General features: G+C 64.9%; 49 protein-coding genes, 1 tRNA gene and 1 pseudogene (1 of these 51 cut by a window edge). 20 read left to right on the top strand and 31 right to left on the bottom strand.

The window, feature by feature from the left end:
* A protein-coding gene (locus JHD59_RS07945; RefSeq protein WP_199153858.1) for a DUF2399 domain-containing protein crosses the window boundary here: on the top strand, positions 1-812 show its 3' portion. 412 nt of this gene lie to the left of the window's left edge; the window shows 812 of its 1,224 coding nt (coding positions 413-1,224); its start codon lies beyond the left edge, outside the window; its stop codon occupies positions 810-812.
* Positions 813-875: 63 nt separating this feature from the next.
* On the opposite strand, the gene JHD59_RS07940 is transcribed toward JHD59_RS07945, so the two are convergent.
* Both JHD59_RS07940 and JHD59_RS07935 read right to left on the bottom strand, forming a co-directional pair.
* Positions 876-1,079: a hypothetical protein gene (locus tag JHD59_RS07940; protein WP_199153857.1), complete on the bottom strand. Its 204-nt coding sequence runs from the start codon at positions 1,077-1,079 to the stop codon at positions 876-878.
* A gap of 11 nt (positions 1,080-1,090) precedes the next feature.
* The gene (locus JHD59_RS07935; RefSeq protein ID WP_199153856.1) at positions 1,091-1,807 is read right to left on the bottom strand and encodes a superoxide dismutase; all 717 of its coding nucleotides are present in this window, start codon (positions 1,805-1,807) and stop codon (positions 1,091-1,093) included.
* 273 nt (positions 1,808-2,080) lie between these two features.
* On the opposite strand from JHD59_RS07935, the gene tpx reads away from it, so the two are divergent.
* The gene (gene tpx / locus JHD59_RS07930) at positions 2,081-2,578 is read left to right on the top strand and encodes a thiol peroxidase (RefSeq protein ID WP_103321147.1); all 498 of its coding nucleotides are present in this window, start codon (positions 2,081-2,083) and stop codon (positions 2,576-2,578) included.
* Positions 2,579-2,708: 130 nt separating this feature from the next.
* Here the strand turns inward: tpx and JHD59_RS07925 are convergent, their stop codons facing one another.
* A complete protein-coding gene (locus tag JHD59_RS07925; protein ID WP_199153855.1) occupies positions 2,709-4,343 on the bottom strand; it encodes an APC family permease in 1,635 nt (544 codons plus the stop codon).
* A gap of 353 nt (positions 4,344-4,696) precedes the next feature.
* On the opposite strand from JHD59_RS07925, the gene JHD59_RS07920 reads away from it, so the two are divergent.
* Positions 4,697-6,340, top strand: coding sequence for a methyl-accepting chemotaxis protein (locus JHD59_RS07920; protein WP_199153854.1), 1,644 nt, complete (start codon positions 4,697-4,699; stop codon positions 6,338-6,340).
* A gap of 3 nt (positions 6,341-6,343) precedes the next feature.
* On the opposite strand, the gene JHD59_RS07915 is transcribed toward JHD59_RS07920, so the two are convergent.
* Together JHD59_RS07915 and JHD59_RS07910 are read right to left on the bottom strand one after the other, a co-directional pair.
* A complete protein-coding gene (locus JHD59_RS07915; protein ID WP_199153853.1) occupies positions 6,344-6,838 on the bottom strand; it encodes an RDD family protein in 495 nt (164 codons plus the stop codon).
* 3 nt (positions 6,839-6,841) lie between these two features.
* Positions 6,842-7,387: a gamma carbonic anhydrase family protein gene (locus JHD59_RS07910; protein WP_199153852.1), complete on the bottom strand. Its 546-nt coding sequence runs from the start codon at positions 7,385-7,387 to the stop codon at positions 6,842-6,844.
* Positions 7,388-7,488: 101 nt separating this feature from the next.
* Here JHD59_RS07910 and JHD59_RS07905 point away from each other — a divergent pair, with 101 nt between their 5' ends.
* From JHD59_RS07905 to JHD59_RS07890, 4 genes are all read left to right on the top strand, one after another.
* Positions 7,489-9,525, top strand: a complete 2,037-nt coding sequence (locus tag JHD59_RS07905; RefSeq protein ID WP_199153851.1) for a M3 family metallopeptidase — start codon at positions 7,489-7,491, stop codon at positions 9,523-9,525.
* A gap of 230 nt (positions 9,526-9,755) precedes the next feature.
* On the top strand, positions 9,756-10,529 hold the full coding sequence (gene xth, locus JHD59_RS07900; protein ID WP_199153850.1) for an exodeoxyribonuclease III: 774 nt from the start codon (positions 9,756-9,758) through the stop codon (positions 10,527-10,529).
* 260 nt (positions 10,530-10,789) lie between these two features.
* The gene (gene rquA / locus JHD59_RS07895; RefSeq protein ID WP_199153849.1) at positions 10,790-11,497 is read left to right on the top strand and encodes a rhodoquinone biosynthesis methyltransferase RquA; all 708 of its coding nucleotides are present in this window, start codon (positions 10,790-10,792) and stop codon (positions 11,495-11,497) included.
* A gap of 145 nt (positions 11,498-11,642) precedes the next feature.
* On the top strand, positions 11,643-12,515 hold the full coding sequence (locus JHD59_RS07890) for a hypothetical protein (protein WP_199153848.1): 873 nt from the start codon (positions 11,643-11,645) through the stop codon (positions 12,513-12,515).
* A gap of 166 nt (positions 12,516-12,681) precedes the next feature.
* Here the strand turns inward: JHD59_RS07890 and JHD59_RS07885 are convergent, their stop codons facing one another.
* From JHD59_RS07885 to JHD59_RS07875, 3 genes are all read right to left on the bottom strand, one after another.
* Entirely contained in the window at positions 12,682-13,464 is a 783-nt protein-coding gene (locus JHD59_RS07885) for a ferredoxin--NADP reductase (protein WP_103321141.1), read from the bottom strand.
* An 853-nt stretch (positions 13,465-14,317) separates the two neighbouring features.
* Positions 14,318-15,352: a glycosyltransferase family 1 protein gene (locus JHD59_RS07880; RefSeq protein ID WP_199153847.1), complete on the bottom strand. Its 1,035-nt coding sequence runs from the start codon at positions 15,350-15,352 to the stop codon at positions 14,318-14,320.
* On the bottom strand, positions 15,340-16,176 hold the full coding sequence (locus JHD59_RS07875) for a UDP-2,3-diacylglucosamine diphosphatase (RefSeq protein WP_199153846.1): 837 nt from the start codon (positions 16,174-16,176) through the stop codon (positions 15,340-15,342). Before JHD59_RS07875 ends, JHD59_RS07880 begins: the two co-directional genes overlap by 13 nt.
* A 211-nt stretch (positions 16,177-16,387) precedes the next feature.
* Between JHD59_RS07875 and JHD59_RS07870 the strand changes: the two genes are divergently transcribed.
* Together JHD59_RS07870 and JHD59_RS07865 are read left to right on the top strand one after the other, a co-directional pair.
* The gene (locus JHD59_RS07870) at positions 16,388-17,050 is read left to right on the top strand and encodes a response regulator (protein ID WP_199153845.1); all 663 of its coding nucleotides are present in this window, start codon (positions 16,388-16,390) and stop codon (positions 17,048-17,050) included.
* Positions 17,047-18,396, top strand: a complete 1,350-nt coding sequence (locus tag JHD59_RS07865) for an ATP-binding protein (protein ID WP_199153844.1) — start codon at positions 17,047-17,049, stop codon at positions 18,394-18,396. Before JHD59_RS07870 ends, JHD59_RS07865 begins: the two co-directional genes overlap by 4 nt.
* A 130-nt stretch (positions 18,397-18,526) precedes the next feature.
* Here JHD59_RS07865 and JHD59_RS07860 read toward each other — a convergent pair whose 3' ends face one another.
* The 6 genes from JHD59_RS07860 to JHD59_RS07835 form a co-directional block, all read right to left on the bottom strand.
* Positions 18,527-18,799, bottom strand: a complete 273-nt coding sequence (locus JHD59_RS07860; RefSeq protein WP_199153843.1) for a 5-carboxymethyl-2-hydroxymuconate Delta-isomerase — start codon at positions 18,797-18,799, stop codon at positions 18,527-18,529.
* Between the two features lie 181 nt (positions 18,800-18,980).
* Positions 18,981-19,136: a hypothetical protein gene (locus tag JHD59_RS07855; RefSeq protein WP_199153842.1), complete on the bottom strand. Its 156-nt coding sequence runs from the start codon at positions 19,134-19,136 to the stop codon at positions 18,981-18,983.
* 22 nt (positions 19,137-19,158) lie between these two features.
* The gene (locus JHD59_RS07850; protein ID WP_103321135.1) at positions 19,159-19,554 is read right to left on the bottom strand and encodes a hypothetical protein; all 396 of its coding nucleotides are present in this window, start codon (positions 19,552-19,554) and stop codon (positions 19,159-19,161) included.
* Between the two features lie 67 nt (positions 19,555-19,621).
* A complete protein-coding gene (locus JHD59_RS07845) occupies positions 19,622-20,746 on the bottom strand; it encodes a methanobactin export MATE transporter MbnM (RefSeq protein ID WP_199153841.1) in 1,125 nt (374 codons plus the stop codon).
* Positions 20,743-21,741 (bottom strand): MbnP family copper-binding protein, encoded by a 999-nt coding sequence (locus JHD59_RS07840; RefSeq protein WP_199153840.1) that lies wholly within the window; start codon positions 21,739-21,741, stop codon positions 20,743-20,745. The genes JHD59_RS07845 and JHD59_RS07840 overlap by 4 nt, the downstream gene beginning before the upstream one ends.
* 61 nt (positions 21,742-21,802) lie before the next feature.
* Positions 21,803-23,746: a TonB-dependent copper receptor gene (locus JHD59_RS07835; protein ID WP_199153839.1), complete on the bottom strand. Its 1,944-nt coding sequence runs from the start codon at positions 23,744-23,746 to the stop codon at positions 21,803-21,805.
* Between the two features lie 116 nt (positions 23,747-23,862).
* Here JHD59_RS07835 and JHD59_RS07830 point away from each other — a divergent pair, with 116 nt between their 5' ends.
* The 5 genes from JHD59_RS07830 to JHD59_RS07810 all read left to right on the top strand — a co-directional run bounded on the left by JHD59_RS07830 (position 23,863) and on the right by JHD59_RS07810 (position 31,618).
* Positions 23,863-25,125 (top strand): HAMP domain-containing histidine kinase, encoded by a 1,263-nt coding sequence (locus JHD59_RS07830; RefSeq protein WP_199153838.1) that lies wholly within the window; start codon positions 23,863-23,865, stop codon positions 25,123-25,125.
* Positions 25,122-25,646: a response regulator gene (locus tag JHD59_RS07825; protein WP_199153837.1), complete on the top strand. Its 525-nt coding sequence runs from the start codon at positions 25,122-25,124 to the stop codon at positions 25,644-25,646. The genes JHD59_RS07830 and JHD59_RS07825 overlap by 4 nt, the downstream gene beginning before the upstream one ends.
* 121 nt (positions 25,647-25,767) lie before the next feature.
* Positions 25,768-27,399, top strand: a complete 1,632-nt coding sequence (locus JHD59_RS07820) for a 3-(methylthio)propionyl-CoA ligase (RefSeq protein WP_233163950.1) — start codon at positions 25,768-25,770, stop codon at positions 27,397-27,399.
* Positions 27,400-27,826: 427 nt separating this feature from the next.
* A complete protein-coding gene (locus tag JHD59_RS07815) occupies positions 27,827-29,704 on the top strand; it encodes a methyl-accepting chemotaxis protein (protein WP_199153836.1) in 1,878 nt (625 codons plus the stop codon).
* Between the two features lie 87 nt (positions 29,705-29,791).
* Positions 29,792-31,618 (top strand): tetratricopeptide repeat protein, encoded by a 1,827-nt coding sequence (locus JHD59_RS07810; RefSeq protein ID WP_199153835.1) that lies wholly within the window; start codon positions 29,792-29,794, stop codon positions 31,616-31,618.
* Between the two features lie 225 nt (positions 31,619-31,843).
* Here the strand turns inward: JHD59_RS07810 and JHD59_RS07805 are convergent, their stop codons facing one another.
* From JHD59_RS07805 to JHD59_RS07770, 8 genes are read right to left on the bottom strand one after another with little or no spacing between them, the layout of a single operon-like run.
* A complete protein-coding gene (locus JHD59_RS07805; protein ID WP_199153834.1) occupies positions 31,844-33,226 on the bottom strand; it encodes an FAD-binding oxidoreductase in 1,383 nt (460 codons plus the stop codon).
* Positions 33,223-33,891, bottom strand: a complete 669-nt coding sequence (locus tag JHD59_RS07800) for a M15 family metallopeptidase (protein WP_233163949.1) — start codon at positions 33,889-33,891, stop codon at positions 33,223-33,225. Before JHD59_RS07800 ends, JHD59_RS07805 begins: the two co-directional genes overlap by 4 nt.
* A gap of 8 nt (positions 33,892-33,899) precedes the next feature.
* The gene (locus JHD59_RS07795; RefSeq protein ID WP_199153833.1) at positions 33,900-34,412 is read right to left on the bottom strand and encodes a cupin domain-containing protein; all 513 of its coding nucleotides are present in this window, start codon (positions 34,410-34,412) and stop codon (positions 33,900-33,902) included.
* Complete coding sequence (locus tag JHD59_RS07790; RefSeq protein ID WP_233163948.1) at positions 34,409-34,729, bottom strand: hypothetical protein; 321 nt, start codon at positions 34,727-34,729, stop codon at positions 34,409-34,411. Before JHD59_RS07790 ends, JHD59_RS07795 begins: the two co-directional genes overlap by 4 nt.
* Before the next feature lie 11 nt (positions 34,730-34,740).
* Complete coding sequence (locus JHD59_RS07785; protein ID WP_199153832.1) at positions 34,741-35,364, bottom strand: glutathione S-transferase family protein; 624 nt, start codon at positions 35,362-35,364, stop codon at positions 34,741-34,743.
* 33 nt (positions 35,365-35,397) lie between these two features.
* The gene (locus JHD59_RS07780) at positions 35,398-36,861 is read right to left on the bottom strand and encodes a cation/acetate symporter ActP (RefSeq protein WP_199153831.1); all 1,464 of its coding nucleotides are present in this window, start codon (positions 36,859-36,861) and stop codon (positions 35,398-35,400) included.
* Positions 36,858-37,052, bottom strand: coding sequence for a hypothetical protein (locus JHD59_RS07775; protein WP_199153830.1), 195 nt, complete (start codon positions 37,050-37,052; stop codon positions 36,858-36,860). The genes JHD59_RS07780 and JHD59_RS07775 overlap by 4 nt, the downstream gene beginning before the upstream one ends.
* Before the next feature lie 29 nt (positions 37,053-37,081).
* A complete protein-coding gene (locus tag JHD59_RS07770; protein WP_103321122.1) occupies positions 37,082-37,522 on the bottom strand; it encodes a GNAT family N-acetyltransferase in 441 nt (146 codons plus the stop codon).
* A gap of 171 nt (positions 37,523-37,693) precedes the next feature.
* Here JHD59_RS07770 and JHD59_RS07765 point away from each other — a divergent pair, with 171 nt between their 5' ends.
* Positions 37,694-39,667: a phosphocholine-specific phospholipase C gene (locus JHD59_RS07765; protein WP_199153829.1), complete on the top strand. Its 1,974-nt coding sequence runs from the start codon at positions 37,694-37,696 to the stop codon at positions 39,665-39,667.
* Between the two features lie 113 nt (positions 39,668-39,780).
* Here the strand turns inward: JHD59_RS07765 and dnaE are convergent, their stop codons facing one another.
* On the bottom strand, positions 39,781-43,215 hold the full coding sequence (dnaE, locus tag JHD59_RS07760; RefSeq protein WP_199153828.1) for a DNA polymerase III subunit alpha: 3,435 nt from the start codon (positions 43,213-43,215) through the stop codon (positions 39,781-39,783).
* A 117-nt stretch (positions 43,216-43,332) separates the two neighbouring features.
* Here dnaE and JHD59_RS07755 point away from each other — a divergent pair, with 117 nt between their 5' ends.
* Positions 43,333-43,938: a flavin reductase family protein gene (locus JHD59_RS07755; protein WP_103321119.1), complete on the top strand. Its 606-nt coding sequence runs from the start codon at positions 43,333-43,335 to the stop codon at positions 43,936-43,938.
* Positions 43,939-44,060: 122 nt separating this feature from the next.
* On the opposite strand, the gene JHD59_RS07750 is transcribed toward JHD59_RS07755, so the two are convergent.
* The 7 genes from JHD59_RS07750 to JHD59_RS07720 all read right to left on the bottom strand — a co-directional run bounded on the left by JHD59_RS07750 (position 44,061) and on the right by JHD59_RS07720 (position 52,479).
* The gene (locus tag JHD59_RS07750; protein WP_199153827.1) at positions 44,061-44,963 is read right to left on the bottom strand and encodes a VirK/YbjX family protein; all 903 of its coding nucleotides are present in this window, start codon (positions 44,961-44,963) and stop codon (positions 44,061-44,063) included.
* Between the two features lie 124 nt (positions 44,964-45,087).
* Positions 45,088-46,731, bottom strand: a complete 1,644-nt coding sequence (locus tag JHD59_RS07745) for a glycosyltransferase family 39 protein (protein ID WP_199153826.1) — start codon at positions 46,729-46,731, stop codon at positions 45,088-45,090.
* Positions 46,728-46,985, bottom strand: a complete 258-nt coding sequence (locus tag JHD59_RS07740; protein WP_043627808.1) for a PhaM family polyhydroxyalkanoate granule multifunctional regulatory protein — start codon at positions 46,983-46,985, stop codon at positions 46,728-46,730. Before JHD59_RS07740 ends, JHD59_RS07745 begins: the two co-directional genes overlap by 4 nt.
* A 79-nt stretch (positions 46,986-47,064) precedes the next feature.
* Positions 47,065-49,350, bottom strand: a complete 2,286-nt coding sequence (locus tag JHD59_RS07735; protein ID WP_103321116.1) for an NADP-dependent malic enzyme — start codon at positions 49,348-49,350, stop codon at positions 47,065-47,067.
* Between the two features lie 151 nt (positions 49,351-49,501).
* Positions 49,502-50,830 (bottom strand): TRAP transporter large permease, encoded by a 1,329-nt coding sequence (locus JHD59_RS07730; protein ID WP_103321115.1) that lies wholly within the window; start codon positions 50,828-50,830, stop codon positions 49,502-49,504.
* Positions 50,827-51,417, bottom strand: coding sequence for a TRAP transporter small permease (locus JHD59_RS07725; protein WP_199153825.1), 591 nt, complete (start codon positions 51,415-51,417; stop codon positions 50,827-50,829). The genes JHD59_RS07730 and JHD59_RS07725 overlap by 4 nt, the downstream gene beginning before the upstream one ends.
* Before the next feature lie 57 nt (positions 51,418-51,474).
* Entirely contained in the window at positions 51,475-52,479 is a 1,005-nt protein-coding gene (locus JHD59_RS07720; RefSeq protein WP_199153824.1) for a TRAP transporter substrate-binding protein, read from the bottom strand.
* 186 nt (positions 52,480-52,665) lie between these two features.
* On the opposite strand from JHD59_RS07720, the gene JHD59_RS07715 reads away from it, so the two are divergent.
* Positions 52,666-54,996 (top strand): PAS domain S-box protein, encoded by a 2,331-nt coding sequence (locus tag JHD59_RS07715; protein WP_199153823.1) that lies wholly within the window; start codon positions 52,666-52,668, stop codon positions 54,994-54,996.
* A 25-nt stretch (positions 54,997-55,021) separates the two neighbouring features.
* Positions 55,022-55,097, top strand: a tRNA-Ala gene (locus JHD59_RS07710).
* A gap of 83 nt (positions 55,098-55,180) precedes the next feature.
* Here the strand turns inward: JHD59_RS07710 and JHD59_RS07705 are convergent.
* Positions 55,181-55,714, bottom strand: coding sequence for a hypothetical protein (locus JHD59_RS07705; RefSeq protein WP_199153822.1), 534 nt, complete (start codon positions 55,712-55,714; stop codon positions 55,181-55,183).
* Positions 55,715-55,991: 277 nt separating this feature from the next.
* On the opposite strand from JHD59_RS07705, the gene JHD59_RS07700 reads away from it, so the two are divergent.
* Positions 55,992-56,183: a type II toxin-antitoxin system RelB/DinJ family antitoxin gene (locus JHD59_RS07700; protein ID WP_199153821.1), complete on the top strand. Its 192-nt coding sequence runs from the start codon at positions 55,992-55,994 to the stop codon at positions 56,181-56,183.
* Between the two features lie 47 nt (positions 56,184-56,230).
* Positions 56,231-56,764, top strand: a pseudogene (locus tag JHD59_RS07695) (hypothetical protein); the annotation flags it as partial.

Raw genomic sequence — 56,764 nt, 5'->3', positions numbered from 1 at the left:
GACATCCCTGGTTGCAGGAGATCGCAGCCTCTTGTCGACAGATGTCGATGCAAGTGGATACGTCTCGTCGAAGGCTGCGTTTGCTGCAGGGACTGGATGATTGGCTTGGCGAGGAGCGCTTCGGCACCGAGCGCCAGTTTTCTCAAGTCGTTTTCCAGCATACTAAGGCCTTGGCCAAAGCCGATAAAGAATGGTTGGCCGAGACCGGCCTGGATCTGGAGGCCTGCGGCATCTCTCCGCATACCCCCTACTTTTATCTGGCAGCCTGCTTGGATTGCTATGACGATGAGGGCTTGTTGCTTCGCTCCAGCTTGTTGCGGCAAGGTAATGCTTTGCCAGCCGAGACCGTGCTGGATATCAAGCGGGTATCGGGCCTCGTCCGAGAAATACGGGTGGTGGAAAACTTCAGCGTCTTCCAGACCTTGACCCGGCAGCTTGTGGCTGAGGTGCCTGACGTCCTTGTCGTCTGGGTGCCGGGGCAGCCGCACAGCCGCTGGCGCAAGGCGTTTAGCCATCTGGTCAGTTTGTGCGATGCGCCGGTCTACGTCGCGTGCGACTTGGATCCTGCCGGTGTTGCCATAGCGTTGCAAGTAGGGCAGTTGGTTCAGGAGCAGGGCCAGGCATGGCAGCCTTGGCGTATGCACGTTGATGACGAGAAATTGCAGGAATTTAACTGGCCGCTAGAAGGCTCTGATAGACGCCATATTCAGAGCCTGTTCAAACAATCATTGCCAGATGAGTTAAAGAGGCTGCTGGAAGCCATGGAGAGAACCGGGTACAAACTGGAGCAGGAGATTTTATTTCTTGAATAGTTGGGCCTTGGAGTCCGTGATTGTTTTGCGTGGGCAAGCGTGATCGCTTGCCCACCTTGCGTTTCAGGCTCCCATCATCCCCGCCTGCTCAATCATATCCCCTGCCACCCAATCCCAATCCCAATCCTGCTCCGCCATAAGTTCCGTCTGCTGATTGGGACCGAATTCGCGCGGCCGGGGAATGAAGGCGGTTTTGAAGCCGCAGCGGCGCGCGGCGGCCAGGTTGCCGTTGTGTGTAGCTGCCAGGCAGACGCGCTCCGTTGGCATAACGCCCCCGCTCACGCTTTCAGGTTCTGCTGCGCGAATTCCCAGTTGACCAGCTTGTCCAGCACCGCGTTGACGTAATCGGCGCGGCGGTTCTGGTAGTCCAGATAGTAGGCGTGCTCCCACACGTCCACATTCAAGAGCGGGGTCAGGCCGGCGGTGATGGGGGTGTCGGCATTGCCGGTTTTCACCACGCGCAGCTTGTCGCCATCCTGCACCAGCCAGGCCCAGCCGCTGCCAAACTGCGAGATGGCGGCGCCGGCCAGCTGCTGCTTACAGGCGTCCACGCTGCCGAACGACGCTTCGATCTTCTCGCGCAAGGCTTGCGGCGGCGTGCCGCCGCCCTGCGGCCGCATGCTGCGCCAGTAGAAAGTGTGGTTCCACAGCTGGGCGGCATTGTTGAAGATGGCGGCATCGCCGGCTTGTTTGGCCGCTCGGCTGATGATGTCTTCCAGCGACAGATCGGCGTAGTCGCGGCCGGCGATCAGCTTGTTCAGGTTATCCAGATAAGCCTTGTGATGTTTGCCGTAGTGGAAGCCCAAGGTGCGGGCGGAGATCACTGGCTCCAGCGCGTTGTCGGCATAGGGCAGCGGCGGCAGGACCTGTGCCGACGAGGCGCGGGCGCTGAGGGGGAGGGTGGGCAGCGCCAGCGCAGCCAGCGAGCCGGCGGCGGCCAGCAGGAAGCTGCGGCGGGACGAGGTGGTCGGGGTGCTGCGGTCTTGGCTGGACATGTTTCGCTCCTTTACCGTGGACATCGCTGAGAACCGCTAAGCAAACCGCTGATCTCCTGTGCTGTCTGCGGCGGCGCGACTTGGCTCACGGTCTGTTCGAGGGTTGGTTCGCGACTCTTAGAGTGGGACAATTTTACCGATTAATCCAGTACGTTGGCATGCAGGAGGGGCGTGAACAGAAAACCGCGCACAACCATTAACCCGTCATGGTTGAATTTCACCGGCTTTGCTCCACACTATCGCCATCATTCACCCCAGACGAGGAAGCAAGACATGGCAACCGTAACCCTGCGCGGCAATCCGGTGGAAGTGGCGGGCAAGCTGCCGGCCAAGGGCGAGCAAGCCCCGGCGCTGCAACTGACCGGCGGCGATCTGGCCGAAGTGACGCTGGCCACTTTTGCCGGCAAGCGCAAGATCCTCAACATCTTCCCGAGCGTGGATACCCCGACCTGCGCCACCTCCGTGCGCAAGTTCAATGAAAAAGCCGCCGCGCTGGCCGACACCGTGGTGTTGTGCGTGTCCGCCGACCTGCCGTTTGCGCAGAAGCGCTTCTGCGGCGCCGAGGGCATTGAAAACGTGGTGACGCTGTCCACCTTCCGCAACGGCGGCTTCGCCGAAGCGTATGGCGTCAAGCTGGCTTCCGGCCCGCTGGCCGGCCTGACCGCGCGCGCCGTGGTGGTGCTGGATGCCGACAACAAGGTGCTGCACAGCCAGCTGGTGGGCGAGATCGCCGACGAGCCGGACTACGCCGCCGCCCTGGCCGCGCTGTAATTCCTATTCCATTCCAGGGCCGATCATTCTGTCGGCTTCATCGCGCGTTTTAGGCGCTGACTGGAATGCAGGCAAGCAAAAAGCCGACCCATCCGGGTCGGCTTTGTTTTTGAGCGAAGGATAGGGTGGCTTAGCCGCGTTGGCCGGCCAGCTTGCCGGCGGACTCGCCGTCCTGCTGCATGGCTTCCACCATCGCCGGGTCGTGCTCATCGTGCAGGTAGCGGGTGTACCAGCCGCTGTTGACGCCCCAGTAGTAGAAGCCCAGCGAAGCCGCGGCCACCACGGCCATGTCGATGCCGTAAGGCAGGATGCCGATGCCGCCGAAGTCGGCGCTGCCTATCCAAGACAGCAAGGCCATCGCCGGCAGATACAGCACCATCCACAGCGCGCCTTTCAGCTCGCGGCCGAACTCCGGCCAACCGGCCTTGGCCTGGTACCAGAAGTACACCGGCAGGGCCGCCACGATCAGGAAGATGATGTGGCCGGTCAGCGGCCAGCGCGCCCAGTACAGCACCAGCGAGGCGCAGACGAAGGCGAACGGCGCGATCAGGCTCAGGCCAGCCAGGCGCAGCGGACGCGGCAGATCCGGCGCGCAGCGGCGCAACGCGGCCACGCTGATCGGGCCGGTCAGGTAGGAGATCACGGTGGCGACCGAGATCACTGCCGCCAGCGTGCCCCAGCCGCGGAAGAAGAACAGGAAGACGAAGGACACGGCCAGGTTGAACCACATCGCCGGACGCGGAATGCGGTACAGCGGGTGGATGCGGCCGAAGATCTCCGGCATGGTGCCGTTGCGCTGCATGCCGTAGATCATGCGCGAGGTGGTGGCCATATAGGTGGCGCCGGTGCCGCTGGGGCTGACGAAGGCGTCAAAGTACAGCGTCATCATCAGCCAGTTCAAACCCAGGGCCATGGCCAGCTGGGCGAACGGGGAGCTGAAATCCAGGCCTTTCCAGCCGTGGGCCAGATCGCTGGGCGACAGCGCGCCGAGGAAGGCGACCTGCAGCGCGACGTAGATCACCGCCGCCAGCAGGATGGAGCCGACCACGCCGAATGGCACGCTCTTGCCCGGATTGCGGGCCTCGCCGGCCAGATTGATCGGGCTTTGGAAGCCATTGAAGCTGAACACGATGCCGCTGGTGGCCACGGCGGTCATCACGCTGGCCCAGCCGAACGGCGCGAAGCCGCCCAGCGCCGGATTGTTCAGGTTTTCCGAATGGAAGCCGCTATAGATCAGCGCGGCCACCGTCAGCGCGGGCACGATCACCTTGAACACGGTGATGGCGCTGTTGGCCTTGGCGAACAGCTTGACGCCCCAGTAGTTGAGCATGAAATAGACCACCACCAGCACGGCGGAGAAGGACAGGCCGACGGTGCTCAGCTCGCCGTTGCTGTACAGATCGTGGGCCCAGGGATAGGGCCAGGTGCTCATGTATTGCACCGAGGCCTCGGCCTCGATCGGAATCACCGACACGATGGCGATCCAGTTGGCCCAGGCGGCGATGAAGCCGAGCAAGGAACCGTGGGAGTAGCGGGCATAGCGCACCATGCCGCCGGACTCCGGGAACATGGCGCCGAGTTCGGCATAGCTCAGGGCGATGGAAAGAATGATCACCATGCCGACGATCCAGGCGACGATGGCGGCTGGGCCGGCGATCTGCGCGGCGTGGGCGGCGCCGAACAGCCAGCCGGAGCCGATGATGGAGCCAAGACCGGTCAACATCAGCGCGATCGGGCCGATGTGGCGGGAGTGTTGGTGTTGCAAGGGCGAATCTCCTGTCAATTTCGTGGTGGAGGGCAACAGCCGTCCCTGGCTGGCGCGCGCGCGCCTTGCCGGAGGAGGGGTGTTGCCCACAGTGCCGGGTAGCCCGGTCTTCTGGAATGTCGCCTGCGCGGGGCAGGCAGTGCCTGGAAGGCAGGCGCGTCATCACGCTTGCCGAGTGAGGTGGGCGGGGATTGGCTGCGCCGCAGCCGAATACGGCTCGCCACCGGGGATGGCCGGCGGATTGTAACGCAGTGTGAATGCTCTATGCCAGCGTTTGCTTATATGTAATGCAATCTTTTTGTCACAATCGAGGGCTACACTCGCGGCTTCCTCTTGTGTATGCAGTGCCTGCCATGTCTTTGATTAAACGCCTGTGGCTGACCATTTCCTTCACGCTCGCCAGCCTGGCGCTGGTGATGGCGGTCACCGGGCAGCAGCTTTATTCCTTTACCCAGCATGTCGATCGCTATACCCGCCTGCAGCGGCTGAGCAGCAATCTGCAGCAGCTGAAGGCCGTTTCCCTGTCGTTTTCCCGCGCCGATCCCTTACTGCCGGAAACCGCTGTCCGCCTGAAGCAGGCGCAGCGCCAAGTGGGCATATTGCAGGATGAAATCCTGTCCAGCCTGCCGGATGCGGATCGCCAGGCTTTTGCCGGCGTATTGCGCGGCCATTGGCGGGAATATGTTCGCAACCTGGGCAGCGCCATCCGCATCGCCGAGACCGCGCCGCAGGACGCGCTGTCGATACCGGAGCAGGCGTATCTGAATGACCTGGTGCCGTTGGCCGCCGAGATCGATCGCCAGCTTGCCCGCCGCGACGGCGAACTGCTGCAGGAGAAGGCCGCGCTGGCGACCGCGCTGGCCTGGCTCGCGCCGTTGATCCTAGGGCCGCTGGCCTTGGCCAGCGCGCTGGTGGTGCTGATCCAGCTGACGCTGGCCCGCCGTTTGAAGCGCCACTTGTTGGCGATGGCGCGGGCGGCGGATGCGCTGAGCGAGGGCAATCTGGCGGTGCGTCTGCCGGACCAGGGCCAGGACGAGCTGGCGCACGCCGCTTCGCGCATCAACCGTTTTCTGGACCGGCTGGCCAGCCTGTTGGACGAGGTCAGGCTGCATGCCGGCAATAATCTGCGCGACAGCCAGCGCCTGCAGCTGTTGACGCGCAAGAGCGCCGACGCCAGCCAGCAGCAGACCGGCAAGAGCCGGCTGTGCAACGACGCGGCGGCCGAAATCGCCGATCACGCCGAACAGGTGGCGCAGCATATCGAGGCGGCGCTGGACAATTCGCGCAGCGCCGCCACGGCCACCGCCCAGGCCAGACGGCAGGGCGAGTGCAACGCCGACGCCATGCGGCAGCTGGCGGAACGCATAGACTACGCCACGCTGGAAATGCAGGAGCTGAGCCAGGCGGTGGGCGCCATTTCCCAAATCAGCTCGCTGATCCGCGACGTAGCGGATCAGACCAATCTGCTGGCGCTGAACGCGGCGATTGAAGCCGCCCGGGCCGGCGAGGCCGGCCGCGGCTTCGCCGTGGTGGCGGACGAGGTGCGCAAGCTGTCGGAAAGCACCGCCAACGCCACCGGCGCGATTTTCGGCAGCCTGCAGAAGATGGAGCGCGCCAAGGGCGCGCTGGGCGAGGCGATTGCCGCCGCCGGCAGCGCCAGCCGCGACAGCCAGGCATCGCAACAGGCGCTGGACGCCGCGTTGGGCCTGGTGGATGACGCGCTGGGCCGCCTGGGCGTGTTGATGGAAGACATCGGCACCGCGCGCGAGCTGCAGGCCCGCGCCGGCGGCACCATCCGTCAGCACGGTCACGAACTGGCCAGCCTGGCGCATGACATCGAAAGCCAAATGGAGGCGGCGGAACCGCTGATGCTGCAATTGGCGCAGTCGGCCGGCGGCCTGGGGCAGGCACTGGCCTGGTTCCGTCTGCCGAAGCAGGAACCGGCGGCGGCCCAGGCGGGCAAGCCGTTCCGCGCGCCGCTCCCGCGCGCGGCGTGAGTCTCAGCCGCGGCGCGGGAACGACACCGGCGCCGGTTTGCGCCGCACCACCACGGTGCGCGCCAGCTTGTCGTGCCAGCCTTGTTTGCGCGGATCGATCCCCACCCAGACGATTCCCAGGCAGAACGGGATGATAGCGACGAAATAGCCCAGATAGCGCAGCGCCGCCTGGCCCGGCGTCAGCGGGCCGCCGCTGTCGGCGTCCACCACCTTGGCGCCCAGCATCATCTTGCCGGGCGTGGCGCTCTTGTAGATCCAGAACAGGATGACGGCCGCGGCCGGCAGCAGGTAGTTGATCAGGAATTCGCCCAGGCTGCCCAGACCGGCCAGTTCGGTTAGGCTGGGCATCGCATCGGCCAGTTGCGGAGCCTCGCGCCGGGCCAGCAGCCACCATAGCGGCGCCGACACGATCAGCAGCAGCACGGTGTCCACCAGGCTGGCCAGCGTCCTGGCCCAGAAGCCGACGTACTCCAGTTCCTCATCGCGGTCGCTTGCCATCGCTCAGTCCTCCAGGTTGGCCTTGTGCTTGTCCGCCACGCGCAGGTAGTGCTCGGCGGAATACTTGAAGTAGGCCAATTCCTGTTCGGTCAGCGCGCGCGCCTGTTTGACCGGATTGCCCAGATAGAGATAGCCGGATTGCAGCCGCTTGCCCGGCGGCACCAGGCTGCCGGCGCCGATCAGCACCCGGTCTTCCACCACCGCCCGGTCCAGCACGATGCTGCCGATGCCGATCAGCACCTCGTCGCCTATGGTGCAGCCGTGCAGCGTCACGTGGTGGCCGATGGTGACGTGCTTGCCGATGATCAGCGGCGCGCCGTGCGGATCGGCGGCGGTCTTGTGGCTGACGTGCAGCATGGCGTGGTCCTGCACATTGCTGTTCTCGCCGATGTGGATATGGTTGACGTCGCCGCGGATCACCGCGCACGGCCAGACGGACGCGCCTTTTTCCAGCTTCACCTCGCCTATCACCACCGCGGCCGGGTCGATATAACAGCCGTCGGCGATGGCGGGACGGTGGCCGTCGTAGGGGCGGATATTGCTTTTCATCGTTTCGTCCTTATTTCTGCAATGATGCATTGTGCCGGGCACGCGCCGCGGCAGGCAAATTCCTTTATCATATCGGCCCCACAGAACAGGACGTTGAAGCCATGAGCCAGAATCCCCTCCTCGATTTTTCCGGTTTGCCGCGTTTTGAAGAAATCCGCCCCGAGCACATCGGCCCCGCCATCGATGTCCTGCTGGAAGAAGCGCGCGCCACCGTGGCCAGGCTGACGGCCGAAACCGGCGAGCCGAGCTGGGACAACTTCATTTCGCCGCTGACCGACGCCACCGAGCGTCTGTCGCGCGCCTGGGGCGTGGTGGGGCATTTGAACGCCGTGGTCAATACGCCGGAGCTGCGCGACGCTTACAACGCCAACATCCCGCGCATTTCGGAGTTCTGGACCGAGATGGGGCAGAACCTGAACCTGTTCGCCCGCTTCAAGGCGCTGGCCGCCAGCGCGGAGCATGCGTCCTATGGCGCGGCGCGCAAGAAGATCATCGAGAACGATCTGCGCGATTTCCGCCTGTCCGGCGCCGAACTGGAGGCCGCGGCCAAGGAGCGTTTCGCCGCGATCCAGATCCGCCTGGCCGAGCTGTCCGCCAAGTTCGAACAGAACGTGCTGGACGCGACCGACGATTTCAGCCTGATCATCCACGACAAGGCCGAGCTGGCCGGCGTGCCGGAGGATTCGCTGGAAATGTTCGCCGCCGCGGCAGAGGGCGACGGCAAGACCGGCTACAAGATCACTCTGCAGTTCCCGTTCTATTTCCCGGTGATGCAGTATGCCGACAACCGCGGCCTGCGCGAAAAGCTGTATCAGGCCTATGTGCAGCGCGCGTCGGAGTTCGGCCCGGCCGAGCGCGACAACGGCCCCATCATCCGCGAGAAACTGAAGCTGGCGCGCGAAGAGGCGCAGCTGTTGGGCTTCGCCAATTTCGCCGAGCTGTCGCTGTTCACCAAGATGGCGGAAAGCCCGGAGCAGGTGATCGCCTTCCTGCGCGACCTGGCGGCCAAGGCCAAGCCGTTTGCGGCGAAGGACCGCGAAGAGCTGGAAGCCTTCGCCAAGGCCGAGTTGGGCATCGCCGAGCTGCAGGCCTGGGACCTGGCCTACGCGGCGGAAAAGCTGCGCGTCGCCCGCTACGCGTTCTCCGAGCAGGAAGTGAAGCAGTACTTCCCCGAGGGCAAGGTGATCCAGGGTCTGTTCGGCGTGGTGGGCAAGCTGTTCGGCGTGGAAGTGCGCGAAAGCCGCGCCCCGGTATGGCATGCCGATGTGCGCTTCTACGACATCGTGAAGGATGGCGAGCTGCTGGGCAGTTTCTATTTCGACCTGTACGCCCGCGACGGCAAGCGTTCCGGGGCCTGGATGGACGACGCGCGCGGCCGCCGCAAGAACGGCGGCGCGCTGCAAACGCCGGTGGCCTACCTGACCTGCAACTTCACCCGACCGGTCGGCGACAAGCCGGCGCTGTTCACGCACGACGAAGTGATCACGCTGTTCCACGAGTTCGGCCACGGTCTGCACCACATGCTGACCCGCGTCGACGAGCTGGGCGTGTCCGGCATCAACGGCGTGGAATGGGACGCGGTGGAGCTGCCCAGCCAGTTCCTGGAAAACTTCGCCTGGGAATGGGACGTGCTGCAGGGTATGACCGCCCACGTCGATAGCGGCGAAGCGCTGCCGCGCGCCTTGTACGACAAGATGCTGGCCGCCAAGAACTTCCAGAGCGGCATGGCCACGGTGCGCCAGCTGGAGTTCGCCCTGTTCGACCTGACGCTGTACAGCAGCTTCGACGCCGACAACGGCGACTGGCTGGCCCTGCTGGACGAGGTGCGGCGCGAGGTGGCGGTGAACTTCCCGCCGGCTTACAACCGCTTCCCCAACAGCTTCGGCCATATCTTCGCCGGCGGCTACGCGGCGGGCTACTACAGCTACAAGTGGGCCGAGGTGCTGTCGGCCGACGCCTACGCCGCCTTCGAGGAAGTGGGCGGCGCCAATCCGGAAACCGGCAAGCGCTTCTGGAATGAGATCCTGGCCGTCGGCGGCAGCCGTCCGGCGCTGGAATCGTTCCGCGCCTTCCGCGGCCGCGACCCGCAAATCGATGCCTTGCTGCGCCATTCCGGCATGGTGGCGGAGTCCGCGTAAAAAAAGTTGGAATTGTTGGAACTCCCCCGGAACTGGCTTGCTCTAATCTCTTGCTCAGGGTTGTCTTCCGGAGCAGCAAGCGAGCCAGACGCGTATCAGGGGTAGTGATATAGTGTCTATTCCACGCCTCCGCACCAGCGGAGGCGTTTTTTTTGCCCAAGGCCCCTGCACAGCCGCGCGCGCGGCTGCTAAGGTGTCGGCCTTTAGCCTGTCATTTGGAGAGCCCGCCGATGCGTTTTGCCACCTGGAACGTCAACTCCCTGAAAGTTCGCCTGCCGCAGGTGCTGCAATGGCTGGCCGATACCGGCGTCGAAGTGCTGTGCCTGCAGGAATTGAAGATGGACCAGGACGCCTTCCCGCTGGCGGAGATCGAAGCCGCCGGCTATCGCGCGGTCTGGTTCGGCCAGAAGACCTACAACGGCGTGGCCATCCTCGCCAAAGCGCCGCTGGAGATGACGGACGTGGTGGCCGGCATCCCCGGTTACGACGACGAGCAGCGGCGCGTGATTACCGCCACCGTGGCCGGTGTGCGGGTGATCTGCGCCTATTTCGTCAACGGCGAGGCGGTGGACTCGCCCAAATACCCGTATAAGCTGGAGTGGCTGTCCAAGCTGGAGGGCCATGTCGCCGCCGAACTGGCCCGGCATCCCAACTTGCTGCTGCTGGGCGATTACAACATCGCGCCGGAAGACCGCGACGTCTACGATCCCGAGGGTTGGCATGAGCAAGTGCTGTGCAGCACGCCGGAGCGCGAGGCCTTCCGCCGCCTGATCGCCCTGGGCCTGTCGGACAGCTTCCGGCTGTTCAATCAGGAGGACAAACAGTACAGCTGGTGGGACTACCGCCAGATGATGTTCCGCCGCAACAAGGGCGTGCGCATCGACCACATCCTGGTCAGCGACGCCCTGAAAGTCCGCGCGCAGTCCTGCGAGATCGACAAGGCGCCGCGCAAGTGGGAGCGCCCGTCCGACCATACCCCGGTGGTGCTGACGCTGGCCGACTGATCCTGGCTGTCGAGCGTTGCCTGTACGGCCCGGCTTGCGCCGGGCCGTTTGTTTTGGCGCAAGCCCGCGGCGTTTAGCCTGGCTACGCCGGCGCGCATCGCCTATAGATAGCGATGACGTCCGCGGCAGGGCGTCGGCGAGGTCTGTAAATACAATGGAATATGCCTTCCGCGTGGTTGGGCCAAGGTTTGGCCTGGCTCAAGCCGCAAGGCCTGCGCGCTTGCTAAGCTGTTTCCATCACTCATAGCCGGTAACCCACCATGACCACACTACACACGCGTACCAGCACAGGCGATCCCTACTACCAGGACGTACCCGGCTATATGACCGAGGTGTACGACTGGGCTTATGTCAATCCGCGCAAGGCAAGGCTGCTTGACCACAAGCTGGTGGTGCGCACGCTGCTGTTCGGCAACGACCAACGGCTGATGCGGGCCTATCTCGATGAAATCCGTCCCGGCGAAAAAGTGTGGCAGGTGGCGCATGTCTACGGCGACCTGGTGCAGCGCGCCGCCGAGCGTGTCGGCGAGGAGGGCCGCTTCACATTGACCGACATCACGCCCATCCAGGTGGAACTGGCCGAAGGCAAGCTGGCCGCCAATGGCCAGGCCGCGGTGGTGCGGGCCGATGCCGCCCGCTATCAGCCGGAGCAGCAACAGGACCTGGTATGCAGCTTTTTCCTGCTGCACGAGGTGCCGGAAAACATGAAGTCCGCCATTGTCGACAATATGCTGGCCCAAGTGGCGCCTGGCGGCAGGGCGATGTTCGTCGATTACCACCGTCCCGCGCCGTGGCAGCCCATAGGCTGGCTGTTGAAGTGGGTCAATCGCGTGCTGGAGCCGTTTGCCGAGGCGCTATGGCGCAACGGCATCGACAGTTACGCGCGCGACGCGGATCGTTTTGCGTGGAGCAAGCGCACCGTGTTCGGCGGGGTGTACCAGATCGTGCTGGCGCGCCGCAAAGACTGACGCCGCGGCATGTACGTAGCGTTACACGGCCTTACATCCAACTAACAGACGGCAGGAGGGGGCAGGGCTAGGATACGTCTCAAGGAAACACCAAACACGGTGCCTGGCGGAGAGATTCCCTCCGCAACCGATCTGGAGATGAATCATGAAAAAGCTGACCCTTCTTGCCCTGTCCGCCGTTTTTGGCCTGAGTTCCGCCGCCGGCTTCGCCGCTGATGCCGCCCCGGCTTCCGCCCCGGCCGCCAAGGTGGCTCCGGCTGCCAAGAAAGCCGAAAAGAAAGCCCCGGCCAAGATCCACCACGCGAAGAAGGCTGAAAAAGTCACCGCTTCTGCTCAAAAAGCGCAAGCCGCCAAGGCTGACGCCTCGGCTCCGGCCAAGGCCGCGAAGAAAAAAGTCGGTGTGAAGAAGCACGCTTCCGCTCCGGCCGCCCAGAAGGCCCAGGCCGCCAAGGCTGACGCTTCCGCGCCGAAGGCCAAGAAGGCGCACAAGCACGCAGCCAAGAAGCACGAAGCTTCCGCTCAGAAGGCTCAAGCCGCCAAGGCTGACGCTTCGGCCCCGATGGCCAAGAAGAGCCACAAGCATCATGGCAAGAAGCACGTAGCCAAGAAGGATGCTTCCGCTGCTCAAAAGGCCCAGGCCGCCAAGGCTGACGCTTCCGCGCCGAAGGCCAAGAAGGCTCACAAGCACGCTGCCAAGAAGCACGAAGCTTCCGCTCAGAAGGCTCAAGCCGCCAAGGCCGACGCTTCTGCTCCGATGGCCAAGAAGACTCACAAGCACCATGGCAAGAAGCACGTAGCCAAGAAGGACGCCTCCGCCGCTCAAAAGGCTCAGGCCGCCAAGGCTGACGCTTCCGCGCCGAAGGCCAAGAAGGCTCACAAGCACGCTGCCAAGAAGCACGAAGCTTCCGCCCAGAAGGCTCAAGCCGCCAAGGCCGACGCTTCGGCTCCGATGGCCAAGAAGAGCCACAAGCACCACGGCAAGAAGCAACACAAGGCCGCCGCTTCGGCAGCCAAGTAATAAAACCAGATCGCATCTGGCTCGCACAAAAACTGGGGAGGCTTCGGCCTCCCTTTTGTTTTGCGCGGCGTCTGGATGCGGCAAGCGGCCCGTTCAGGCCGGCATAAAGAAACAGCCCCGCGGCGCAAGCCTGCGGGGCTGTTTGCATTCCGCGCGGGGCGGATGATTACTTCTCGACGAAGGCGCGCTCGATCGCGTAATCGGCGGGATCGCCCATGCGCGGCGATTCCTTGAAACCCATGCCGTTCAGGATTTCGCACAGGTCATGCAGCATGCTCGGGCTGCCGCAGATCAGCACGCGGTCGTGTTCCGGATTCAGCTGAGGCAGGCCGATGTCGGCGCACAGCTTGCCGTTGGTGATCAGGTCGGTCAGGCGGCCCTGATTGCGGAACGGCTCGCGGGTGACGGTCGGGTAGTAGATCAGCTTTTCCTTGACCATATCGCCGAAGAACTCGTTTTCCGGCAGTTCCTTGGTGATGTAGTCGTGGTAGCCCAGTTCGCTGACCCAGCGCACGCCGTGGGTCAGGATCACTTTGTCGTAACGCTCGTACACGTCCGGGTCCTTGATGATGGACATGAACGGGGCGAGGCCGGTGCCGGTGGACAGCAGATACAGGTTCTTGCCCGGCAGCAGGTTGTCCTGCACCAGGGTGCCGGTGGGCTTCTTGCTGATCAGCACGGTATCGCCAACTTGCAGGTGCTGTAGTTTGGAAGTCAGAGGACCATCCTGCACCTTGATGCTGTAGAACTCCAGGTGCTCCTCGTAGTTGGAGCTGACGATGGAGTAGGCGCGCATCAGCGGCTTGCCGTTGACTTCCAGGCCTATCATCACGAACTGGCCATTGATGAAGCGCAAACCCGCGTCGCGGGTGCAGGTGAAGCTGAACAGCGTGTCGTTCCAGTGGTGGACGGACAGGACTTTTTCAGCGGTCAGATTGGGAGAAGACATATGTCGCGCAGCTCACTCAATAAAGATCGGAATCATGTTGCGTTGCAAGGATTTTAACCCGTTTGCCGTTCCCCTGCTCAGTTCCTGCGGCTTCGGGCGTTGTATGGCGGCGCGAGACGTGCTCACGCGGGCCGGTTGTGCTTGGGATGACGCCAAGGCGGCTGCCGAGACGCGATCGTGATGGCATCGCTCTGCCAGACGGCAGGACGCGACTGTCGCATGGTACCGGACGGACTGGCCATGGTGGAAGATCGTTTGCTGATTTTTTTAGCACTAACCGTTATTTTGATCAGTGTCATTGTAATGAATTTTTCATAAAGACAGAGGGCGTCCCGGTGTTGGGACGCCCTCCGGATGACGACGGGGACGAAACATCGATTTCGCGCTCGGCTTAAAACTTGAGGTTCCGGGCGCGAACCCTACTAGAGTCACTACGGCATGCGCTTTACGCGCGCGCCGCCTGGAAGGAAACTTGCAGATTGCCGGTGCTGTTGCGCTTTTCGATACTCTACTGCCGGCACATCCTGCGCCCTGTCACGGGTGCGAATACGGGAAAAGGCTTCCCGCGGGGATCATCTCTGTTGTCCGTCTTCAGCTGTGGTATCTCTACGTCATGTATGGCCGGCCGGCGGCCTCTGGATCATACCGTGCATCCGTCTTGGACGCTGTTTGGGGCACTGCAGGCACCTTACGGTGCTGACTGGCGCTATGGGTTCGGGCGCAGTCGCAATGCCGAATCGAGAGTAAGGTTGCCGGTGGTCAACGTCTGACTCATCCTATCTCCTCCCTATTGCTGCGACTTTATCAATATAGTGCTTACAGATTGTGAAGCAAGTATTTCTTATGGAAAGCGTCAATCCAGCGCCGGGCTGACCGTGGCGGCGGTGACCGGGTTGGGCCGCAGATGCGATTCGAACTGGCGGCTGGCCGCCTGCCAGGAATAGCCTTCGGCGACGCGGCGCACATGCTCGCGGTCAATCTCCAGCGCCTGCAGGCAGGCCGCGCGCAAATCCCAATCCAGCACGCCGGCGCCGGAGTCGCCGACCACATCCAGCGGGCCGGCCACCGGGAAGGCGGCCACCGGCGTCCCGCAGGCCATCGCCTCCAGCAGCACCAGGCCGAAGGTGTCGGTCAGGCTGGGAAACACGAATACGTCGGCGGCGCGGTAGAAGCGCGCCAGCTCGTTCTGCGGAAAGACGCCGGCAAAGTGCACGTCCGGGTACTGCTGCTTCAGCCTGGGCAGCAACGGGCCATCGCCGACCACCCATTTGCAGCCGGGCAGGTCCAGTTTGAGGAAGGCCTCGATATTCTTTTCCACCGCCACCCGGCCAATGTAGACGAAGCGCGGCGGGATGGATTCATCCAGCCGCTGGCGCTCGCCCGGGCTGAACATCTCGGTGTCGACGCCGCGGCTCCACAGCTTGACGTTGTCAAAGCCGCGCGCTTCCAGATCGTTGGCGATGGAGCGGGTGGGCACCATCACCGCTTGCGAGGCGCCGTGGAAGCGCCGCATCCAGGCATAGCTGATCGGCAGCGGCAGGCGGCAGCGCGCGTGGATGTACTCCGGGAACCGGGTGTGGTAGGCGGTGGTGAAGGCCAGGCCTTCGCGCAGGCAGAAGCGGCGGGCGGCCAGGCCCAGCGGCCCTTCGGTGGCGATGTGTATGGCGTCGGGGGCGAAGCCGGCGATGCGATGCGCCACCTGGCGGTAGGGCAGCAGCGACAAGCGGATGTCCGGGTAAGTGGGGCAGGGCAGGGTGCGGAACTCCAGCGGCGTGATCATATTGATCTGATGGCCGAAACCGTCCAGCTCGCGCACGGTTTCGGTCAGCGAGCGGACTACGCCGTTGACCTGCGGCTTCCAGGCGTCGGTGATGATCATGATGCGCATGAGGATTCCTCCGTGGCGATGGTGGGCGGGGCGATGTCTTCCTGCGCGGCCGTTTTAGACGAGGCCAACGCGGTCCAGTGCAACACTTGCAGAGTGCCGTCCGGATGTTCAACCAGCGCCGACAGGCTTTCCACCCAGTCGCCGCAGTTGCCGTACAGGATGCCGTCTATCATCCGCACCTCCGGCTTGTGAATGTGGCCGCACACCACGCCATCGAAGCCGCGCCGCCTGGCCTCGCCGGCGACAATGCTTTCGAACTGGCTGATGAAGTTGACCGCGTTTTTCACCTTGTGCTTCAGGTACTGCGACAGCGACCAATACGGCAGGCCCAGCCGGGTGCGCACCCAGTTGAAGCCGCGGTTCAGCTCCAGGATCAGCGTGTAGAGGTTGTCGCCCAGATAGGCCAGCCATTTGGCGTACTGGATCACGCCGTCGAATTCGTCGCCATGCAGCACCAGCAGCCGCCGGCCGTCGGCGGTGATGTGCTCGGCCTCATGGCGGATGGCGATGCCGCCGAAGTCCAGCCCGCAGTATTGGCGCGCGGCCTCGTCGTGGTTGCCGGGGACGTAGATCACCTGGCAGCCCTTGCGCGCCTTGCGCAGCAGCTTTTGCACCACGTCGTTGTGGCTTTGCTTCCAGTACCAGGATTTTTTCAGTTGCCAACCATCCACGATGTCGCCGACCAGATACAGATAGTCGGATTCGTGTTCGCGCAGGAAGTCGAGTAGGTGGTCCGCCCGGCAGCCCGCGGTGCCGAGATGGACATCGGAAATCCAGATGCTGCGCAGGCGGCGGGGGGCGTCGGAAGCGGGGTCTGGCTGCATGGCAAGTCCGTGGGCCTAGGTGATAATCCATGCTGCAATGATGAAGTGACAGGCAAATGAGACTTTGTTGACAAGCATGTGAAGCGCCGGGATGGCGGCGGCGTATCCTTGGTTTGCCCGGCGCGCCGCGCGCCGTCGGCAAGGTTGTTGGCCGCGTTTAAGCATCATTTAAGCTAGTGGTGCGATAAGTAAGGCGATACGGGGAGGAGCGATGCGGATACTGCTGGTGGAGGACGACGGCCAGATTGGGGACGGCTTGCGCATGGGCTTGCGGCAGCTCGGCTTTGTGGTGGATTGGCTGCAGGATGGCTTGCAGGCGCGCGATGCGCTGTCCGCCGCGCCATACGATGCCGCTGTGCTGGACCTGGGTTTGCCCGGCCTGGACGGCATGGCCATTCTGGCCGCGTGGCGGCACCAGGGCAGCGATCTGCCGGTGCTGGTGCTGACTGCGCGCGATGCGCTGGTGGACCGTGTCGGGGGGCTGGACGCCGGCGCCGACGACTATCTGGCCAAGCCCTTCGCTTTGGCCGAAGTGGCGGCCAGGCTGCGCGCCCTGCATAGACGGCGCCAAGGCATGAGCCAGCCGCTGTTGAGCCATGGCCGGCTCACGCTGGACCCGGTCGGCCGCGTGGCGACGCTGGACGGCGCGCCGCTGGAGCTGACGGCACGGGAATTGGCCTTGCTGGAGTTGCTGCTTTGCAACAGAGGGCGCGTGCTGCCGCGCGAGCGGATAGAGGAAAAGTTGTACGGCTGGGGGCAGGAGCTGGAAAGCAATGCGCTGGAAGTGCATGTCCATCACCTGCGCAAGAAGCTCGGCGCCGGCTTCATCCGCACGCTGCGCGGCATCGGTTATACGCTGGGAGAGCCGGCGTGAGGCGGCCGCTCAGCCTGCAGGCCAGGCTATTGCTGGTGCTGCTGCTGATCGTGCCGGCCACCTGGCTGGCGGCGTCGGCCGCCGCGGTCTGGCTGGCGCAGCGCGAGGTCGATGAATTGTTCGATACCCAGATGGCGCAGTTCGCCCGCCAATTGCTGGCCATCGATGTGCATGATGCGGTGCCGGACGACACGCCCAAGCTGAAGCACTTGCTGCATGGCGCCGACGCGGGGCGGATGGACAATGGCGATCTGGGTTTGGCGGTATGGGACCGCCAGGGCAACCGGCTGTTGTGCGACGGCCGCGGCCGCCGCTTCGATTATCAGCCCAGCCGGCGCGGCTTCTACGACGAGCCCGGCAAGGACCGGCATCATGACTGGCGGATGTTGTATCTGCTGTCCGCCGATGGAACCCGGCAGGTCGCGGTGGGCCAGAAGCTCGGCCTGCGGCAGGAAATGGTGTGGAGCGTGGTCACGGCGCAGTTGCTGCCATGGCTGATCGGCCTGCCCTTGATGCTGCTGGCCATCCTGTTCGCGCTGCGGCGCGAGCTGGCGCCCTTGCGCAAGCTGGCCGCCGTCATCGCCGCGCGCGCGCCGGACGACAACAGCCCGGTCAGCGCCGACGTGCCGCAGGAAGTGCAGCCCTTGCTGCGTTCGCTGAACGCGCTGTTTGGCCGCATGGGGCAGATGCTGGAGCACGAGCGGCGATTCACCGCCGATGCCGCGCATGAGCTGCGCACGCCGCTGGCGGCGCTGCGTGTCCAGGCGGAAGTGCTGGAATTGATGCCGGACGATGCCGGCCGCCGCCATGCCCTGGCGCAGCTGCAGCTGGGCATTGCGCGCGCCGGCCGTTTGGTGGAGCAGCTGCTGGCCCTGTCGCGGCTCGACCCGCTGCAACAGCCGCAGCAGCGGGCGCGGCTGGACTGGCAGCGCTTGATCGAGCATATGCTGGCGGAGCTGTCGCCGCTGGCCGAGCAGGTGGAGTGGCAGCTGGACTGGCGTTGCGCGCCGGAGGCGGCGCTGCCGCTGTTTGGCGACGAGGCCTTGCTGGGGCTGATGTTGCGCAATCTGCTGGAAAACGCCTGCCGTTATGGGCCGGCCGATGGCGTGGTGACGGTGAGGTTGGAGCAGGACGCGGTCAGCGTGCTGGATCAGGGGCCGGGCATCCCGCCGCAGTGGCTTGCGCGGGTGCGCGAGCGATTCTTCCGCCCGCCGGGCCAGCAGCAGGCCGGCAGCGGGCTGGGCCTGTCCATTGTCGAACGCATCGCCGAGCTGCACGGCCTGCGGCTGGTGTTGCGCAACCGGCCCGAGGGCGGCCTGGAGGCGAGGCTGGAGCGGACGGCGTGACTGCGACAATCTGCCGCAGGCCGCCGGCAGGATGCTGGTTTATGCTGTGAATATCCCGGCGCGACAGGCACCGGGCAGACAAAGGTTGCAAGCCCGCTTTGACCGGCGGGCTTCTTTTTTTGTCAGCGAGTCAGCCCGCTCGCTTGGCGTAGGCGGCCGGGTCCATGTCCCGCACCTCGCAGCTGATGGCGGCGACCTCCGGCAGCACGGCGCTGGCGGCGCGCACCAGCGCATCGGCCAGCCGACCCTTCTGTTCGTCGTTGCGGCCTTCAAGAATCAGGCAGGAGAGATGGACAAAGTCCGCCTTGGCGCCGCCGACCAGAGAGTGCGGCGATGCTAGGGGCTGTTGACGTTTGGTGAGTGGATCGCGTTTGAGCCGATTTGGGCCGGAAGCAAGGCGCACAGTCCGCCGCATAGTCATTCTATGCAAGGGCTGGGCAACGTGACTTCCGGCCCAAAGCGGCCAAACCCGCAGGGCCGGGCGCCTTTCGCGCCGACTCTTCGTTATTCCGCGCTGGCAGAGAATGACTATGCGGCGCGCGAAACGCCTCGATTCGGCGCAAAACGCATCCCGGCGCGACCGCTCACCAAACGTCAACAGCCCCTAGCAGCCGGGTCTTGATGTCGGCGGTCTGGAACAGCCCGCTACGGTTGGCCGCGTCATGGACAGCCTGGACCAGCTGTTCGACGGCGGGATGGCGGGCCAGGTCGGCTGAGCATTCGATGACGCAATGGGGCATCTTGAGTATTCCGTGAAGTTGATCAGTCGGCGTTCACGCCGAAGCGCATGCGCCAGAACAGCGCGTTGCACACGCCGCCGGCCATCGCGCCCAGATAGATGGTCATCCAGTCGTTATACAGCAGCGGCTCCGCCACCCTGGCGTACAGCAGCGTGATCACGCTGCCGCTGAAGGCGCCCGGCATGAAGGCGACCAGCAGCAGCAGCCAGGCTGGCCACTGCCGCTGCCAGCGCGCCACCGGTCCGGCCAGGATGATGCGCAACAGGCACAGCAGCAGGCCGAAGATCAGCGCCGGCACCGCGCCCATCAGGTAGGCCATCATCGGCACCACGCCGCTGGCCAAGAGCGCCACCAGCGGCCCGAGCAGGATGAACAGCGTCAGGCCGCAGGCCAGGATTTTCAGATAGGGAGTCTTCATCCGCTTTCGACACAGGGCTAAAGGCAGACAGCGTAGCAGACTGGCCGGCCGGCGACGAGTGTGGCCATCATCGGCGCGCGGCGAACGGGTCGGCCAGGCGGGGATCGCGGATCAGCGTGTCGTCGGTCAGGGTTTTCAGGAAGGCGACGATGTCGGCCTGCTCCGCCGCGCTCAGCCGGATGCGGTCGATGGCGGCGTCTTTCCACGGGTTGCGCCGGCCGTCGCCGCTTTTCGCGTCGCGGCGGCCATGCTCGGCGTGGATGCGCACCGCCTCTTCCAGCGTCGCCACGCTGCCGTCGTGCATATACGGCGCGGTGAGGGCGACATTGCGCAGGCTGGAGCTGCGGAAGCGGCCCATGTCGGCGGGCTGGCCGCTCAGCTCCAGCGCGCCGCGGTTGGGAAACGGGTAGCCGCCTTTGCCATCCGTGTTGTAGAGGCCGATGTTGTGGAAGGGCAGGCCGTCGCTATGGCCTGCCATCTGGTCGTCGAAATCCGGGCTGCCATGGCAGCGTAGGCACTGGGCTTGTTCCGAGCGGAACAGTTTCAGGCCGCGCAGCTCGGCGGCGGACAGCACGGCCCGGCCGGCCTGGTAACGGTCGTAGCGCGAGTCGAACGAGACGATGCCGCGTTCGAACGTGGCGATGGCCTTGACGATATTGGCCAGCGACAGCGGCTGCCCCTCTGTCGGGAAGACGCGGGCGAATTCCCGCTGGTACACGGGATCGGCGCGGAGCCTGGCCAGCACCGTCGGCATATTGCCGTCGTTGATGCCCATTTCCACCGGATCGGTGCGGAACAGCGGCCCATCCATCTGCCGCTCCAGCGTGGTCAGCGAATAATTGGCCCAGGTATAGCTTTTGCGCCAGGCGACGTTGGCCAGCGGCTGGGCATTGCGCAGCGTGCGCTCGCCGGTACTGCCCAGCGACCGCGCCACGCTGTCGCTGAAGGCCTTGTCCTGCGGATGGCAGCTGGCGCAGCTGATGCTGCCGTTGCCGGACAGCCGCTTGTCGTAGAACAGGCGGCGGCCGAGTTCGAACTTGGCCTGGCTCATCGGATTGTCGGCCGGCACCGGCGGCGGAGCCACGCCGTCCGGCAGCTGCCAATGCCAGTCTCCGACCGGGGCCGGCGGCGGACTTTCCCGCCCGCATGCAGTCAGCAGCCCGGCCAGCGCCAGCGCGGCGAGCGGCCTCATGAGGCGATCTTCTCCAGCCGGAACACGCGGGAATGGCGGCCATCGTCCAGCGGCTGGCCGCCGTCGTTGGTGCCCGGCTGGCTTTCGTTCAGCCGCAGGCCCAGGCGGTCGAAGATGGGTTGGCATTCGGCGTCGGTGACATTGGATTTGCAGCCGAAATCGGCGCTGTCGTCGCGGGTGATGTCGTTGCCGGCGAACAGCGCTTGCACATCCAGCACCACGCGGTCCGATTTCGGATCGAAGCGGTCGAACATCACCTTGACGCGATTGGGCTTGCCGCAGCGGTAGCCGCCGGCGATGTTGCGGTCCGGCTTGCAATCGGTGGAGCCGAGGTGGAAAGACCACTTCGGATCGCCGCTGCCGTCCTGGCGCTTGACGCCGCCGTCCGGCGCTAGGTCTACCCGCATGAAGCGATGGCCGGATTGCCATTCCCACATCAGCCAGTACACGCCGAGTATCGGGTGCGGCGGGCTGTGCGCCGGCTGATGGTTCAAGCCCACTTCCTTGCCCTGGGCGTTCTTGGCGGAGATCGGCACGCCCACTTTGAAGCTCAGGCCGGTGTAGTTGCCGGCCGGGGCCGTGCCAACCACGTCGCTGTTGCTGCCGTCCAGCGGCTGGTTGTCGTCCACATTCGGCTGCTTGCAGCTGCCGCCGGCAAAGTCCAGCAGGGCCAGGTTCAGGAACTGCCATTTATTGGCCTGGTCCAGCTGCAGCGGCACTTCCTGGCCTTGGTCCGTGATCAGCGCCACATCGTGCACATACATCATGCCTTCGGTCAGTTGGGCATTGGCATGGCTGCTTCCGATATTGCTCAGCTTGCTGCCGCACGTCGCCGGCTGATTGCCGGACTTCAGCGCGAAATGGACGGTGGTGGCGCCGCCGCCATATCCTTCATTTTGCGTCGGCGCGGGGCTTTCGCTGCTTGATACGCCGCCGCCCAGGCAGCCGGCCAGGCCCAGGCATAGCCCGGGGACGAGAATCCAGCTCTTGTTCATCACTGCTCTCCATTTATCGTTATGTGTTCCGGCCGCCAGCCCCCGGCCGGAGGGGAGGGGCTTACCAGTGCGCCTGCAGCTTCATCCACAGCGTGCGGCCAGGCTCATTGACGCGCAGGGTGCGGTCATAGCCGATGACGTCGGCGCCGCCTTTGCTGACGTGCTCGGCGTAGGCGCGGTTGAACAGGTTGTCGATGCCGGCGGTCAGCTTGATGGCCTTGCTGACGCGCCAGCCGCCGTTCAGCGACAGCGTGGCGAAGCCTGGCGTCGGGCCGATGTCCTGGCCGGCGATATTGCCCTGGCCGATGGCGTAGCGGTCCTGGCCCGCGGCCACGCGCCATACGGCGGCCCCGGCCCAGGTCTGGTTGTCCCAAGCCAGGCTGACGGTGGCGGTCAGCGGCGGCGTCTGCGCCAGCGGCTTGTCGTCGGTGGCGTTGGCGGCCCAGCTGTAGGCGGCGCTGCCGGACAGCTGCCACTGCGGCGCGAACTGCCAGGCGGCGTCGGCTTCGAAGCCGTAGCGGTAAGCCTGGATATTGCGGGTCTGCTGGCTGGCCTTGGTGTCGATCAGCAGGAAGTCGTCGATGCGGCTCAGGTAGGCCGACAGCGAACCCTTGACCCGCTCGCCCTGGTACAGCGTGCCCACGTCCAGCTGGGTATTGCGTTCCGGCTGCAGCACGGTGCGGTTGGTGCTGACCTTGGCGCGTTCCCAGTAATCGGGCGCGCGTTCGGCGATGCCGACGCCGGCATACGGGGTCCAGCTACCCAGTTTGTATTCGTAACGGGCGAAGCCGCTATAGAGGCGGTAATCCTGCAGCTGCTCGCCTTGGGTCGCCGTAGCGTCGTAATAAGCGCGAGCCCGGTCGTGGCGCCAGCCGGCGATGGCTTTGCCGCCGCCCAAGGGCTTGCTGCCTTCCACATAGATGCCGGCGCGCCTCAGATGCTGGTCGGGAGTCCGCGGCAGACTGGCGTAGTCCCGCCCGCCAAAGCGGCTGGTGTGGCGGTCGTTCTGCCAGTCGGCGCCGGCGGTCAGCTCGATATCTGCCCAGGCCAGGTCGGCCTCCAGCTTGGCGGCGTCGGTTGTGCGGTCCGGATTGCTGGCGCTGGCCGGCTTGCCGGGGGAGAGCGGCCGCAGCGAGTAATTGTCCATCACATGGTCGGCGTAGCTGTGATTGGCGGCCAGCCTCACCGCGTCCAGCCACGGCGCGATATTGCGTTGTTCCGCCTTGACGCCCCAGGCGCTGCGGTCGAACTGGCTGCCATCCATCATTCGGTCGGCATAGGCGGCGTGGCCGCGGCCGAAGTCGCCGGACAGCTCGATCGTGGTGTCGCGCGTGGGCGTGAGGCCGGCGATGAGGCTCTGGCTGTCGCGCTGGTAGGCCGAGTGCACTTTCTGGCCGTTGCCGTCGCGGTAATCGCTGGCCTCGTTGTGGGCGTCGATCAGGCGCAGATAGCCTAGCGCGCCGCCCAGCGTCAGGTCGGCGTAGGCGTCCTGGCGGTTAGCGCTGCCGGCGAGCAGGCTGCCGTCGAAGCGCAGGCCCGGCTCGTCGAAGGGCTTGGTTTTGCGCTCGAAGCTGACCGCGCCGCTGATCAAGCCGCCGCCGTATTTGACCGACTGTGGACCCTTGATCACCACCAGCTTGTCGTAGGCGTCGGGGAACAGGTAGGCGGTGGGCGGGTCCATCCTGCCCGGACAGCCGCCGTAGACGAAGCCGCCATTGGCCAGGATGTTCAGCCGCGAGCCGCCCAGGCCGCGCAGCAGCGGGTCGCCGGAGCTGCCGCCTTTGCGCACCACGTCGAAGCCGGGAATGGTTTTCAGGAGGTCGGCGCCGTCGCCGGCCGGCACCGGCTGGCGCGGCGCGCGCGGGTCGGTTTCCACCCGCAATGGCTGTTCGGTTTTGACGGCGGTGACGACGATGGTGTCGGCGTGGAAGACAGGCAGATCGGCGGCAAAGGCGTGGCCAACCGCCAGCGCCAAGGGCACGGGAAGCAGGATTTTATTGAGCATCACGGGAGCCAAACGGTTTTTGAATTTTGCGGCGATGCTATTTGAAACCGTTCCCGCCCGGAATGCGGCATATTGTCGCAGCGCGCCGCGCCAGCCGCATGGTGTAAAGTGGCGGCATGAAATGGAATGCGATATGGGAGCCGGAGCAGGCCATCGATCCGCGGCAAACCAGCCGCCGGGTCTGCCGCCTGCGCTGGATGATGCTGTCGCTCGCCTCCGGGCTGACGGCCTGCTGCGCGCTGCTGGACGTAGCCTTGCCGTGGCTGCTGATCATGCAGGCGCTGGCGACGCTGGCGCTGGTCAATCTGGCGCTGCCGCGGCTGCCGGATTGGGAGGTGTCGGCCGAGCAGGCGCTGCGGCTGGGCCTGTTGGCCGACGTGCTGGTGCTGACCGAGCTGTTGGCTTTCAGCGGCGGCGCAGCCAATCCCTTGGCCTCGCTGTATCTGCCGCCGGTGTTGTTCGCCGCGCTGCTGTCGCCGGGCTGGTTCGCCTGGTTGCTGGCCATCCTCAGCGTGGCCGCCTACGGCTTGCTGTTCCAGTGGCATCTGGACTGGCCGCTGAACGGCGGCAACGCCGCCTATGCTTTCAATCTGCACCTGGCCGGGATGTGGATTTCCTTCGCGCTGTCCGCGCTGTTGATCGCCGGTTTCGTGTCCTGGCTGGCCCGCCAGCTGCGGCATCAGGGCGATGCGCTGGCGCAGGCGCGGGAAACGCAGCTGCGCGATGAGCAATTGCTGGCGGTGGGCATGCAGGCGGCCGGCGCCGCCCATTCCTTGTCCACGCCGCTGAATACGCTGACGCTGCTGGTGGACGAACTGATCAGCGAACGCGCCGGCGACGCCGCGCTGTCGCAGGATCTGCAGCTGATGCGGGCGCAACTGGCCAGCTGCCGCGGTACGCTGTCCCGGCTCAAGCATGGTTCCGAACCCAGCCCGGGACGGCAGCCGCTGTTCGCCGCGCTGGCGGAGCGGCTGGATGGCTGGCGCAGCCTGCGGCCGGACGTCAAGCTGGATTGGCAGGCGCCGGATGGCGACGATCCGCGGGTGGCGCTGGATGCCGCGTTCTGGCCGGCGCTGTTCAATCTGGTCAATAACGCGGCGGAGGCCGGCGGCGGCGAGGTGACGGTGGCGGCGCAGCTGCGCCAGGGCTGCCTGCTGCTGGACATCATCAACCGCCAGGGCTGTCTGAGCGAGGCGCAATTGGCGCGCGCCGGCCTGGCGCCGCTGGAGTCGGCCAAGCCTGCCGGGCTGGGGCTGGGCATGATGCTCAGCCACGCCACCTTGGCGCGTCTGGGCGGCACGTTGAGCCTGGACAATCGCGCCGAGGGGGGCGTGCACGCGCGCATCACGCTGCCTTTGGCGCTGGAGGAAAAAACGTGAGCGATTTTCTGTTGATCGATGATGACGAAGCCTTCGCCATGGTGCTGATGCGCTCGCTGAGCCGGCGCGGTTACGCGGCGGTATGGGCGCGCGACGCGGCGCAGGCGCTGGCGCGGGCGGCCCAGCGGCCGGCCCGCATCCTGCTGGACCTGAATCTGGATGGCGACAGCGGCCTCAGGCTGCTGCCGGCGCTGCGCGAGGCCAGCCCGGACAGCGCCATCGTGGTGCTGACCGGCTACGCCAGCATCGCCACCGCCGTCGAAGCCACCAAGCTGGGCGCGGTGCAGTACCTGGGCAAGCCGGCCGGCGTGGACGAGATTCTGGCGGCCTTCGCGCAGCAGGCGGCCAATCCGGAGCTGCCGGTGTCGCCGCAGCCGATGTCGCTGCGGCGCGTTACCTGGGAGCATTTGCAGCGCGTGCTGGCCGAGCACGACGGCAATATCTCCGCCACCGCGCGCGCGCTGAACATGCATCGCCGCACCCTGCAGCGCATGCTGGCCAAGAAACCGGTCAAAAACTGAACCAAGGATCATGACGATTATATAAATCGGACGATGGCGGGCCATCAGAAAATATGATTGGAGTGAAAGCTCCAGCGCGGCGTAACGTGCGGATTCCATACTGATAAAGGGGAGATGCAAGATGCTGCGTGGACAGATGATGGACCTGCCGTTGCTGATTTCCGACCTGCTGACGCACGCCGAGCGTTTTCATGGCGACACTGAAATCGTGTCGCGCACGGTGGAAGGGCCAATCCACCGCTACACCTACCGCGACGCCGCCCGCCGCGCCCGCCAGCTGGCCAATGCGCTGCCCTCGCTGGGCGTTACGCCGGGCGACCGCATCGGCACGCTGGCCTGGAACGGCTACCGCCATTTCGAGATCTATTTCGCCGTTTCCGGCAGCGGCGCCGTTTGCCACACCGTCAATCCGCGGCTGTTCCCGGAGCAGATCGCCTGGATCATCAACCACGCGGAAGACAAGGTGCTGATGTTCGACCTCAGTTTCCTGCCGCTGGTGAAGCAACTGGCCGACCAGTTGAAGAGCGTCGAGCATTTCGTGCTGCTGGCCAGCCATGCCGACCTGCCGGCGGACAGCGGCATTCCCGATCTGATCAGCTATGAAGACCTGGTGAACAGCCATAGCGACGTCTACGCCTGGCCGCGCCTGGACGAGAACGCCGCCTCCAGCCTGTGCTACACCTCCGGCACCACCGGCAACCCCAAGGGCGTGCTGTATTCGCACCGCTCCACCGTGCTGCATGCCTACGGCAGCGCGCTGCCGGACAGTTTCGACATCTCGGCGCGTTCGGTGGTGATGCCGGTGGTGCCGATGTTCCACGCCAACGCCTGGGGCCTGCCCTACAGCTGCGCCATGAACGGCAGCAAGCTGGTGCTGCCGGGGTCAAAGCTGGACGGCGCCAGCCTGCAGCAACTGATCGCCGGGGAGGGCGTGACCACCACCGTCGGCGTGCCCACGGTCTGGCTGCAGCTGTTGCAATATTGCCAGCGCGAAAACCTGTCGCTGGCGCCGCTGAAGCGGGTGATCGCCGGTGGCTCCGCCGTGCCGGAGAGCATGATCGAGCAGCTGGCCGAGCGCGGCATAGAGATGCGCCAGCTATGGGGCATGACCGAGCTGTCGCCCTGCGGCACCACCGGCACGCCCAAGCTGAAACACGAGGGCCTGGCCGGGCCGGAATGGAACGCGCTGCTGACCAAGCAGGGGCGGCCGGTGTACGGCGTGAACATCCGCATCGTCGACGACGCCGGCCTGCCGCTGCCGCATGACGGGGTGTCGTTCGGCAACCTGCAGGTGCGCGGCCCCTGGGTGCTGTCGCAGTATTTCAAGCGCGAACTCGACGCCAACCATAGCGCAGATGGCTGGTTCCATACCGGCGACGTGGTGACGATAGACCCGGATGGCTTCATGCGCATCACCGACCGTACCAAGGATGTGATCAAGTCCGGCGGCGAATGGATCAGCTCCATCGATCTGGAAAACATCCTGGTCGGCCATCCTGCGGTGGCGGAGGCGGCGGCCATCGCCGTGGCGCATCCGAAATGGGACGAGCGCCCGTTGATGGTGGTGACGCTGAAGCCGGGCGCGCGCGTCACGCGAGACGAGCTGCTGGCCTACTTCGACGGCAAGATCGCCAAGTGGTGGACGCCCAATGACGTAGTCTTTGTGGACGAGTTGCCGCACACCGCCACCGGCAAGCTGCTGAAGATGAAGCTGCGCGAGCAGTTCCGCGACCATCAGTGGCCGGAAACATGAAGATTGGATGATTTGCTCTAATGTGCTGGCTTTTTATAGAGCATTTACGTTAGAATGCCCGCTGCACTGAGAGCCGCAAGGTTTTGAGGTGTTAGCCCCTCGAAATATCGCGCTGGCCAAGGCTGGTCCGATGTTTCTTCCTCGTGTTGACCCCTGCCGCATAGCCGCAGGGGTGTTTTTTTTTGGCGTCGCCGAAGTGTGGTATTCACATCGACGCCCGTCTTTCAAGCACCTATCATAATCAAGTTGGCATGCGTTCGATCAAGCGGTTTTGTCCGAGCCTGGTTTAACGTACTCGTCAAGTTTTCAATAAGCACTATCAAATACGCTTGATCCGATACCGCCATGGCAAGTCAAGGCAGGTCGGCGCGCGCGCTCGCCTTCTATTCGGGACTGCTGATTCAATACAGTGGGAAAAGGGAAACAGATGAAATCACTCCGTAGCCGCCTGATAGCGCTCAACGTCTTGTTGATGGCGCTGTTCGGCCTGGTCCTGGTGACCATAGTCTTCATGCAGATGCGATCGGAAATCCTGGGCGGGCTGGACAACGAGTTCTCCGCCAGCCTGAAGGGGCAGAGCGCCGTGGTCACTACCTGGCTCTCCGAGAAAAAACAGCAGATCGTCGCCCAGACCAGCGTGGCGAATGAACCGGATGCGCTGCGCTTCCTCAAGGTGGGCAGCAAGGCCGGCGGCTTCAATGTCAACTATGCCGGCTACGCCGACGGACGCACGCTGTTCTCCGACGACTGGGTGGCGCCGGCGGATTACAAAGTGGCCGACCGCGACTGGTACAAACAGGCCAAGGACGCCGGCCAGCCGATTGTGACCGAGCCTTATGTCGACGAGGCCACCAAGAAGCTGACCGTCACCATCGCCGCGCCGTTCAGCCACAACGGCGCCTTCGCCGGCGTGGTCGGAGGCGACGTGATGGTGGACACCCTGGTCAAGTCGGTGTTGTCGATGAAGGTGCGCGGCAACGGCTACGCTTTCATCGTCGACAAGAAGGGCACCGTGATCGCCCACCCGCAGGCGGACCTGACGCTGAAGCCCATCACCGGCTTGGTGCCGGAGTTGACGCCGGAGCGGCTGACGCAGCTGGTGCAGAGCGACAACGCCTCGGATATGAGCATCGGCGGCAAAGACATGCTGGTCTCCGCCCAGACCATCCCGGGCACCAACTGGGTCATGGCGCTGGCGACGGAGCGCGATGTGGTGCTGGCGCCGCTGGACAAGCTCTTGTACACCATAGGCGGACTCAGCCTGCTGGTGTTCGTGTTCATGATCCTGTTCTCCGGCATGGTCATCGGCAAGATGCTGGCCGGCCTGGTCAAGCTGAAGGCGGCGATGGAGGACATCGCGCGCGGCCAGGGCGACCTGACGCTGCGGCTGAAGGATGACGGCCAGGACGAGATCGCCGCCACCGCGCGCGCGTTCAACACCTTTGTCGGCCAGCTGGGCCACCTGTTCCGCGGCCTGAAGACGGATGCGCAGGACGTGGTGGGCGGCGTGCAGGACGCCAGCCAGCTGGTGGCCAGCGTGGCGCAGAGCGCGCGCCATATCTCGGACGTCTCGTCCTCCAACGCAGCCACGCTGGAGCAGATCACCGTTTCCATCTCCCATATCGCCGACAGCGCGCGCCAGGCCGACCAGTTGGCCAACGCCACCGGCCAAAATCTGGCGGCCAGCGCCGACAATATGGAGCGGCTGTCCAGCGGCATGGAAAACACCGTGCAGTCGGTGCGCGGGTTGGAGGAGATGCTGTCCTCGCTGGACAAGCGCTCGCAGGAAATCTCCGGCATCACCAATGTGATCCGCGACATCGCCGACCAGACCAATCTGCTGGCGCTGAATGCGGCGATCGAGGCGGCGCGCGCCGGCGAGCAGGGGCGCGGCTTCGCGGTGGTGGCGGACGAAGTGCGCAAGCTGGCCGAGCGCACTGCCCAAGCCACGCTGGAAATCTCCAATATGGTGGGCGCGATCCGCGAGGAAACCGGCCGCGCCGTGGGCGATGTCAATAACACGGTGCAGGCGGTGGACGAGGGCGTGGGCCTGACCCGCGAGGCGGTGGACAATATCGCCGCCATCCGCGAATCCATGCTGGAGGTGGTGGCCAAAATGAGCGAGATTTCCCATTCGACCCAGGAACAGCACAAGGCCACCACGCTGATCGCGCAAAGCTCCGAGGCGATCAACGGCCATGTGCTGGAGAACGACGACGTGCTGCAAAACGTCAGCAGCACGCTGTCTGGCCTGGCCGGCAACGCCGGCAAGATGGACGCGGAGTTCAACAAGTTCCGGCTGTGATCCCGCCGCTCAGGCAGACAACGCCGCCTTGCCAGGCGGCGTTTTTGCGTCGAAGATCCGGACAAGCCGTTTCGATGATCGGATGCCATGACGCCGTTTTCTCCCGATACCCTGCTTGCCGCCAGACGCCTGGCCGAAGGCGACCTGTCCGGCGCGCTGCATGCCGCGCAGACCGGCCTGCAGGCGGAGCCCGGCAATGCGCCGCTGTGGAACTTGCTGGGCGTTTGCGCCGCTCGGCTCGGCCAGTTGCCGCTGGCGGAGCAATGCTGGGGCCAGGCGCTGGCGCTCGATCCTGCCACCCCGGACGCGCATTTCAATCTGGCTTGCCTGCGCGCCGAGCAGCGCAAACTGAGCGAAGCGGAGTCGCATTACCGCGCCGAGCTGGCGCGCGACCCAGACCACCCGGCCAGCCTGGGCAATCTGGGCAATCTGCTGCAGGAAGCCGGCCGGCTGCCTGAGGCCGAGGCCTGCTTCCGCCGCCGGCTGGCGGCGCGCCCTTCGGCCGCCGCGCATTATCAGCTGGGCCGTTTGCTGCGCCAGCAGGGCCAAGCCGGCGAGGCGGAGGCCTGTTTGCGCGCCTGCCTGGCGGATGCGCCGGATGATGTCGAAGCCCTGCAGCTGCTGGGCCAGTTGCTGGCGGACAAGGGCGATGCCGCCGAGGCTGAAACGATGTTGCGGCGCGCCGTGGCTCTGGAACCGGGGCATGCCGTCGCCAGCAATAATCTGGGGCTGCTGCTGATGGCGCGGCGCAGCTGGGACGAGGCGGAGCGCTGGCTGCGCGCGGCCCATGCCCGGCAGCCGGCAGCGGTGCTGCCCAATCTGGCGGCTTTGCTTTGCGCCACTGGCCGCGCGGCCGAGGCGGAGAAGGCGCTGCGCGCGGCGCTGGCGGCCGAGCCAAACCGCGCCGACTGGCTGAATCTGCTCGGCGTGGCCCTGCGCGAGCAGGGCCGGGATGAAGAGGCCGAGCAAGCCTGGACGCGCGGCCTGGCGCAGGCGCCGGCCCATCGCCGCTTGCGGCAAAACCTGGGCTATTTGCGGCTGGCGCGCGGCGAATGGCAGGCCGGCTGGGAGAGCCACGAGGCGAGGCTGGCCGCCGCGAGCTATCCTGCGCCGCCGTCGCCGCGCTGGCAGGGCGAGGACTTGTCGGGCAGGCATCTGCTGCTGATGTTCGAACAGGGCTATGGCGACGCCATCCAGTTCAGCCGCTATCTGGATCCTCTGCTCGAAAAGGGCGCGGCGCGCGTGACGGCGCTGTGCCGCGCGCCGCTGTTGCCCTTGTTTGCGCGGCAATGGCCGCAAGTGGAATGGCTGGCTATGGCCGGCGGCTACCCTGCCGCTTTTCCGCCGCACGATTGCCATGTGTTTTCGATGAGCCTGCCATGGGTCTTGCGCGAGTTCGAGCCGCGCGCGGAAATCTATCTGCAGGCCGATCCGGCGCTGCGGCAGGCGTGGCGTGCGCGCCTGCCTGCCGGCCGCAACATCGGCCTGGTCTGGCGCGGCCGGCCCGAGCATCCGTTCGACCACTGCCGCTCCTTGCCGGGACCGGAGGCCTTGCAGCCCTTGCTGCGCGGCGAAAGCGCCAACTGGATTGCGCTGCAGCCGGCGCCGACGGAGGCCGAGCAGGCCTGGCTGCGCGAACACGGCGTGCTGGAGCTGGGCGGCGAACTCAAGGAGTTTGCCGATAGCGCGGCCGTGCTTGCCGAGCTTGACGGCGTGGTGAGCGTGGACACGGCGATGGCGCATCTGGCCGGCGCGCTGGGCGTGCCTTGCCGATTGCTATTGTCTGGCGAGCATGTGGACTGGCGCTGGGGGCAGGATGGCGAAACGACGCAGTGGTACGGCTCGGTCCGCCTGCAGCGCCAACGGCGCGGCGAGGGATGGGACGAGACGATGGCTCGGCTGTCTGGCGGGTAGGGCGGAAGCCCCAAGGGGGTGTTCCGCCATGCTTCGGTCGTGATCTGCGGAACGCCCGGCGCGGCCGGGCTTCCGCCCTACAGCCACTTGTCCGGATTCATCAGTCTGTTCGGGGCCGCGCCTGCTTGATGCTGCGCATCCGCAAGTAGGGCGGAAGCCCCAAGGGGCGTTCCGTCATGCTTCGGTTGTGATCGGCGGAACGCCCGGCGCGGCCGGGCTTCCGCCTTACAGCCACTTCCCGGGATTCATCAGCCCGTCCGGGTCCAGCGCGTGCTTGATGCTGCGCATCAATTCCAGCGCCAGCGGGTCTTTGTAGTGCACCAGCCAGTCTTTCTTCAGCTGGCCGACGCCGTGTTCCGCCGCCAGCGTGCCGCCCAGGCGGTAGACATGGTCGTAGACGATGGCGTTGACCGCCGCTTCGTCATCGAAAAGATCGACATTGCCGGGCCGGGTGAAGCTGACGTTGTAGTGCAGATTGCCGTCGCCGGCATGGCCGAAGGCGACGATGCGCACGCCGGGAAACGCCCGCTCCAGATCCGCCGCGCAGTCGCGCACCAGTTGCGGCAGCGCTGAGGTCGGCACCGCGATGTCGTGCTTGATGCTGGGGCCGTCCTTGCGCTGGCTTTCCGATATCTCCTCGCGCAGCGTCCACAGCTTGCGTCGTTCGGTTTCGTTTTGCGCCATCACGCCGTCCAGCATGTCCTGCGTGGCCAGCCACTCCACCAGCGCGTCGTTAAGCTGCGCTGCGTCGCCGCCATCGGAAAGCTCGATCAGGATCAGCCACGGCGCGGAAAACGGCATCAGCGCCGGATGGTGGCGCAGCAACACCTGCTGGCAGTTGGCGTCGATGACCTCGAATGCGGTCAGGCGGTCGCCAAAGCGATGGCGCAGCCGGTTCAGCCAGTCTATCGCCGTCTCGATATCGCCGACGCCGACCATCGCGGTGGCGTGGGCGCTGGGCAGCGGAAACAGCTTCAGCGTGGCGGCGGTGATCAGGCCCAGCTGGCCTTCCGCGCCGATGAACAGCTGCTTCAGGTCCAGGCCGGTGGTGTCCTTGCGCAGGCCGGACAGCTGGTCCAGCACGCGGCCATCCGGCAGCACCACTTCCAGCCCCAGCGTCAGCTCGCGCATGGTGCCGTAGCGCAGCACCGCCACGCCGCCGGCGTTGGTGGACAGGTTGCCGCCGATCTGGCAAGTCCCTTGCGAAGCCAGCGCCAGCGGAAACAGCCGTCCGGCCGCTTCTGCCGCCTGCTGCGCTTCCCATAACGTGACGCCGGCATCCACGGTCAGCGCGTTGTTGTCGGTGTCCACCCGGCGTATGGTTTTCAAGCGGCGCAAGGCGACGATCAGCTGCCGGCCGCTGGCGTCCGGCGTGGCTGCGCCGCAAGTGGAGGTATTGCCGCCCTGCGGCACGATGGCTATTTTGTGCGCGCGGCACAGCCGGACGATGGCGGCCACTTCCGCGGTATTGCCCGGCAGCGCCACCGCCAGCGGCGCGCCCTGATAGCGCCGCCGCCAGTCCAGCGTGAACGGTGCGGTATCGTTTTGCGCGGTGAGGATGTATTGCGGGCCGATGGCGGCGGCCAGCGGCTGCAGGAAGTCGTTCATGCGGGTTCCAGAAAACTTTCGTCCACGGCCGCGTACAGCGCCTGCGGCGCGCCGCAGACGGCGGCCCAGTAGCGGTCGCCGTAGGACCAATGCCACCACTCGGACGGGTAGTTGACGAAGCCGGCCGCCCGCATCGCCTCACTCAGCATGCGCCGGTTGGTGCGGGCCTGAGCCGATATGGCGGGGCTGTCGGTGTAGCAGGCGCCGGCGGATTCCTCGCTGTCGGCATTGAACGGGCACCCCATGTCCAGTTCCTGCCCCTTGGCATCGATCAGCGTCACGTCCAGCGCCGCGCCGGTGGGATGCGGCGCGACAGCCGGCGGAGCGACGTACAGGCTGGCCTCGCGCAACAGCGCGGTCTCGTCCAGTTCCGGCCGCAGTTCGCGGAGTTTGGCCAGATGCTCGTCGTAAGAGCGTTGCTGGCGCGCCAACGGCCGGTAGGCTTCCTTGACGCAGAAGCGCAGGCCATCCGGCAGATGGCGCGCGGCGATCTGTAGCCGCTCCGCCACCGCGCGGCGGGCTTCCAGAAAGTGCGGGCTGCGGCTGGCAATCTGACTGCGGCTCAGGTCCACTGCCCAGTCCGGGTAGTCGGCCAGGTCCACGAACGGTTCGGCGATGTCGGCCAGCGGAATGGCCAGCAGGGCGGGGTCGGCAAGCGTCAGCATGGCGGCTTTCAGAAAGGCCCGTTGTTGTCGCGCAGCTTGTCCGGCAGGCCGTCGTGGCCGCCAAGCTTGCGCTCCGGCACGTCGTCCCAGTGCAGGGTCCCCAGGAACTGGTTGCGCTCGGGATGCACGGCGTAGTGGATGCGGTTGTCCTCTCTGTCCGTATCGCCTACGCACAGCAGGCGAACCGGCTGATCCGTGTTGTTGATGAAGGTATGAGCCAGGCCGTCTCCGGCCTTGAACCCTACCGAATCGCCCGGCTGCAGCCGGTACACGGTGCCATCCAGCCAGACATCGGGCGTGCCTTCCAGCACATGGACGAATTCGTCCTCGGTTTTTTCGGCATGGGGCCAACTGGTGCGGCAGCCCGGTTCCAGCAGTTCGTGATGGATGCCGAGCCGGGCGAAGCCATAGTGCTTGCCCAGCGCGCTGCCGCGGGATAGCGGTTCCTGGCTGCCGGAGTAATAGCGCGGCCTGTCGCTTTGCAGTTCGCTCCAATGTTTGATGCAGTCGGGGCGGCTCATGGGTCTTCCTCTGTAGTGGCCAGGCTGTCGCAGCCGTGGCCGATGGCGAGATAGCGCCGGGCCAGCCGTCGGAACCCCGGCTCGGCCCAGGCTGGCAAGCGGGGCAGATAGCGGCGCGGGGTTTGCAGCAGGCCGCAACGATAGCGCGGGGCGTCCCATTCCAGCGCGGGGCAGGTGCCGGCGCGGTGTTTCAGCAATAGCCGCGACAGCGGGCAGGGCGCGGCCGCGCAGCATACGCCGCAGCCGTTGCAGGGCTGGCCGGGCGCGGGCTTGGCCGGCGCGTCGATCCTCAACCATACCACCTGCCGGCTGGCCATGACAGGCGCGCTTATTCCGGGATGTCGGCCGCCATCAGCTCGTCCGGATGCTGCCAGCCCGGCTGGGCGGCGATGCGGGCGAGCCAGGCCTGGATATGGGGCCAATCGGCGATGTCCAGGCCGGCGTCGGACAGCCACCACAGGTAGGCGCACAGCGAGATGTCGGCGATGCTGACTTGGTCGCCGGCCAGATAGCGGCGCTCGGCCAGCTCCGTCTCCAGCACGGCCAGGTCTTCGCGCAGCCGCGCTTCCAGCCAGGCTTCCACCGCCGGTTCGTAGTGGGCCATTAGGCGGGAGTAGCGCAGATTGGGCAAGGACATGCCTAGGCGGTTGGTTTCCCAGTTCAGCCATTCGCGCACGCGCTGGCGTTCGCCCAGCGCGCCGCCCAGCGTGCCGTAGCTGTCGGCCAGCCATTGCAGGATGGCGTTGGACTGGCACAGCGGCACGCCGTCGGCCACCAGCACCGGCACTTCGCCGAAGCGGCTGGCGGTGCGGAAGTCTTCCGGACGTTCGGCGCGCGGCAGGGCGAGGTCGATGTGGGCGTAGTCGTGCGAGATGTCGGCCAATACCAGCGCCAGCCTGACCTTGTAGCTATGGCCGGAGTAGCGGTTGCCGTAGAGAATCAGCTTGCTCATTGCGTGTACTTTCTGTCGGGCGCTTCCATCATGTTAGCGCTTGCCGCGCGATCCCAGCCAGGCCGCGGCGAAGGCCAGCGGCAGCGAGAACAGCGCGGGGTTGGAATACGGGAACAGCGGCTTGGCGTGGCCCAGCGCGGCCACCCATACCGCTGGGCCGCAGACGATCAAGGCCAGCGCGCCGACGATGCCGGCCACGCCGCCCCACACCACGCCGCGCGCGCTCAGGCCGCGCCAGTGCAAGGCCAGCAGCAGCAGCGGGAAATTGGCCGAGGCGGCGATGGCGAAGGCCAGGCCCATCATCACGGCGATGTTCAGCTGCTGGAATACGGTGGACAACAGCATGGCGGCCAGGCCCAGGCCCAGCGTGGCCAGCCGCGATACCTTGAGCTCGCGCCGCGGATCGGTCTGGCCCTGTTTCAGCCAGCTGGCGTACAGGTCATGGCTGACCGCGCTGGCGCCGGCCAGCGTCAGGCCGGCCACCACGGCCAGGATGGTGGCGAAAGCCACCGCGGCGACCGCGGCGCGGGCGAAATCGCCGCCCAGCAGCTGCGCCAGATGCAGCGCCGCCATATTGCCGCCGCCCAGCAGCTTGCCGTCCGCGCCGTGGAAGCGTGGATCAGGGCCGATCAGCGTCAGCGCGCCATAGCCGATGATCAGATTCAGTAGGAAGAAGCCGGCCACCAGCCAAGTGGCGATGCCGACCGAACGCCGCGCGGCGCGCTCATCGGCCACGGTGAAGAAACGCATCAGCACATGCGGCAGACCCAGCAGGCCCAGGCTCAGCCCCAGGCCCAGCGACAGCACCTCCACCGGGTCGGACAAGGCCTGGCTGGGTAGGAAGGCGGCCGCGCCGCGCAGCTTTTCCGCGGCGGCGAACAGGGCGGCCGGGCTGCCGTTGTAACGCGCCAGCACGCCGCCAGCCAGGAGCAGGGCGCAGACAAACAGCAAGGCCGCCTTGCTCATCTGCACCCAGGTGGCCGCCAGCATGCCGCCCAGCGCCACGTAGATCATCATCAGCGCGCCCACCAGGCCCACCGCGGCCAGATAGGGCAGGCCGAACAGCAGTTCGATCAGCTTGCCGGCGCCCACCAGCTGCACGATCAGGTAGCACAGCGTCACCGTCAGCGAGCTGGCGATGCCCACCAGCCGCACGCCGGCGTGGTCAAAGCGCTGGCTCAGCACGCCGGCCACGGTGTAGCGGCCCTGCCGCCGCAGCGGTTCGGCCAGCAGCAGGAGCAGCAGCGGCCAGCCGGCCAGGGTGCCCACGGCGTAAGCCAGCGAGTCATAACCCTGGCCCAGATACATGCCGGCCGCGCCGAGGAAGGCGGCGGCGGACAGGTAGTCGCCGGCCAGCGCCAGGCCGTTTTGCCAGGCCGGCACCCGGCCGCCGGCGGTATAGAAATCATTGAGCGAGGCGGTGCGGCGACGCGCGGCGGCGGTCAGCAGCAGGGTCAGCAGCGTCAGCGCCAGAAACAGCCATTGCGCCAGACTCATGCGCCATCCTCCCGCCGCAGATAGCCGTACAGCGTGGCGATCAGGCAGAACAGCAGCATCGCGGCCAGCGCCAGCGCGATGGAGGCCGGCACGCCGGCCAGGCTGATGGCCAGCCACTGCGGCCGCAGGGCCAGGATCAGGTAGTAGCCGAGGCAGACCGCCGTGGCGAGGCAAACCAGTAACAGCTTCATGCGCGCTTCATTCGAGCAAAAGCCCGAGTTTAGCGGCCTTGCCACTGCATCACCAGCCTGGCTTCGCCAGGGCCGAAGTAATCCGCCTCGCGGCCCGTTTCGACAAAGCCCAGGCGGCGGTACAGCTCGGCCGCCGGATTGGCCGGGTCCACCGTCAGGCGAATGGTGTTCGCCTGCGGCCGCATGGCGGCCAGCGCCGCCTGCATCAAGGCCTTGCCTGCGCCCTGGCCGCGGCAGGATGGCAGCAGCGCCAGCGACAGCAGCCACAGTGCGTCAGGCTGTTGGCTGGGGGCGCCCAGGGCATAGCCGACGACCTGCCCGGCTTCGTCCTCGGCCAGCCAGAACCAGTCCGGCCACAGGTCCAGGGCCTGGCGGAAAAAGAAGTCGGGATAGACGTGGCTGCCGAATACCGCCAGTTCGACGGCGAAGATGGCGGCGAGGTCGGCGCGTTGGGCGGGGCGCAATTTCATCGGGTGGGTCCTGCTGTCTGGTTCCGGGGGAGGGCGTCAAGGGTAAACGATGGCGTGCTTTGCGCAAAGTCAGCCGATCAGCACGCTTAATGAAATGATCATATTTCTTGCGCAAACTGCCCGCTGTTTTGCCTGGTTTCCCTATTGCCTTGCCTATTCCGGAGCGTTGTCATGAGCGAATTGTCACGTCGCGAGTTTCTCAAGTTGTCGGCCGCCGGCATTGCCGCCGGCGCGCTGCCGCCCGGTTTGGCGGCAGCCATGGCGGCTCAGCCGGCCGGACGCAGCCTGTCCGCCGTCAAGCATGTCGTGGTGTTCATGCAGGAAAACCGGTCCTTCGACCATTATTTCGGCACCCTGCGCGGCGTGCGCGGTTTCAACGACCGCAGCGCCCTGCAATTGCGCAACGGCAACAGCGTGTTCAAGCAGCCCAATCTGCTGCAGCCGGCCGAGTATCCGTTTCATCTGGACAGCAGCCGCACCAGCGCGCAATACCTGAGCGACCTGGACCACTCCTGGCTGGGCACGCACGCCGCCTGGAACCTGGGCAAGTACGATGGCTGGGTGCCGGCCAAGACGGCGATGACCATGGGTTACTTCAACCGCGCCGACATTCCCTACCACTACGCGCTGGCCGACGCCTTCACCATCTGCGACCACTATTTCTGTTCGGTGCTGGGGCCGACCAATCCCAACCGCCTGTATCTGTGGAGCGGCATGATCAACCCGCAAGGCGGCAAGGGCGGGCCGGTGATCGACAACAGCGAGCTGGGTTACAGCTGGACCACCTATCCAGAGCGGCTGCAAAACGCCGGCGTCAGCTGGAAGGTGTATCAGGTGCTGGGAGACAATTTCGACGACAACGCGCTGGCCTGGTTCAAGCAGTACCGCAATGCCCAGACCGGCAATCCGCTGCACGACCGCGGCATGGCCTCGGTGCCCAAGACCGGCGGCAACTCGGTGCAAGATCTGGTGGCCGCCATCCGCAACGACGCGGTCAACGGCACGCTGCCGCAGGTGTCATGGGTGGTGGCGCCGCAGGACTATTCCGAGCACCCCAGCGCCGCGCCGGCCGCCGGCGCTTATCTGATAGACCAGGTGCTGCAGGCGCTGACCGTGAATCCGGACGTGTGGGCCTCCAGCGTGCTGCTGCTGAACTACGACGAAAACGACGGCTTCTTCGACCATCTGCCGCCGCCGGTGCCGCCGTCCGGCACCGCCGACGAGTTCGTGTCCGGCGCGCCCATAGGCCTGGGGCCGCGCGTTCCCATGCTGGTGATGTCGCCGTGGAGCCGTGGCGGCTATGTCTGCTCGCAGGTGTTCGACCACACCTCGGTGATCCGCTTCCTGGAAACCTGGACCGGCGTGCAGGAGCCGAACATCTCGGCCTGGCGGCGCAAAATCTGCGGCGACCTGACCAGCGCGCTGGATTTCGGCAACAGCAATCTCACCGTGCCGGCCTTCCCGGACACCACGGCGCTGCTGACCCAGGCTCAGCAAACCAAGAATTGGCCCAAGCCCAGCGCGCCGGCGCCGGGCCAGATGCCGCAACAGGAACCCGGCCGCCGGCTGGCGCGTCCGCTGCCTTACCAGTGCAACGCTTACGCCAGCACGGACTTGTCGTCCGGCATCGTCTGGATACACATGCAGAACGGCGGCACGCAGGCGGCGCATTATTCGATCTACGCCAACGCCTACCGCATAGACGGCCCGTGGCAGTACGACGTGGCAGGCGGCGCCGAGAGCAAAGACTATTTCCATGTCCAGACCTACGGCCTCGGCTGGTACGACCTGACGCTGTACGGCCCGAACGGCTTCCTGCGCCGCTTCGCCGGCAATATCCATCAGGCCGGTGGCAAACTGGAGGCGGCCAGCGGCGTCAGCGCTGCCGGAGGCGTGCCGACGCTGACGCTGCAGTTGAGCAATGGCGGCAAGTCGGCGGTGACCTTCCAGATCAGCGCCAATGGCTACGGCGGCAGCGCGGCGCAGCAGGTGACGGTGGCGGCCGGCGCCAGCCAGACGCTGAGCTGGAATCTGTCCGGCGTGTACGGCTGGTATGACTTCACCGTGACCACCAGCAGCGACGGCAGCTTCGTGCGCCGTATGGTGGGGCATGTGGAGACCGGGATGGTCAGCGTCAGCGGCTGAAAGTAGGGCGGAAGCCCGGCTTGCCGGGCGTTCCGCCGCAGGTATCGGCATGCGTACGATAGGCTTGAATCGCAGGTCAGGCGGAACGCCCTGATGGAATCAGGGCTTCCGCCCTACCATAGCACCTTGACCTTGCCTTCGCCCAACCAATCGCTCAGCGCCAGCAGCAGGCCGTCGTCCAGGCGCACGCCCCATTCCTGCGGCAGCATCAGCTCGCCCTTGGCCTTGCCGTTGTTGTAGGCCAGCCGCACCAGGCAGCCGGCGTCCTGGCTCTTGAACGGGTGCAGTTCCGACTTCAGCCGCGCGATGTCGGGCTTGGCCGGCAGCTGCAAGGACAGGCCGCGGGCGTAGCGGCTGCGCGCTTCGCCCAGGCTGTGCAGCTTGTCCACGATGATGCGCAGGCCGCCGGAGAAGCTGTCCTCGCTGACCTTGCCCTCCACCACCAGCACCACGTCTTCCTTCAGCTTGTCGCGGTTCAGTTCGAAGCTTTCGGCGAACAGGCTGACTTCCAGCTTGGCGGTGCCGTCGTCCAGCTGCACGAAGGCCATCTTGCCGCGGTTGCCCACCTTGACGCGGATGCCGGTGACGAAGCCGGCCAAGAGCTGCGGCTCCTTGCGCGGGGTCAGCCGCGACAGCGTGGTCTTGATGAAGCCGCGCACTTCCTTCTCATAGGCGGAGAACGGGTGGCTGGACAGGTAGAAGCCGATGGCCAGCTTTTCCTCGGCCAGCTTGACCGCGTCGCTCCATGGGCGGGTGGCGACCATTTCCACCGCCGGCGCGACGTCGTCGCCGAACATGTCGAACAGGCCGCCCTGATTGGCATTGGCGTGTTCCTGTTCGGCGGCGTCCATGGCCAGGCCGACATTGGCGAACAACAGGGCGCGGTTCGGTTCGATGGCGTCGAAGGCGCCGGCGCGGATCAGCGCCTCGATCACCCGCTTGTTGACCAGCTTCTTGTCGGTGCGTTTGCAGAAATCGAACAGGTCGCTGAACGGCCCGCCGGCTTCGCGCACCGATACGATGTGGTCCACCGCGGCTTCGCCGGTGCCCTTGATCGCACCCAGCGCGTAGCGGATTTCCTTGCGGCTGACCGGCACGAAGCGGTAGAAGCTGTGGTTGACGTCCGGCGGCAGGAAGGTGATGCCGTTCTTGGCGTCCTGGCAATCGTCGTAGAACACCTTCAGCTGGTCGGTGTTGTCCAATTCGGTGGACATCGTCGCCGCCATATAGGCCGCGCAGTGATGGGCCTTCAGCCAAGCGGTGTGGTAGGCCACCAGCGCGTAGGCGGCGGCGTGCGACTTGTTGAAGCCGTAGCCGGCGAACTTCTCCATATAGTCGAAGATTTCGTTGGCCTTGGACTCGGGTATGTCCTGCTTGGCCGCGCCCTGCACGAACATCGCGCGCTGGGCCACCATTTCTTCGACCTTCTTCTTGCCCATGGCGCGGCGCAGCAAGTCGGCGCCGCCCAGGCTGTAGCCGCCGATCACCTGGGCCGACTGCATCACCTGCTCCTGGTACACCATGATGCCGTAGGTCGGCGCCAGCACCGGCTCCAAGAGCGGGTGTAGGTATTCGAACTTGGCGCCGTGCATGCGCTGGATGAAGTCCGGGATCAGGTCCATCGGGCCTGGGCGGTACAAGGCCACGAAGGCGATAATTTCCTCGAACTTGCTCGGTTTGGCCTCCACCAGCATCTTCTTCATGCCGGTGGACTCGAACTGGAACACGGCGGTGGTGTTGGCGGTGGCGAACACCTTGTAGGCGTCGCGGTCGTCCAGCGGCAGGTGGGCGACGTCCACGTCCTCGCCGCTGACCTGCTTGATGTACTTCTGCGCCAGTTCGATGATGGTGAGGTTGCGCAGGCCCAGGAAGTCGAACTTCACCAGGCCGATCTGCTCCACGTCGTCCTTGTCGAACTGCGAAACGGGAGACGCGCCTTCGCCGCTGGCGATGTACAGCGGGCAGAAGTCGGTCAGTTTGCCCGGCGCGATCAACACGCCGCCGGCGTGCATGCCCAGGCCGCGCGTCAGGTCTTCCAGCTTCATGGCCAGTTCGATCAGTTCCTGCGCGCCTTCGGATTCGATCACCTCGCCGATCTGCGGCTCCACCTGCATGGCCTTTTCCAGGCTCAAGGGTTTGTTCGCCTCCAGCGGGATCAGCTTGGACAGGCGGTCGCACAGGCCGAAAGGCAGGTCCAGCACGCGGCCGACGTCGCGGATCACCGACTTGGACGACATGGTGCCGAAGGTGGCGATCTGGCTCACCGCTTCCTCGCCGTATTTCTGCCGGGTGTATTCAATCACCCGCCAGCGGTTTTCCTGGCAGAAGTCCACGTCGAAGTCGGGCATGGACACCCGCTCCGGGTTCAGGAAGCGCTCGAACAGCAAGGCGTAGCGCAGCGGATCGAGGTCGGTGATGCTGAGGCTGTAGGCTACCAGCGAGCCGGCGCCGGAACCCCGGCCCGGCCCCACCGGGCAGCCGTTGGCCTTGCCCCACTGGATGAAGTCCGCCACGATCAGGAAGTAGCCGGGGAAGCCCATCTGGATGATGGTGTCGCACTCGAATTTCAGCCGCGCGTCGTATTCCGGCCGCCGGGCTTCGCGCACCGCTTCGTCCGGGTACAGCTGCTTCAGCCGCTCTTCCAGCCCGCGCTTGGCCTCGTAGACCAGGAAGTCGTCCAGCGTCATGCCGTCCGGCGTCGGGAACAGCGGCAGGTAGTTCTTGCCCAGCACCACGGAGATATTGCAGCGCTTGGCGATTTCCACCGTGTTGGCCAGGGCCTCCGGGATGTCGGCGAAGCGCTGCAGCATTTCATCGGTGCTGAGGAAATACTGGCATTCGTGGAAGCTGCGCGGACGGCGCTTGTCGCCCAGGGTATAGCCTTCGGCGATGCACACCCGCGCCTCGTGCGCCTTGAAGTCTTCCGGCTCCATGAACTGGATGGGGTGGGTGGCCACCACCGGCAGCGCCATCTCGCCGGCCAGCCACAAGGTGGCCTGCACCACGTTTTCGATCTGCGCGTTGTCCAGGCGCTGGACTTCCAGATAGAACGACCCCGGGAACAGTTTTTCCCAGTAGGCGGCGCGGCGTTGCGCTTCTTCGCGCTGGCCCATGGACAGCGCGATGCCGACGTCGCCGTGATGGGCGCCGGACAGGCACAACAGGTCGCGGTTGTCGCCGGCTTCCAGCCAGGCGCGCTTGATCTCGGCGCGGCCGCGGTACTGGTTGTGGCTGAAGGCCTCGGTCAACAGTTCGCACAGTCGCCGGTAGCCTTCGCGGTTCTTCACCATCAGCATCAGCCGGTAGGGTTTGTCGCGATCCTCCTCGTTCTCCAGCCAGATGTCGGCGGAGACGATGGGTTTGATGCCCTTGTTGCGGCAGGCCTTGTAGAACTTGACCATGCCGAACAGATTCATCAGGTCGGATACGCCAAGCGCGGGCATCTGTTCCTTGACGGCGCGTTTGACCGCGTCATCGAGGCGGACGATGCCGTCGGTGATGGAGAACTCCGAGTGGAGGCGAAGGTGGACAAAGCGTGGTGCGTTCATTCCGGCATTTTACCGGCAGGCGAGGGCGCGAACCAGTTCAAATGATGGCTGGCACATCGTGGCCCAAGCGCATTAGAATGCTGGCATGGCAATTTTCACCGCAGGCGAAGAAAACCGATGGAGTTCAATGTGCAGCAATTGGAGCGGACGAATCTGTATCAACTGCTGGTGGGCTGCATCCTGCCGCGGCCTATCGCCTGGGTCAGCACCCAGGATTTGAAGGGGGTGTGCAATCTGGCGCCGTTTTCCTTCTTCAACGTGATGAGCGTGACGCCGCCGCTCTTGGGCATCAGCATCCTCAAACAGGCGTCGGAGCGGGACAAGGATACGCTGGCCAATATCCGGCTGACTGGGGAGCTGGTGGTCAACATCGTCAACCGGCCGCTGGCCGAGGCGATGAATGTCACCTGCGGCGCTTATGCGCCGGAAGTGGACGAATTCGAGCTGGCGGGGTTGGCCAGGGCGGCCAGCGTGACGGTCAAGCCGCCCGGCGTGGCGGAAGCGCCAGTGCGTCTGGAATGCACGCTGCATCAATGCCTGAGCTTCGGCCACGGCAGCGGCGCCGGCAATCTGGTGCTGGCCGAGGTCAAATACATCCATGTGGCGGACGAGGTGTGGCGCGACGGCGCGGTGGACGACCTGGCGTTGCAGGCGGTGGGCAAGCTGGGTGGGGATCGCTACAGCCTGGCGGAGCCGGCCTTCAGTCTGGCGCGTCCGGCCTGAGCCGCGCTTAGACCCGCTAAGCCAATCCCTGATCCTGCGTTGGGCCTCCTTGCCGTACTACTTGTACTTCTACGTCGGCGCGCCTTGGCTCAGGTTCTCTGATGAGGTTTGGTTAGCGACGCTTAGAGCGCGGCCTGGGTTTGCTCGGACAGCGCGTCCAGCATGCCGTAGCGGCGCTGGTACTCGGCGCGCTTCTTGCTGGCGATGTCTTCCATGGCCTTGCGCGGCGGCGTCAGCGGAATGCGGTAGAAGCGGCCGTCATCCACCGGCTCGGCGTCCAGCGTCTGCCAGAAGCTGTCGTAGTCGGCGAAGAACTCGCGTCGATACCGCCATGAGCTGTAAATATGTTCGCGGTTGCCGATGGCCAGGATCTCGTCGGCGCCGATCTTGCGCGCCAATGCGGTCAGCGCTTCCATCGCCAGCCGCTTCGGAAACAGGCCGTGCGCCGCCTTGGTGGCCAACTGCACGGCTTCCGCGCCATGCGGCTTGCGCGGGCCTTGCAGGCCGCCGATCACCAACACGATATCCTGTTCGCGGCGGGTCAGCGTGAAAGTCAGCGTCGCCAGCGGCACGCCGTCCTCGTTGCATACCTGCAGCGACATTTCCCCTTCTTTGTCGAAGCTATGCTGCTGGGTCAACACCACCAGCAGCTTGCCGTCGTTCTTGCCGGCCAGCTCCGCCAGTTGCAAATGCTGGCTGGACAATAGCTGGCGGCGGGCCGCGCCGGAAAAGCGCTTTTCCAGCAACTGGTAGTGGGCCTGCAGCGCGCGCAGCTTGCCGGCTGGTCCGAGCGATCGGTACAGGTAGGGGCGATGCAGCTTGCTGGCCAGCCGCGGATTGTGCCGCAGGTAGGGCAGCAACGTCTGCGAGCGGAAAGTATTCAGCCAGCGCAGCGTCCACGGCAGGGTCAACACGCCGCGGAATGCGAATTTGAAACGGTTCTTGCCCTCGTCGAAGCCGTCGCGGCGCGAAAACGAGCCGCTGGCCAGCGACCAGAACAGATCCACGGAATTGATTACAGTCATGCCTTCCCCCACCGATTAGCTTGTTAGGATAAGGTAAGTTCGGACATGAAGTTGTTAAAAGATATGTAGAACAGTGTGACTGTGTGTGACGCGAAATCGTTTCAGCATGCCGCTGTTTGCCGCTTTATGGCAGTAAATAGAGGCGGAAGCGTTCTTTGTGATCGCCAGGGCGCTGGAAAACGGATATTGGATGCAATTTGGCGAGCGCAGACGGCGCTTGGTCGTGCAGCGTCTGCAGCAGCAGCCAGCGGCACTGATGCGCCGCCGGCTGGGTTTCCAGGCGCAGCGTGCGATAGCCGGCGTAGTACTCCAGCAAGGCGCGCTGCGGTTCGCCCAGATTCAGGCTGGCGACGCAGCCGCCGTCGCGCTGTATCGCTTCCAGAGTGGGCTTCAGCGCGTGGAAGGTTTCGCGGTAGCGCATGCCGTGATCCAGCGCCGGCAGCCAGAGCGTGGCCACGCCGCACCATAGCAGCGTCATGGCGATGCTCCAGCGCCAGGCCAGCCCGGCCATGGCGGTCAAGGGTTGGCGCCAGCACCATAGCAAGCAGGCCAGCGCCAGGCCGAAGGCCAGCCAATGGCCGGGATAGAAGGCCGGCGTCCAGCCGCTGAACTGGCGCTCTAGCAGCGGCCGGCTCCAGGCGATGTCGGCTGGCGCGCTGAGCACCCGCGCCACCAATAGCAGATAGCCCAGCAGCAAGCCAAACAGCGCGGCCAGCGTGATGCTCGCCCAGCGCGGCGGACGCCAGGCAAACGGCAATCCGCTCAGCGCCAGCAGCGTCAAGGGCGGCAGCAGCGGCAAGGCGTACAGCTCCCTCGCTTCCGCCGCGGCCAGCAGCACCGCCAGCGAACCGCCAAACAGCGCCAGCGGCGGCCAGATGATCAGCGGCGAGTCCTGGCTGCGCAACACCCGCCATCCATTCCATAGGGCCAGCGGCCACAGCGGCAGCGCATACCAGGGCAGGGTGCGGCCGTAGAACCATGGGCGCTGGCGCGGGCCGAGATGGGCGCTGCCATTGAAGCGTCCGAAATTATTGGCATCCAGCCACAGATGGAACAGTTCCGGGCTGCGCCGGTACAGCGCGGCCATCCACCATAGCGGCAGGGGCAGGGCGGTCAGCAGCGCGACCGCCAGCGTCAGCAGATAGCGGCGTTGGCGGTAAGCCGGATGCAGCGGCAGGGCCAGCGCGGCGAGCCCCAGACAGCCGGGGCCGAGCAGCCCCTTGCTGAGGAAGGCGATGGCGGCGCCGCCGCCCAGCATCAGGCCGGCGAGGACGGGGCGCGCCAGGGCGTGGCACAAGCCGGCCAGCCCCCAGCAGAAGCCGGCCATCAGCGCGGTATCGGTGATCAATTGATGGGCGCGTATCGGCAAGCCGACGGCGCCGATCAGCAGCAGCGGCGCCCAGCGGCCGAAGCCCGGGCCGAGCAGGCCGCGCGCCGCGACGCCCAGCCCCAGCCAGCCGATGGCGTTCCACAGCCCTGCCGCCAGACGGGCGGCGTCCGGCGCGCCCAGCCAGCCCTGCAGCGCTTGCAGGGTCCAGCTGGCGCTGATGAAGAACAGCGGCGGTTTTTCCAGGAATGGCTCGCCGGCCAGCATCGGCACTACCCAATCGCCGCTGGCGGCGATATGGCGCACCAGCCCGAAGGTGTAGGCTTCGTCCGGCTTCCACGGCTCATGGCCGACCAGGCCGGGAATCAGCCACAGCAGCAGCACGGCGGCCAGCGCCGGCCACGGCAGGGCGGGGGGAGGGCTGGGCCGGACCGGGGTCACGGCTTGGCCGGGGGCGGGTCCTTCGGACGCATCGAGTGCAGGGCGGCTCTCTGCATTTCCAGCGTTTTGATCTGCATGGACAGCACGCCCAGATTCATCGTCAGCCAGCCTTCCACCACGCGCAGTTCGGCCAGTTTGCGGTCGATTTCCTCTTCCGACATCGGCGGCAGGAAGGCCTGCATGCCGGGCGGCGTGGCTTGCTGCCAGAACTGGCGGAACAGGGCGAAGGGGTCGTTGGAATGGTCTTGGCTCATCGGCGTCATCCTGCATTGGGCATGAAAAAACGGGCAAGCGATGCTTGCCCGTTCAGTATATGCCCTAAGCGCGAGCGGATCAGCCCTGTTGGCCTGGCGCCTGCGCGTCGACGGAGGCCAGCGCCACCATGTTGACGATGCGGCGCACCGAGGAGATCGGCGTCAGGATGTGCACCGGCTTGGCCATGCCCATCAGGATCGGGCCGATGGTCACGCCGTCGGCTGCCGACACGCGCAGCAGGTTGTAGCTGATGTTGGCGGCTTCCACGTTCGGCATGATCAGCAGATTGGCCGAGCCCTTCAGCGTGGAGTCCGGCATCGCCTGGGTGCGGATGGCTTCCACCAGCGCCGCGTCGCCCTGCATTTCGCCGTCGATTTCCAGTTCCGGCTGGGCTTCGCGGATCAGATCGAACGCCGCGCGCATCTTCTGCGCGGACGGGGTGTTCAAGGCGCCGAAGCTGGAGTTGGACAGCAGCGCGGCCTTGGGCTGGATGCCGAAGCGCTTGATCGACTCGGACGCCATCTTGGTGATGGAGGCCAGTTGTTCTGCGCTCGGCTCGGCGTTGACGTAGGTGTCGGTGATGAAGATGTTGCCGGTCGGCAGGATCAGCGCGTTCATCGCGCCGGCCACCTTGTCCTCGTTGGCGTAGCCCAGCACGTTCTCCAGAATGTCGAAGTGCTGGCGGTACGGTCCGTAAGTGCCGCAGATCAGCGCGTCGGCGTCGCCGCGGCGCACCATCATCGCGCCGATCAGCGTGGTGTTGCCGATCACGCGGCGGCGAGCCTGCTCCTGCGACACGCCCTTGCGCTTCATCAGCTGGTAGTAGTCCTGCCAGTAGTCGTTGAAGCGCGGGTCGGATTCATTGTTGACCAGCTCGAAGTCCACGCCCGGGCGCAGCTTCAGGCCCAGCTTCTCGATGCGCTTCTCGATCACGCTGGGACGGCCCACCAGGATAGGCTTGGCCAGGCCCTGGGTGACGATTTCCTGAGTGGCGTGCAGCACGCGCTCGTCTTCGCCTTCGGTCAGGACCACCCGTTTCGGGTCTTTCTTGGCCTGGGCGAACACCGGCTTCATGAACAGATTGGTCTTGTAGACGAACTGCGCCAGCTGGTCGGCGTAGGCGTCGAAGTCCTGGATCGGGCGGGTGGCGACGCCGGATTCCATGGCGGCCTTGGCCACGGCCGGGGCGATCTTGACGATCAGGCGCGGGTCGAACGGCTTGGGAATCACGTATTCCGGGCCGAAGGACAGTTCCTGGTCGCCGTAGGCGGTGGCCACTACGTCGTTTTGTTCGGCCATCGCCAGGTCGGCGATCGCGCGCACGGTGGCCAGCTTCATCTCTTCATTGATGGTGGTGGCGCCCACGTCCAGCGCGCCGCGGAAGATGAAGGGGAAGCACAGCACGTTGTTGACCTGGTTCGGGAAGTCCGAACGGCCGGTGCCGATGATGGCGTCCGGGCGCACTTCCTTGACCAGCGGCGGCAGGATTTCCGGTTCCGGGTTGGCCATGGCCAGAATCAGCGGATCGCGGGCCATGCTCTTCACCATGTCCTGGCTCACCAGGCGCGGGCCGGACAGGCCCATGAAGATGTCGGCGCCGGCCATGGCGTCGGCCAGCTTGCGCCAGCCGTTGTCCTTGATCGCGTAGCGCAGCTTGGATTCGTCCAGCTTCTCGTCGCGGCCGATGTAGACCACGCCCTTGGAGTCGCAGATGGTGATGTTTTCACGCTTCACGCCCAGCGCCACCAGCAGGTCCAGGCAGGCGATGGCGGCCGCGCCGGCGCCGGAAGCCACCACGCGCACTTCGCCGATTTCCTTCTTCACCAGGCGCAGGCCGTTCAGCACCGCGGCGGCGGCCACGATGGCGGTGCCGTGCTGGTCGTCGTGGAACACCGGGATGCCCATGCGCTCGCGGCACTTCTTCTCGATGTAGAAGCACTCAGGCGCCTTGATGTCTTCCAGGTTGATGCCGCCGAAGGTGGGCTCCAGCGAGCAGATGATGTCCACCAGCTTGTCCGGATCCAACTCGTTGACTTCGATGTCGAACACGTCGATGCCTGCGAACTTCTTGAACAGCACGCCCTTGCCTTCCATCACCGGCTTGCTGGCCAGCGCCCCGATATTGCCCAGGCCCAGCACGGCGGTGCCGTTGGAGATCACCGCAACCAGGTTGCCGCGAGCAGTGTATTTGTAGGCGTTGAGCGGGTCTTCGACGATGGCGTCGCACGGGGCGGCCACGCCCGGGGAGTAGGCCAGCGCCAGATCGCGCTGAGTGGTCAGCGGCTTGGTCGGCGATACCTGGATCTTGCCCGGGGTTGGGAACTGGTGAAATTCCAGCGCGCTTTGGCGCAATTGCTCGTCCATTCGCAGGCTCCTGATTGAGAGAGATGTTCTTATGTTGGTAAGGGATAGCGGAACATTATAAGACTTTATGCCGGGCTCGGGCTATGCCGTGTCGGACAAAAGCCGCGATGGGCGGCCCCATCGCGGCTGCATATCGTTTGACTTGAAAATGTCAATGCAGCATGCCCAGCATCCGCGGTAGCCACAGCGAGATTTCCGGAATGAATGTCACCGCGACCAGAAAACCCAGCATGGTCAGCAACCATGGCCACACGGCCACGGTCAGCTCGGTAATGCCCATCTTTGTGATCCCCGAGGCGACATAAAGGTTCAGTCCCACCGGTGGATGGCACATGCCGACTTCCATATTGACCGCGATCAGGATGCCGAAGTGGATGGGGTTGACCCCCAGTTTCACCGCCACCGGATACAGGATGGGCGCCATGATCAGCACGATGGCCGACGGGTCCATGAAGTTGCCGGCGGCCAGCAGCAGGATATTGGTCAGCAGCAGGAAGGCGACGATGCCGAAGCCCTGGCTGGCCATCCATGCCGCCATGGTCTGCGGAATCTGCTCCGATGCCATCAGGAAGGAAAACAGCACGGCGTTGGTGATGATGTACAGCAGCATCGCGCTCATCGACGCCGCGTTGATCAGCACCTTGGGCACATCCTGCAGTCCCATGTCCTTGTAGACGAATACCGCGATCACGAAGGCGTACACCGCCGCCATGGCCGCCGCCTCGGTGGGGGTGAAGATGCCTGTATAGATGCCGCCTATCACCAGCACCATGAGCAGCAGGCCCCACACGCATTCGCGGAAGGCCTGCCAGCGCTCGGACCAGCTGGCGCGCGGCAAGCGCGGGTAGTCGAACTTCTTGGCGCGATACCAGGTGGTCAGGCCCAGCAGGGCCGACAGACACAAGCCGGGCAGCACGCCGGCCATGAATAGCTGGCCGACCGAAGCGGTGGACACGCTCATGCCATTGGGGCCGGTGACGTCCATGCCGGCCGTGGCGATGCTGTACATCACCAGATTGATCGATGGCGGGAACAGGATGCCCAGCGCGCCGGAAGTGGTGATGACGCCGGCGCCGAAGCGCTGCGGATAACCCTGTTTCAGCATGGCCGGCAGGATGATGGAGCCGACTGCCACCACGGTGGCAACGGAGGAGCCGGTGATGGCGGCGAACAGCGCGCAGGACACCACGCCGGCCAGGCCCAGGCCGCCGTACCAGTGGCCCACCAGGGTGGTAGCGAAGCGTATCATCCGCCGCGCCACCCCGCCGTGCATCAGGAAGTTGCCGGCCAGGATGAAGAACGGAATCGCCATGATCTCGAACTTCTCGATGCCGGTGAACAGCTTCAGCGCCACCGAGGTGACCGGCACCTCCGTCATGGTGAACAGGAAGGTCAGTACGGTCAGGCCCAGCGAAATGGAAATCGGCATGCCGGTCAGCATCAGCGCCAGCAGCAGGCCGAAAATGATCAGCGCGCTCATGGACGGCCTCCACGGTTGATGTCGTGCGGGTGCAGATTGTCCAGCGTCTCGTCGCCTTCCAGGCCGTCCACATGGCCGTGGTCGTGCTTTGGCAGCGCGCCGGTGCGGATGAAGTTCCAGGCTACTTGCAGGAAGCGGAAGCACATCAGCGAGGAACCGGCCGGGATGGCCAGATAAACCAGCCACATCGGCGCCTCCAGGTCAGGCGAGGTCTGGTCGGTATGGGCGATGTCCCATACGAAATTGCCGCCCATCACCGCGACGATGCCGGTGAACAGCGCGCCGGCCAAGAGGCCGAACACGATGAAGTAGCCGCGGGTTTTGTCCGGCAGGCGGTTGATCAGCACATCGACGCCGACGTGGATGCCGGTGCGCACGCCATAGGCGGCGCCGAACTTGGCCATCCACACAAACAGGTAAACGGTCAGCTCCTGCGCCCACGATAGATTGATGTGGGCGAGGTAGGGTTGCAGGGTGGAAATGCCCGAGCCGTAGCGGTGCAGCACCGCTACGAAGGTGATCAGGGTGGCGGCCCCCATCAGACAGGCAATCATCCACTCCTCGAGATGGTCGAGGATTTTCAGCATGGCGGGTTTCCTCAGCGCATGGAAAAACCGCGCCCGGCAGGGCGCGGCGGATCGCCTTTACTTGGCGGGGTTGAAGCCGGTTTCCTTGTAGATGGCCTTCAGCAGCTCAGGCCCGATGCGGGCGGCCATCTTCTGGTGCACCGGCAGCAGCGCTTTCTTGAACGCCTCGCGCTCCTGCGGCGTGGGGGTATAGACCTGGGTTTTGCCGGATGCCTTGATCGCGGCGACGGCCTTTTCGTTTTCCTGCTTGGCGATCTGGTTGGCGTAGACGGTGGCGTCCTGCACCGCGCTGTCCAGCTGAGTGCGCACATCCGCCGGCAGGCCGTCCCAGAACTTCTTGTTGACGATCAGCGCGTAGCCGAGGAAACCGTGCTGGGTCAGCGTCAGGTTTTTCTGCACCTCATAGGACTTGCTGGTGTACAGATTGGAGGCTTCCAGCTCGGTGCCATCCACCACACCGGTCTGCAGCGCCTGGTACACCTCGGAGAAGGCCATCACCTGCGGCAGCGCGCCCAGCGTGCGCATTTCCTCTTCCAGTACCTTGGACGACTGGATGCGGATCTTCATGCCCTTCAGGTCTGCCGGGTTCTTGATCGGCTTGTTGGCCGAGAAGTTCTTGAAGCCGTTGTCCCAATAGGCCAGGCCCTTGATGCCCTTGCCCTCCAGCTTGCCCAGCAGTTGCTTGCCGATGGGCCCGTGCATCACCTTGTTGACTTGGTCGTAGTTGTCGAACACATAGGGCAGATCGAATACTTCGAATTCTTTCACGCCCAGCGGGCCGAATTTGGCCAGGCTGGGGGCCAGCATCTGCACCGCGCCCAGTTGCAGCGCTTCCAGTTCTTCCTTGTCCTTGTACAACTGGCTGTTGGGATAAACCTGTACCTTGACGCGGCCGTGGGTGCGTTGCTCGGCCAGTTTTTTGAAGTATTCCGCCGCCTTGCCCTTGGGCGTGTCCGGCGCCACCACGTGGCTGAACTTGATGACGATTTCGCCGGCCGCCTGGGCTGCGCCGGACAGGGTGAGGCTGGCGCAGAATGCCAGCGCGATATGCTTGAGCTTCATGTAAGGTTCTCCATCCATTTGTAGCGTTGTTTGATGTTATGGGCCGGATCGAGCCGGCGGTTTTACTTCTTAAAGTATAAGCTCCATGCCGCGCTGACCATTAGGGAATTCCAGAACAGGGGCATGTTGCCCCGGCTTGGCGCGGGCGCGTTATCATCAAGGTCGTTTCCTGCCCGGCTACCCGACATGCCTGTTACCGATTCCTCTCTTCGCCGTACCCCGCGTCTGCTATGGCCGAGCGTCAGCCTTGCGCTGATCGCGCTGCTGCTGGCCCTGTGCAGCCTCAGCTATCTGGTGTACCGAGACTGGCGCGACGAGCAGCAGGACAATTTGATCCAGGAAGTGCTGTGGCTGGAGCAGTCGCTGCGCATGCATCTGGAGGGACATCAGGAGTGGGCGGACACCCTGGCGCGCGACATCGCCGCCGGCAAGACAGACAGCGCCCGTTTTGCCCATTTGGCGGCGTTTTACCTGCGCGAAAATCCCGAGCTGGTGACGCTGGAGCGGGTGGGGCTGAATCATCAGGTGGAGTGGGACCCGCACGGCATCCGCCGCGACGGCCGGCAGCTCAACTCTTCAGAATATGACGCGTTGTGGCGCGCCGGCCGCCTAATGCGGGCCAGCTACGGCGCCCCGTATCAGGGCGTCGACGGCAAATACCGTTTCGACCTGGCAGTGCCGCTGGTGCGCGACGGCCAGCTGCTGGGGGGCATCCGCGTGTCTTACCTGCTGGATGGCCTGCTGTACCACCAGGTGCCATGGTGGATCGCCTCCAAGAACTACATCAGCATTCTGGACGTGGGCGGCAAGACGCTGGCGCAAAAGTTCGACGCCGCCGAGCAGCCGGGCAATATCTCGCACCAGACCAGCTTTGATCCGCCTGGCTATGGCCTGTACCTGCGGGCGGTCAGCTATCGCAGCGGCCTGGGGCTGACGCTGCCGGTGCTGACCGGCATCATCATCGTGCTGCTGCTGACGCTGCTGTACGCGGTGTGGCGCATCCGCCGCCATATGCGCGAGCGGGCCGCGACGGAACAGAAGCTGGCGCAGGAGGTGTCGCTGCGCCAGGCGATTGAGGACTCGATGAAAAGCGGCTTGGTGGCGGTTGGGCTGGAAGGGGAGATCGTCCGCGTCAACCGCGCCTTTTGCGACATGCTGGGCTTCGCGCCGGAGGAACTGGTGGGCCGCCATCCGCCGCATCCGTTCTGGCCGCAGGACCAGCACGGCGTGCTGGCCGAGGCGATGGATGCCGTGCGCGACAATCGCCAGCAGGAGCAGGGTTTTGAACTGACGCTGATGCGCAAGCGCGGCGACACGCTGGTAGTGCGCTTGTTCGCCACCCCGCTGGTGCAGGAAGACGGCAGCCAGCATGGCTGGATCGCCTCGATGTTCGACATCACCGAGCGCCAGCGACAGCGCAAGGAAATGGACGCGGCGCATCGCCGTTTCCTCACCGTGCTCAATGGCCTGGCCGCCGGCGTCTGCGTGGTGGACCAGGGCAGCGGCCAGCTGCTGTACGCCAATCCGGGCTTTGCCGAGATGTGGCAAGTGGGCGACGCCGACGCGCCGTGCTGCGTGCTGCTGCCGGGCCTGCGCGCCGGCCGCGATGGCGACGAGTACGGCCAGGAGTTCATCATCACCGGCGAACGTTGTCTGCTGCTGCGCCGCCGCCGCATCGAGTGGGTGACCGGCGAAACCGCCTGGCTGGCCATCCTCAGCGATGTCACCGCCGAGCGTCGGCGCGAAGAGCGCGAACAGGCGCAGCAGGAACGGTTCCAGAACACCGCGCGGCTGATCGCCATGGGCGAAATGGCGTCCACGCTGGCGCATGAGCTGAACCAGCCGCTCACCGCCATCCACACCTACGCCGCCGGCGTCAGCCGCCGGCTGCCGGAGGAACTGGCCCTGCCGGCGGGCGTGCGCGACGCCATCCAAGCGATCGCCGAACAATCGCGCCGCGCCGCGCAAATCGTCAGCAGCATCCGCGCCTTCGTCAAAAAGCATGAGCCGCAGCTGGAGCGGGTGGAGCCGGCGCGCGTGGTGCAGCGCGCGCTGATCCTGGCCGAGCCGCTGGCCGCCAAGAACGGCGTCAATCTGCAGCTGGAACCAGACCGCCGCCCCTGCCAGGTAGACATGGACCCAGTGCTGATCGAGCAAGTGCTGCTGAACTTGATGAAGAACGCCATCGAAGCGCTGGTGGAAGCCGGCACCCCGCGCCCCGGCGTGGAGCTGCATACCTGCGTGGGCAACGGCAAATGGCGGGTGGAAGTGGTGGACAACGGCCCAGGACTGGCCGCCGGCATGCAGGACAACTTGTTCACGCCGTTCTACTCCACCAAGCCGGAAGGCATGGGCATCGGCCTCAACATCTGCCGCTCCATCGTGGAATTCCACCGCGGCGAATTCGGCGCCGTCAGCAGCCCGGAGGGCGGCTGCGTGTTCTGGTTCAGCCTGCCGCTGGCCGGCGCTGAGCTGGGAGGGGCAGGGGGCTGGTCAAACGAAATGCCGTCGTGCTAGTATTTCCGCATCGATATCCATCGACGGGCCGATAGCTCAGCTGGGAGAGCGCTGCGTTCGCAATGCAGAGGTCGGGAGTTCGATCCTCCTTCGGTCCACCAAAGAATATCAAGGGTTTAGCATAGTTGTGACGGGAAGCATAAATTGGCCGAAACGGCCAGCTTATACTTCCCGTTTCGCATTTCTAGCCACTCCGTCGTCCCAAGCTCATTCCGCTTTTCTCAATCCTCATCCCTTGGAAGCGTTGCTCAGCAAGGTTTTCCGCGTTTGAAACGCCGTTCCGGCGCTTGGCCAGCTTATGGGTACAAATTGTCGATTTTGGCCAGCTTATGGTTCCCAACAGAAGAGTACGATACTTGTTAGGGGGACTGGGTGATGTGCGGGGATGCTGTTCGGCCGATGTAGCAATCTGGATTGGATGCATTAACTGGCAGTTTTGTGATATTCGTCCGTCATCCGAAAGTGGCCACAAGAACTGGGACAATTCATAGCCATTGAGCAATAAGGCAGCAAAGACTCCATGCTCGAAGCTGGCCAGCTTGGTGCGCAGGTAGTTCTTGGCCAGAGCTCGCAAAGTGAACCACATTACCTTTGGAGTCTTCTGGTCGATGACATACCTCGCGGCTTCCCGATTTGTATCAGCAGTAGCTGGCAGATAATGCCCCTGGTCGTTACGCACCAGCAGCGAGGAATCGAAAGACTGAGAAAGTTTCGACATGATCGTGCTCCGGTTGCTCGGGTGGAATTGCCTGGAAACAGCAAGACTGCCCACTTCCGGTCTGCCGATGCCGCGATAGGCAAGCGCAGCGCGCAGGTCACGCAGGGTAGGAGGCGTCAGGGATCAAAGCCGAATGACCGCGACTCGGTACAAGGCGCGGGGTGTAGCCCGCGAGCCCGGCGGCAGAATGCGGGGATGCCTGGTCGTTAGTAATAGGCAAATGACATTGTGGCGCAATTGAGCTACAATGTAGCTACAAAATACCTTGAGGCATGTAATGGCAAGCAGCGATATCGTTCGCGCTCGAATTGACGGGCATATCAAAGAGGAAGCCACTAATGTGCTGGCTGGAATGGGCTTGTCTGTTTCAGATGCCATTAGGATGCTGCTCACCCGCATTGCGGCTGACAAAGCGCTTCCCTTTGATATCAATCGTATCCAAGCCCAGTCCAATGCCAAAAGGTCATGATGTTTGCCTGAAAACAATCAAGAACATTAAGTCGCGGGCATAAAGCCATGGATCACATACAGCAGCTCAACTACGAAAAAGATTTCCGCATTGCTTTCTTGGAATCTAAGGGGGATGGCTTTCAACGTCTGTTCGAGAAACTGATGTCGAAAGCCCATCCTAACGATTTCATGGCCTGCCGGCCTTGGGGGAATGTTGGTGATCGAAAAAACGATGGATATCTGCCATCGGAGCGAATCCTGTATCAGAGTTACGCCCCCAATGAATTGAGTGCCACCGAAGCCATCAAGAAAATTAATGAGGATTTCGAGGGTGCCAAAGAGCACTGGGAGAAATATTTCGATGAGTGGACCTTCGTCCATAATGCTCCCGATGGCCGCCTTGGCCCCCACATCATTGAAGCGTTGGCTAAGCTCAGGCAGGAAAATCCGAAGATCAGAATTGGCCATTGTGGGTATGAAGAGATGCTGGCGAAGTTCCGACAGTTGAGCCTGCAGGATCTTGAATCTTGGTTTGGCCCCTCGCTGACAATGGAGGCGAATGTAAATCTGGGATACGGCGATCTGATCGCTGTGCTTACC

Source organism: Chromobacterium sp. ASV23 (genome assembly GCF_016428945.1).
Lineage (GTDB): Bacteria > Pseudomonadota > Gammaproteobacteria > Burkholderiales > Chromobacteriaceae > Chromobacterium > Chromobacterium sinusclupearum.
This window is presented reverse-complemented; position numbering and strand designations above follow the sequence as displayed.

Coding starts and splice junctions, on each gene's coding strand:
- JHD59_RS07940 (WP_199153857.1), bottom strand. CDS start 1,079: ATGCCAACGGAGCGCGTCTGCCTGGCAGCTACACACAACGGCAACCTG.
- JHD59_RS07935 (WP_199153856.1), bottom strand. CDS start 1,807: ATGTCCAGCCAAGACCGCAGCACCCCGACCACCTCGTCCCGCCGCAGC.
- tpx (WP_103321147.1), top strand. CDS start 2,081: ATGGCAACCGTAACCCTGCGCGGCAATCCGGTGGAAGTGGCGGGCAAG.
- JHD59_RS07920 (WP_199153854.1), top strand. CDS start 4,697: ATGTCTTTGATTAAACGCCTGTGGCTGACCATTTCCTTCACGCTCGCC.
- JHD59_RS07915 (WP_199153853.1), bottom strand. CDS start 6,838: ATGGCAAGCGACCGCGATGAGGAACTGGAGTACGTCGGCTTCTGGGCC.
- JHD59_RS07910 (WP_199153852.1), bottom strand. CDS start 7,387: ATGAAAAGCAATATCCGCCCCTACGACGGCCACCGTCCCGCCATCGCC.
- JHD59_RS07905 (WP_199153851.1), top strand. CDS start 7,489: ATGAGCCAGAATCCCCTCCTCGATTTTTCCGGTTTGCCGCGTTTTGAA.
- xth (WP_199153850.1), top strand. CDS start 9,756: ATGCGTTTTGCCACCTGGAACGTCAACTCCCTGAAAGTTCGCCTGCCG.
- rquA (WP_199153849.1), top strand. CDS start 10,790: ATGACCACACTACACACGCGTACCAGCACAGGCGATCCCTACTACCAG.
- JHD59_RS07890 (WP_199153848.1), top strand. CDS start 11,643: ATGAAAAAGCTGACCCTTCTTGCCCTGTCCGCCGTTTTTGGCCTGAGT.
- JHD59_RS07885 (WP_103321141.1), bottom strand. CDS start 13,464: ATGTCTTCTCCCAATCTGACCGCTGAAAAAGTCCTGTCCGTCCACCAC.
- JHD59_RS07880 (WP_199153847.1), bottom strand. CDS start 15,352: ATGCGCATCATGATCATCACCGACGCCTGGAAGCCGCAGGTCAACGGC.
- JHD59_RS07875 (WP_199153846.1), bottom strand. CDS start 16,176: ATGCAGCCAGACCCCGCTTCCGACGCCCCCCGCCGCCTGCGCAGCATC.
- JHD59_RS07870 (WP_199153845.1), top strand. CDS start 16,388: ATGCGGATACTGCTGGTGGAGGACGACGGCCAGATTGGGGACGGCTTG.
- JHD59_RS07855 (WP_199153842.1), bottom strand. CDS start 19,136: ATGCCCCATTGCGTCATCGAATGCTCAGCCGACCTGGCCCGCCATCCC.
- JHD59_RS07850 (WP_103321135.1), bottom strand. CDS start 19,554: ATGAAGACTCCCTATCTGAAAATCCTGGCCTGCGGCCTGACGCTGTTC.
- JHD59_RS07845 (WP_199153841.1), bottom strand. CDS start 20,746: ATGAGGCCGCTCGCCGCGCTGGCGCTGGCCGGGCTGCTGACTGCATGC.
- JHD59_RS07840 (WP_199153840.1), bottom strand. CDS start 21,741: ATGAACAAGAGCTGGATTCTCGTCCCCGGGCTATGCCTGGGCCTGGCC.
- JHD59_RS07835 (WP_199153839.1), bottom strand. CDS start 23,746: ATGCTCAATAAAATCCTGCTTCCCGTGCCCTTGGCGCTGGCGGTTGGC.
- JHD59_RS07830 (WP_199153838.1), top strand. CDS start 23,863: ATGAAATGGAATGCGATATGGGAGCCGGAGCAGGCCATCGATCCGCGG.
- JHD59_RS07820 (WP_233163950.1), top strand. CDS start 25,768: ATGCTGCGTGGACAGATGATGGACCTGCCGTTGCTGATTTCCGACCTG.
- JHD59_RS07815 (WP_199153836.1), top strand. CDS start 27,827: ATGAAATCACTCCGTAGCCGCCTGATAGCGCTCAACGTCTTGTTGATG.
- JHD59_RS07810 (WP_199153835.1), top strand. CDS start 29,792: ATGACGCCGTTTTCTCCCGATACCCTGCTTGCCGCCAGACGCCTGGCC.
- JHD59_RS07805 (WP_199153834.1), bottom strand. CDS start 33,226: ATGAACGACTTCCTGCAGCCGCTGGCCGCCGCCATCGGCCCGCAATAC.
- JHD59_RS07800 (WP_233163949.1), bottom strand. CDS start 33,891: ATGCTGACGCTTGCCGACCCCGCCCTGCTGGCCATTCCGCTGGCCGAC.
- JHD59_RS07795 (WP_199153833.1), bottom strand. CDS start 34,412: ATGAGCCGCCCCGACTGCATCAAACATTGGAGCGAACTGCAAAGCGAC.
- JHD59_RS07790 (WP_233163948.1), bottom strand. CDS start 34,729: ATGGCCAGCCGGCAGGTGGTATGGTTGAGGATCGACGCGCCGGCCAAG.
- JHD59_RS07785 (WP_199153832.1), bottom strand. CDS start 35,364: ATGAGCAAGCTGATTCTCTACGGCAACCGCTACTCCGGCCATAGCTAC.
- JHD59_RS07780 (WP_199153831.1), bottom strand. CDS start 36,861: ATGAGTCTGGCGCAATGGCTGTTTCTGGCGCTGACGCTGCTGACCCTG.
- JHD59_RS07775 (WP_199153830.1), bottom strand. CDS start 37,052: ATGAAGCTGTTACTGGTTTGCCTCGCCACGGCGGTCTGCCTCGGCTAC.
- JHD59_RS07770 (WP_103321122.1), bottom strand. CDS start 37,522: ATGAAATTGCGCCCCGCCCAACGCGCCGACCTCGCCGCCATCTTCGCC.
- JHD59_RS07765 (WP_199153829.1), top strand. CDS start 37,694: ATGAGCGAATTGTCACGTCGCGAGTTTCTCAAGTTGTCGGCCGCCGGC.
- dnaE (WP_199153828.1), bottom strand. CDS start 43,215: ATGAACGCACCACGCTTTGTCCACCTTCGCCTCCACTCGGAGTTCTCC.
- JHD59_RS07755 (WP_103321119.1), top strand. CDS start 43,333: ATGGAGTTCAATGTGCAGCAATTGGAGCGGACGAATCTGTATCAACTG.
- JHD59_RS07750 (WP_199153827.1), bottom strand. CDS start 44,963: ATGACTGTAATCAATTCCGTGGATCTGTTCTGGTCGCTGGCCAGCGGC.
- JHD59_RS07740 (WP_043627808.1), bottom strand. CDS start 46,985: ATGAGCCAAGACCATTCCAACGACCCCTTCGCCCTGTTCCGCCAGTTC.
- JHD59_RS07735 (WP_103321116.1), bottom strand. CDS start 49,350: ATGGACGAGCAATTGCGCCAAAGCGCGCTGGAATTTCACCAGTTCCCA.
- JHD59_RS07730 (WP_103321115.1), bottom strand. CDS start 50,830: ATGAGCGCGCTGATCATTTTCGGCCTGCTGCTGGCGCTGATGCTGACC.
- JHD59_RS07725 (WP_199153825.1), bottom strand. CDS start 51,417: ATGCTGAAAATCCTCGACCATCTCGAGGAGTGGATGATTGCCTGTCTG.
- JHD59_RS07720 (WP_199153824.1), bottom strand. CDS start 52,479: ATGAAGCTCAAGCATATCGCGCTGGCATTCTGCGCCAGCCTCACCCTG.
- JHD59_RS07715 (WP_199153823.1), top strand. CDS start 52,666: ATGCCTGTTACCGATTCCTCTCTTCGCCGTACCCCGCGTCTGCTATGG.
- JHD59_RS07705 (WP_199153822.1), bottom strand. CDS start 55,714: ATGTCGAAACTTTCTCAGTCTTTCGATTCCTCGCTGCTGGTGCGTAAC.
- JHD59_RS07700 (WP_199153821.1), top strand. CDS start 55,992: ATGGCAAGCAGCGATATCGTTCGCGCTCGAATTGACGGGCATATCAAA.